This window comes from Sporocytophaga myxococcoides, assembly GCF_000775915.1.
GTDB lineage: Bacteria > Bacteroidota > Bacteroidia > Cytophagales > Cytophagaceae > Sporocytophaga > Sporocytophaga myxococcoides_A.
The window spans coordinates 922,744-980,414 of record NZ_BBLT01000001.1; the positions used below are offsets into that span (position 1 = coordinate 922,744).

Below are 57,671 nucleotides of genomic sequence, written 5' to 3' on the forward strand. Positions count from 1 at the left end.
GGGAGGAAACGGCTTTGCTTATCTGGACAATACACCGGGAAGCAGTGTCACTCCATTGGTAAATTACCGGACTGACGAGGATGTTGATATTGAAAATTGTACTGATGCTGGTGGAGGATACAATATAGGATATGCAACAGCGGGTGAATGGCTGGAATACAGTGTAAAAGTAGCTAAAACAGGAAAATACAATCTTGCTCTGAGGGTAGCTTGCAATGGCGATGGACGAACGGTTAATTTAACAATTGACGGGAACGCCTTAACCTCATCTATACCCATACCAAACACCTCGGGATGGCAAAACTGGACAACTATTTCTGTTAAAGAATTGCCAATGTCTGCAGGGGAACATATCCTGCGATTGACCATAGGAAATGTGGACTATGTCAATCTGAATTATATGGTTTTTGAAGAGGTGGTTCAGGTACAACCACCGGCGATCACATTAACTTCACCAGGCAACCGGACAACCATAAGTGTTGACGAGAAATTAACACTGTCTGCAGATGCAACCGATCCTGACGGAAATATCATCGGTGTATCTTTTTATCAAGACGGCAAATTGCTCACCACAGTAAATACAGCACCTTTTTCTTACCAGTGGACTCCAACGTTTCCGGGAGAATATTCATTTTATTCTGAAGCTTTTGATACCGATGGCTTAAGTACCAGAACAGATACAGTGAGTATTACAGTTCAAACAATTGTCACGGGTCTTAGTGGAGTGGAGATCATCTCATTTCAACCGCATCCGAATCCTTTGAATGAGGAAGGTTTTTCGCTGAAAGGAATGGGAAACTTTGCTTATCGCATTGTTGATTTTAAAGGTGCATTGGTAGAAAGCGGCGATGCTTCAGAGTCAATAAGCATTGGAAAAGGCCTGGCCCAAGGTATATATCTTCTGACGATAGAAAATGAAGGGAACCGGTTTGTCTGGAAGATCGTCAGGAAGTAGGCCTGTTCATTAAAAGACTTTTGTAGAATATAATAAATGTATTCTACACCGTGGCCTGTCGGATGCCACAGTGTAGAGACGCCATGCTGGCGTCTCAGAAACTGTGATAAAGAGCAATATGATAATTATATCCGGTCATAATGCTTATTGTAGGCTTTAAATCTTTTTAAGGATGATTTGATGAAAGGATAACATTGTTCATGATGTAGAGACGCCATGCTGGCGTCTCAGAAACTGTGATAAAGAGCAATATGATAATTATATCCGGTCATAATGCTTATTGTAGGCTTTAAATCTTTTTAAGGATGATTTGATGAAAGGATAACATTGTTCATGATGTAGAGACGCCATGCTGGCGTCTCAGAAACTGTGATAAAGAGCAATATGATAATTATATCCGGTCATAATGCTTATTGTAGGCTTTAAATCTTTTTAAGGATGATTCTGATGAAAGGGATAACATTGTTCATGATGTAGAGACGCCATGCTGGTGTCTCAGAAACTGTGATAAAGAGCAATATGATAATTATATCCGGTCATAATGCTTATTGTAGGCTTTAAATCTTTTTAAGGATGATTCTGATGAAAGGGATAACATTGTTCATGATGTAGAGACGCCATGCTGGTGTCTCAGAAACTGTGATAAAGAGCAATATGATAATTTCATCCGATCATAATGCTTATTGTAGGTTTTAATCCACTTTTCGGATGATTTTGATGAAAAGGATAACATTGTTCAAGGTGGATAGGGAGACGCCAACATGGCGTCTCTACGAAATTGAACAGGAAATTCCGATCCAATCATCAGTACCTTTTAGGTCCTAAAATGATATTTAACGAAGTGCGTCAGATGTATGAATCCAATTATCAAATCTCATTGACCTTTTGCTCATACTTTAAGCTTTAAGCTTTCAACTTTTAACTTTTCAGCTTTAATCCTCATCACCAGGATTTCTATTTTTAGCCTTTAGCTCTCTGTTTCTAATCCATCTCTCAAGCTTAAGGCTATCTCTGTTTTTAGTTTCTGTTCTTTTGGTTCTGTGCCGTACTTTTTCCTCATCAGGAATATCCTTTTCATCTGCCTCTTCTGTTCCGGCGGCAAGACGATCGGCATGATATCCTCTTCGTTGTCCCAGTGGCTCTGGTTCACCAACAGTGGTATCTTTAGCTGTCTGGTGTTCCATTTCAGAATTTATTTCTGCACCGAGCAGAACACAAATGCTTGTAATCTGAAACCACAGCATCAGGATAATGACAGCAGCTATAGCACCGTAAGTCGCATCATAATTTCCGAAGTTATTGATGTATAAACTAAACAGAAGAGAAGCACCTATCCATAAGGCAGCAGCTATACATGCACCCCAGCTAACCCACTTGAATTTAGGATTATTTCTGTCAGGTGCAATTTTATATATTACAGATAATGAAACAACGATGAATGCAAAAAGCAAAGGCCAACGTGCCAATGAAAGGATATCTGATACTGTAGAAGGCAATCCAAGTCTATCAATGATAGCTGGAAAACCGATTACCAATGCTGCTGCTACTAATCCTACCAATATTCCCCCCAGAGTAACGGCAAGGGTTATCCCATTTAACTTAAAGAAATTTCTTTCTTCATTTTCGTTGTAAGCTATATTAATACCATCAAAAAGCGCCTTGGTTCCGGCATTAGCAGACCACAGACTAAGCAGAATACTGAAAATCAATGCCAAACCAAGACCCTGTTGAGGGGCGCTGACTATCTTATGTAATTGTGGTCCAATGATATCCTGAGCTTGTGGCGGCATTACTGCACTTAACTGACTCAATTGTTGTTCTACCTGAGCAGCGTCAAATGCAAGTCCATAAATGGCAACCATAGCGCTCATCAAAGGGAAAAGCGCCAGAAAGAAATAAAACGCAACCCCTGCTGCTACTATGCTGATATGATCATTGGTAAATTCATCCTTTACCCTTAGAAATATATCTTTCCACCCTCTTGCGGGGATCTCCTTTGGTCGATCCGCCATCGTTCCTTTATTCCTGCTATCCATTTCCCATTTTCCCTGTTTCTAAATTGGTAACGGAAAGCTTAAAAAGATAGTTTAATAAAGCTCCAGAAGTGGTTCATAACGATGCTGTAATCAGTGCCAGGTCATTAATGATTTTTATGGATAGCGTAAGGAAATAAGGTTTCAAACCAAAGAAAGGCGGCTTAAAAATATCCAGAATCAGGAGAGTGCCACCTCCTGTAAATTTATGAGCGCCTCCCAGATGCCTGAACCACAATTTCAATTCTCATAGATCTTTGCTCACCTACTTTAAAGTTTAAACTTTAAGCTTTCAACTTTCAACTTTCAACTTAATTTAGCATCTATCAATGCCAGGTGCAGTTCCTGAAAGTCGACAGGCTTTCCAAAGTACCGGAAAAGCGTACCTTGCTCCATCGCCAGATCCAGTGCAGTGGTATCCGGATGAACGGTGAGTGCAATAATGAGCGGTGGCGAATCCTTAAAATGTGCTGCACTTACAAACTCAAATCCTGTGACCTCCGGTCGGGGCTGGTCGGCAATGATGATGTCGATCTTTTCGGTATGCAGGGCAAAGAGCGCATCAATACCTGTTCTATACAGGTGAATATTATATTCCTTAAATTCCCGGAAATAAGCACGGAAAGCATTCAGGTTGTGCTGCTCACTATCGACATAGAGCAGGCCGGTTGTGTGTTTCATTCTTAGCTGGTTTTAGACGTTTTAAAAATAGATTTCAGATGGTTCGACCGTTTAGTGCCGGCCGGACTGATATTTCCATATATGGCTGATTTTATTAGTTTTGTATAATAAGATCAAAAATAAGTGGTATTTTATTCATGGCAAGAATAAAATATTCATAACAAAAGAATATCTTATAATGTAAGTATCGGATTAATTTTTAAAGAGTTATGCTAACGTTAGGAACTAAAATAAAGAAAGTAAGAGAGCTAAAAGGTCTGAAACAGGAATACATGGCAGAGGTATTAGGCATCAGCCAGCCCAGCTACAGCAAAATCGAAACAGACGAGGTGACCGTAAGCCCGGAGAGGCTGGAGCAGATTGCGAAGGTGCTTCAAGTGAGTGTGCAGGATATATTGGCGTTTGATGAGAAGATTGTTTTTAATGTCATGCAAAAAAAGGATGGTATTTTTAATAATGGCACACTCAATCAAAACTTTCCTTCTGATATCAAAGCATTGTATGAGGATAAGATAAAGCTACTACAAGATATTATTGATATGCAGAAGAAGGAAATTGAGATGTATAAGAAGGAGATTGATAGGTTGGGAGGGGAGAAGTAGAAGTTTTTTAATATTCTAATGAGGAAGGTCGGACAAAACTAAAGATGTATAGTTGTATCCGGCCTTTTTATTTTTAGAGGGAAATTTTTAAGGTTGCTATTTTATTTAACCAGATGTTGGATTTGAAAGAATAGATACTATAGATCTAATAAATATATCTGACTTGTAACTCTTTGGAATATTCGTTCGTAGTAGTATTTGTTTTTTGGGGAATGCTTTTTAAGATTCTTTTTTAAGTTTTTTTGTTTTGGGTATTCTTTTGTGTTGATCAAAAACTTTTATAAGGAACACTGACGCTAACATATAGGCAGCGTAATTTGTGATAGAAGTCTGTGTTTAGAAATGTCAGGCATTTGTTTAATGATTGTTTCCGGACAGACATGATAGAGATTTTTGATGAAGAGGCTATGTCACTTGATAGTCTATTTGGTGATGATTAATTATTGTATAGTATGGACAACAAAGAATATATAAGGCAGATAAACGCCATATGGCGTTTATGCAAAGTTACCTGCAAGCCTAAGAGACAACTTCTATTCTAAGAATCAAAAACGTGAAATACTTTTCAAATTGAAACTCACAATCACAAATTAGACAATGCTCAAAAGAGAACTTAAAACACAAGCGTTTAACGAAATAATTTCCACACCAAACTTTTTAGGTAAATATGAGGAGTATGATGGTATTCTTACATTTTTAAGTAAGATTTGGAATTTAAAAGAAATGTCTTCTGAAGATGGACGCTTTAAAAATGCCTATGACGACACATATCAACATATTGTAAATAACAATGATTGGACTATAGAATATTTATTTCTAGAGAGATTCAGATTGATTGACGGTGATGAAAATCATTTTATTCTTTTCCTAGAAACAATCGTAAATCCGACTGTTAGAAAAAGCAAAGAAGAAATCTTACTTTATGTTTCAAAAATAAATGCAATCATTCAGGAGTCAGGATTTAGATTAATATTGACAACATATTTTGAAGAACTCCCTGTATTTAAATATAAGGCGAATGATGAATTCAATGATTTGCCAATTGAAATCTTAGCAAATAATATCCCAATTTACTTATCAACCCAAGAAGGACAAAGAATATACCCTTGTTTTGTATTAAGGTATGACAACTGGAATGACTATGGCTTAAGAACGCTTTTTGATTTAACATACTACTCCCAAGTTAATAGTTACACTACAATTGGACAGACAAAAATTATGAAACAAGGGACAAACCCAACTTGGGATTCCCTCTCTGAAACTTTTACTGGATTATCTAATGATTATTGTTCCTTAGGTCAGAATAAATCATATTATTTTAGATTAAAGCAGCTCTTGGGCAGTAATTACACAAGTTTCTTACTGGCATTAAGAGATGTTGCAACTTTTCCTAGAATTTATGAGCTTTTTGAAAATGATGATATTTTCAAAACGTCCCTATTAAGGGAAAATGATAAAGAGCGTTTGGCTAGAACCATAAGATTTGAAATTGAAGGGATACCTTCAAATGAATATTACAAATTTAATTACACTCATAAACCCCCGTATGCTGAAAACACAATTGCATTAAATTTTGACTTTGAATACAATACGGACTTTGAACACAGAATTTATGCTTTAATCGGCAAAAATGGAACTGGAAAAACAAGAATCCTATCTTCTTTGGCTAAAGAGTTATCAGAAAAGGAACCTCAAACTTTTACTCCTAGAAAACCTGTTTATGGAAAAGTCTTTACAGTCTCTTATAGTTTTTTTGACAGATTTGAAATACCAAATAGAGACGCATCATTCAATTATGTTTACTGTGGACTTAAGAAAAGTGATAATACATGGAAATCGGACGATGATTTATTAGCAGGTTTCTACCAATCAGTTGCCCTAATTAAAAGAAAGAATTTGGAAAACGATTGGTATAAAATTCTAAGCAATTTCATTATTGTCGACATTTTAGATATTGCATTTGAAAAAGTTGAAGATTTCATAAATCCTTATAATTACGTTTTTAAGGAAGATAAATTTAGCGAGATACGAAAACATCTTAGTTCTGGTCAAAGTATAATCTTGTTTATGGTAAGCGAAATACTTTCACAAATAAGATATGATTCACTAATTCTTTTCGATGAACCCGAAACGCATTTGCATCCAAATGCAATAAGTGCATTACTAAACACTTTGTTTGATTTGGTGAAAAGATTTCAATCCTTTTGTGTAATTGCTACTCATTCTCCAATAATAATTCAAGAAATACCAGCAAGAAATATTTTCGTAATTGAACGTGAAAATAATTTAGCCTATATCAGAAATTTAGAACGAGAATCGTTTGGCGAAAACTTAACTGTAATAACCCAAGAGATTTTTGGAAACAGAGAAGTCCCGAGGCATTTCATAAATCTAATTTCTGAATTGGTTTCGAAAGGTAAATCGTATGAAGAAATATTGACAATCCTTGAAACTGATAACCTACCAGTATCTTCAAATGTACGTTTATATATAAAAGCCCTAATGCCTGAATAATAAATGAAAAATTTAAAACCCTATAAAGAGGAATGCTTTGAAATACACAAGAAAGCAGTCAATAAAAAACATACAGGTGAATTAAAGTCAAGGCTTGAATTACTTAATCCTCTTGTTGAAAATGAATACAAGTCCTTCGATGAAAGATTTAGCCAAAAGGAATTACATAAATTAGTTTCTAATGCAACTCTATATGCGGCAAAAGAAGACCTGACAACCTTATACAGCTATCAAAGTAGCGTAATTAAATCAGTAAGGGAGAGCATTCGAAAATTACAAGTTAAAACCATCATAAGTACGTGTCAAAACTGTACAATAGATTCTGCAAATTCATTTGACCATGTATTACCTAAATCAAAATTCCCTGAATTCATAGTAAATCCTAAGAATCTATTTCCTTGCTGTACAACATGTAATTCTCACAAATTAAATGCTATAAGTGAAGACGGCAATGACGTTTTTTTAAATTTATATTTAGATGAACTGCCTATAATACAATATTTATTCGTTGATGTATTTTTAGATAAGTACAGTGAACTAAACTTCCGGTACTATTTAAGCAACACAGATAATAAAATCAATTCAGATTTCTTTAATGTAATTAATAACCATTATACCAAACTTCATTTATTTGAAAGAATGAGGTTGAAGTCAATTGAATATATAAGTGAACTTGAAACAAAAATTCTAACATTTAGACATAGGCTTTCGTTGGACACAATCATAAATGACATTACTAATGCTACAAATCATGACAAAGAGGCATATGGGCATAACTATTGGAGGTGTATACTTGAAATTGCTTTAATAAATTCACCTTTGTTTATTGACAAATATAAATAGGCAACGAAAGAAGGCCAGCAGGTAACAGCGGTTTGGCGTAATGGCGGGTGCAGTGCTTCGTATTACAGTTTTGTGGTAGGTTCAAGTGCAGTTATTCGATTGAACATTTGTGCTAAAAATCCGCCACTACGCCAAGCCGCAAAACGTTGGCAGTAATTAAAAACACCTTGAATAGAATAAAATGGATGCAATAACTGAATTAATACTCAGACAACTAGCGCAAACAATCGAGAACGCGAAGGACAAAATTAAGGATTACACCTCAAAGATTGCCAATGAAAAAGTCGCGAAAAAAAGGCAAATTCTAGAGCTTCGTAAGGAGATTGAGCAGCTTCGAGTTGAGATGAAAATAAGAGAAGGTAAAATCATTCAGTTAAACAACAATTAGAATTTATGCCAAACCCCAAACGAGATATTACATTTTCCATTGATACTCTGTTCGATATGCAATTCAACAATCACGTACATAAATTCTTTGTGTTGTTCGAAGAGCTAATTGATGATGGATTTGTATTGCAATTCGCGAGAAATGATGAAGTACTAACAATCATAAAAGATAAGGGACACTTGAAGAATTTTAAAAAATCCCTCAATCTGACATTAGACTAAAAAGCGCAAAATGAATGAATTAGCATTAGAATACTTTTTTTTTAATCTCCCTATTTATAAGCCTGTTCAAGTCACAGAAAATTGGGATGATTTCATTTTCTTACTAAACCTTGGACGTGGACATAATCAACAGGACATTGAAGGATATAATCCATTCAGAAAAACTGAATCTACCTTTGGCGGGTGGAGTAATATTAAAGAAAGTATCGAATACTTCACCAAATACGGTGGTACCGATAGAATTGGAATAAAGTGCAAGAGATATGGAGATGTTCTTGATTTTTTCATTCATTACAACGCTGACAAACATATTTTAATGAAAGTTGGACAGTTTCCTTCAGTTGCCGATTTTCATATTCAGGAATTAAAAAAGTATCAAAAGGTACTTAACAAGGAAAAGCTTAAGGAATTTAGTAAAGGAATTGGCTTAGCGGCAAATGGCGTTGGGATAGGTTCATTTGTTTACCTAAGAAGAATTTTTGAACACCTTATTTGGGATTCCTTTGATCAACATAAAAATGATATAAACAAAGACGAGAAGGAGTTTGTGACATTGCGAATGGAAGATAAAATTGAATCACTGCTCCCCGGCCTGTGGCACACAGGCCGGAATCTATCCATAACCAACTAACCAAAATATTCTCTATAATCTGTAATAAAGGAATACCTTTTCTCTCCTGCCAAATAAAAGCCAGCAGAAGACCATTGATATTCTTCGGGGCTCTTGGCTAAATTCCATTTTGCCCCTAATGGATTGTTATGAATATAATCTATCTTTTGTTCCACCTTTTTCTTACTGTCCATCAGAATCGCCATTGGATCTCTTTGCCATATCCTAAAATCTCTTTCTTTGCTCTTTTCAATGAAATGATCCAATACCTTGGGATGTTTTTTTTTCATATCTTTAACAAAATAATGGGCAGTTTCCTTATTAAAACTAGCATGTGGCTTTTCTTTTCCGTTCAGTTTATTAAGTTTCCAAATTATGTGAAGATGATTCGGCATAATAACAAAACAATAAATTGTAATTAATTGCTTCTCTACCTGCCTCTTCATCACATCAATGATGTATTCCTTATACTTATCCTGTTTAAGCAATAACTTCCAATCTTTGACGGTACTTGTCCAAAAGTAAACTTCCTGAAGACTCATCTGGGAGATGCGTCGCTCTTTGAATATTTTTTCCATAGTTGATTTAGCTGATTGAAAGTAAAGATAAAAATTATTGGTCGGTTTGAAAAAAGATTCTGTTGAGGGATATTGTTATTCATGGTGGATAGATTCCGGACTGTGTGCCACAGGCCGGGGAGCAGACAACCCAGCTGTTCCGCGTTTGCTTTTCTCGTAGACTGTCGCTCGATTGCATTGAGTGAAATCTGTGATAGATGGAAATGTTTAGAAAGTAAAGGTACAAATTGAATAAAGCACATTCGCATTTGTAATGCTCGAGTCAGCTGGGTATTCCTTTATAGCGGTTTACAGAGAATAGTATGGTTAAACTGGGATGGATAGATTCCGTCTGTGAAGACACTGTCTGGGGAGTAGAGTGGAGTTCCAATGATATGATGGATCAGCGTTTAGCTTATCCCTGTTATGTCAGTATAGTCAGATGTCCGGAAGATAATATCTATTCAAAGTGCAATCAACTATTCAGGAAAGAAAGGGTTGATTGATGTAGAGTTTACAGGGTAACAGTTCTGCAAGTTAATAAACTGGTTCTCATTTGTGGGTTGAAGTCAGTACACTTCAACCAGGGGGGATTTGCAAATTCACCTAATTTTTTGGACATCTCGCCTTTCTAAAATATGATGGAGCATATTGGGTAGTCTTTACTTTTAATGTAAAAAAATACCTGAAGGAAAAACCTAAAAAATTACCTTGATAAAAATAGAGCTGAGTTATATTGTCCTTTGTTAAAGTGTTTTTAGCAACCTGGTTAAAACCTAATCTGTAAATTAAACCTACTTCTATTCCATTAGCAATGTTTTTACCTTTAAGCTTACATCCTATCTCCGGGGACAAAAACAACCCCATTTTATTATTTGAATAAGTAGTATTTGCTTTAAATTTATCCTTGTAATCTTCACTTTCAAATTTTTTAGTGGGAAGTTGCAAGCCAAATGAAAGTTGAGAGTAAAATATATACTTATTACTTTTATTAAATAAATATTTAGTAGAAATGAAGAGATTAGGGTAATTGTGAAAGTGTGTTTTATATTCTTTTTCTTTTAGTGCAAAACTAAAATTTATTAAATTAGTTCCTATTCCGGCTTGATAGGAGAAACTGCCATCTCTCTTTTGCATATGTATTGCAGCGCTTAAACCAAATACGAATCCTCCCGATTTCCAATACCGATTATCAAAATGTGTCTTAAATAGTGCTATTCCTACTGGTGTTGTTTGAATGTTTAAAGAAACAATATCTTTTTTTTGCGCAAAAAGCTGCGAGGTTTCAAAAAAAAATAGTTTTACAAGGATAAAAATAAAAACCCAGTTGCTTTTCATATAAGCTGCAAAACGATCAATCAGTTGCGAAATTGCATCATGAATAAAACTTTACTAGTTGATCTGTGACTTTTCATTTGGCTATGGTTATTGGATATCACACAAGTAAAAACTTACTTACAAAAGAGAGCAAGTCTAGTGACTTGCGGTTATAAAGACAAACAACCCAGCTGTTCCGCGTTTGCTTTTCTCTTATACTGTCGCTCGATTGCATTGAGTGAAATCTGTGATAGATGGAAATGTTTAGAAAGTAAAGGTACAAATTGAATAAAGCACATTCGCATTTGTAATGCTCGAGTCAGCTGGGTATTCCTTTATAGCGGTTTACAGAGAATAGTATGGTTAAACTGGGATGGATAGATTCCGTCCTGTGAAGACACTGTCTGGGGAGTAGAGTTGAGTTCCAATGATATGATGGATCAGCGTTTAGCTTATCCCTGTTATGTCAGTATAGTCAGATGTCCGGAAGATAATATCTATTCAAAGTGCAATCAATTATTTAGGAAAGAAAGGGTTGATTGATGTAGATTTTAGAGGGTAACAGTCGGCAAGTTAATAAACTGGCCCTCATTTGTGGGTTGAAGCCAGATAGACTTCGACCAGAGCGGTTGATAAAATAGAGTTTATTGGAGTTGTGAAGCATAAACTGTTTGAAAATCAAGTGTAATGGTGTATATTGGATGTTGTTATTTAAATGCATCCGCTTTACTTTAATGCTGATTCTTAAATAAAACCCACAGATTGGTATGGCTTCAGAAAAAACTCATCAAGAAACCACTCATCAAAGAAATAATAGCCACTCTTCCAGGTCCACTTCAAATTTAATGGCATATGGAAAGCTTGCCACTGCTGGCTCTGATCACCTCCAGAATAACGGGTATAGCAATGCAGTAATGCAATCAATGTCTTATACCCATGGAAATATTCAGTTGAAAAAAGAAGATGAGGGAAATATACAATTAAAGCAGGAAGGCAGACCTTCTACAGAAAACAATACCGGTATGCCAGATGACCTGAAATCCGGCATTGAAAACCTTTCAGGAATGTCTATGGACGATGTGAAGGTTCATTATAACTCTGACAAGCCAGCTCAAATGAAAGCTAATGCCTATGCACAGGGTACTGATATTCATGTTGCTTCAGGTCAGGAGAAGCATCTGCCTCATGAAGCTTGGCATGTGGTGCAGCAGAAACAAGGAAGGGTGCAACCAACCATTCAGATGAAAGGTGACGTGAACGTGAATGAAGATCCTGGATTGGAGAAAGAGGCTGATGTGATGGGAGCGAAGGCATTGGAGAAAGCAAGTGGTGCTGATAAAGAACTTCATGATTCAAAAAATAAACAACTTGATATAGGTATTTCAAGAGATCACAATACCGCTCAGTTAACAAGGTGGAGATTTAATGGAGAAAATTGGGAGATTATAAAGAAAGACGAGTTTGAAAAATATGATGCTCCTGAAGTAATGGATCAAGACAAAAAAGGTGATGAATATGATCAAAATACAGGACGAAGAATCTCTGCTATTCATCAGGATCTATGGATGAAGTCCGGCGAACTTGAAAGCCTAAGAGGCGAAATGGAAGACCAGATAGATCTATGGCCCGAAATTGCCAAAGGTCTTATAGCCCACTGTGAAAAATATCCCGGAGATCTTCAGGATGGCCTTTTAGATTGTGGAAAATTAACCTTTCCATCAGATCTAAAATTTACCCCCGAACATTTTTCACCTGGCGAACCTGTAATTAAAGATGAGTTGCGTCAACGTTTAGGAGACTTTCTGATTAGCTTTACTAAAGCTAATGGACAAATGGCTTACTTAGAAACTAAAAAATGGTTTCTTGATGAAACCTATAAGGTCGTGCTAGAGGTAAATTTTTATCCTGATCGAGATTTTAATCCAAACGCAAAACGACTAGCTCCGCATAAGGACACAGACTCAAGGAATCTCTTCGTAAACCTGATATTTAACAACCCAACCAAAATGCCGGGAACAGAATGGACTATGGATCAATTTCAGCCAGATGAAACAAGACTTGACGAATTGCAAGAGAGACTTCCGCAGGAGGAAATTGAAAGTATTTTTGCAGCAAAAGCCAATATGGATGAATTACCAAATGAAACACCTGGTAAAAACATTTGGGAAGGAGGAGTTGTAGAGCCTAACAGCTATGTCTCCTGGATAGACGAGCTAATTTGGCATTCCACACCATCTGTGGAAAAAAGAGTTGAATTCGATAAAGCTCAGGTAAAATATTGGTTTATGAATGGCGCTTCTGATTTTAAACTTTCATTCTATGAGTCCATGCTAATTGTATCAGAAAACATCCATGGAAACATCGGTGTTGAAAATCTAAAGGAATTTGCCAAAAATCTTAAAGACCTCGATTCCTGTTTGACCAAAACCAAGGATTTACGAGAAACTCCAGAACTTCCCTTGTATCAAGAAATATTGAAAGAAATAAATTGTATCAATTGGGTTGGGCTCAAAAGATCAGGAAGAGTGGGTGGTGTTGAAATTGACCAGGGAAAAGGTATAGATACAATTAGCCGGACAGTACCAACAAAAATAGGTAATAGACCTCGATCAAACAGCAAACCGGAAGTAAAAGTAGAGAACCAAAAGGCATTGGAATTAATGAAAGACCACCAAAAATCATTACAATTAGCAAAGAAAGAAGAAGGTACATCAACTTCTAATGGCTCCCAAGAGGATGAACTTCCCAAAAGATCATTTATACGTACATGGGTAACTTTGGTAAAAGTTAAAGATGTATAAAAAAATCAGCCTTATCTGGGATAAGTCTGGTTAACCGTTTATCTGGCTTAAGTTTTTAACTTAAACCCACAAATGAAAGCAAGCTTTATTGACTTACGGGTTCAGGTGACACCGAACAAACAACGATAGATTTAAATAATTTGGAAAACTGTAACTTGCAAAGAAAAAAACATAAGGATAATGGACATAAAGTTTGAAGCTGGAATTAACATAGCAATAAAAATTCCGAAAAGTAAGTACGACAAAACAGTGGCTTTTTACAAAAACATTTTGAAGTTACAAGTTGAAGAAAAACCTATTGACAATCCTACCGTTTCCAGAACTCACGAAGTTAAATTCGGCAACAATATAATTTGGTTAGACTGTGTAGACAACTATACACATTCAGAAACTTGGTTACAGCTTACAGTTCCAAACGTTGAAGAAGCATCTGACTATTTAAAATTGAATGGAGTGGAGACGTGTGACGAAATTGAAGAACTTCCTGAAAATATGCATTGGATTCAAGATCCGGCAGGAACTGTTTTTAATTTACAAACACGCGACAGCTAGGTTTTCAAAACTTAAACCAATAAATGAGAGTAAGTTTTTACTTTGAGGTTTGTATTGCAGTAAAAGAAAAAAATAATTACATATTTTATAAAATAGACCCTGATAAAAAGCGGGGCTATTTTTGTTTTTGTATAGAGGGTGATAAAATAGAGTTTTCTGAGTGTTTCCCACAAGTTAAAAACTTACTTACATTTGTGGGCAGAAGTCAAAGACTTCAGCCAGAGAGGATTTATAGTATGAAAAAAAATAGAGCAGAGAGAATAAAGAATGTTGAAAAGTATGTCTTAAAGGCATGGTTTACTGCAGCGATTATGGGAATCATTCTTATAATCTTTGCATTAGATTTTCCTAATGTATCCGATAACCTTTTTACAAATCTATTGGTGGTTTCAGGAGTAGCTGCTTTAGTATCGTTACCCCTTGTAGCTCTTTTTTGGCTATTAATAAATTACATGATCAGCGTCGGCTTGAAAACGATATATATTAAATTAGTTTTGATATTAATTGGTTTAATATGGAATTATATAATTACCGTTTTGGGTTCTTCCCGGAGCTACACCTTTTTACTTAATTACAATTTCGTTTCGGTTTCTTTTTATTGCTATTCTCTAGCAATGTGTATTACAATTCTTTTATATAAGTTAAAAGTATCAGAAGCGAACAGGAGCATTTAAAACACTACTTCTTGGTCCGTGACTTATCATCCATATTCTGTCCTCTAACAGGTCATAATAATGCGGAGCATTACTTTGGGCTAAAGGCAGAAAGTTGTATGAGTTCGTTAGTTGTATGATTTTCCTGATCTTTTTCAAGTTTATCCGTTGCTTACCTTGACCTGTGATTTATCATCCATGTTCTGTCCCCAGTTATACCGAAGTGTAAGTGCTTTTGTCTAAAGTTCAATCTTGAATTACCATTAGAATGGATCTGCTTCCATAATCATTCAAGCAATTTTAAAAAAAAGTAAATGTAATTTTCCCATAGCTAAGCGAATGAAAACGATTTTATTTATTCCCATGTTCTAAAAAAAAGAAAGGAAACTATTTATGTTTAGAGAAAGTCGGGAATCAAGAAATATTCCATCATCAGGCGATTATGAAGGAAGAGGACCGGTAGTAATAAATCGGATATCATGGGGAGCTATCATTGCGGGTGTAGTAGTGGCTTTGGTGTTTCAAATGGTTTTTAGTTTATTAGGTCTGGGTATAGGAATAGGAGCCATAAATCCTACGGAGGCAAATCCTATGGAAGGGCTAGGTGCTGGTGCGGTAATATGGTGGGTTGCAAGTATGCTTATTTCTTTATTTTTGGGTGGCTATGTAGCGGGAAGACTCGCTGGTATGCCTAGGAATGAAGAAGGAATTGCACATGGTGTACTCACCTGGTCTGTATTTACTTTATTTAGTTTCTTCCTATTGACAACAACTATTGGAGGTGCGTTTAATGTTATAGGAAATACGTTAAGTAAATCTTTATCCATTGCCGGTCAGCAAAATATAAATCCAACGGAAGTTAAAGAAAAAATATCACAGGAATTAGACCAGAGAGGTATTACTAAAGAAGGAATTCAGGAGCAAGTTCAGAACCCTGAGAATAGACAAAAAGCGGAAGAAATATCTACGGTTGCATCTAAGGCAGGAATCTTTGGCGCGATCGGACTAATTTTAGGCGGTATTTCAGCTGCTTTGGGAGGTTTGTCTGGAAGACCAAAACATTTGCTGGAAGATGTTAAAGTTCCGGTTAAAGAACGTGTTTATGTAACAAATAAATAAAGAGTACTATAAAAATGAAATGTGGGACGAAAGAAGCTTTCGTAAGTTTATTTTGTTCAAGGTTATGCTCCTTGGTCTGTGGCTTCTCATTCATGTTTTGTCTCCCCGACAGAACCATAAAAATGCGAAGCATTACTTTGGACTAATGGCAGAAAGATGTATGAGTCCGATGGTTTTATGATTTCCCTGATCTTTCTCAAGTTTATCCATTGCGTTAGATCATATATAGAAACAAAAAATCAAGTACTCATTATACAAAAATAGCCCCGGTAAAACGGGGCTATTTTTATTTTTGGATGGAGGTTGTAATGTTGAGAATATAAAGTTTATAGAATAAAAAATCCAATAAAAACCATGCTAACATTTGTGGACAGAAGGCAAAGAGTCAGACAGAGCGTGAAGGTTTAAACCAGAGTGGGTAATAGTCTCCAATGTAAAAAAACTTTCGTATTTAGAAGTCAAAGTTTTCATACAGAGGAGATAAGTGTTTTATGCGAAGTCAAAACATAGTATTGTATTGGAGTCGTAGAAGAAGATAAATGAAATTTTAAGTTTTACTCCAACCATATTTATTTAGTTTTGCATTATGTTTAATCAAATCTTTTTTTATGAAAAAATTTTTACTCTTTTCTTAATAATATTATCCGTTTACACTTCACAAGCTCAGCCGGAACTTAATTCATTTGTAGTTCCTGAGCACGGACAATGATAAAAACATATAGTAAAGAAATTAAAGGCGTATCACCTGGAAATGCCGGTGCCAATCAAGTCTGGGATTTTTCTGATATAATTTTTGAAGGTGAACCTAGTGTCATAAAAGTTATATATCCATCAAGCACAGCTTTTAGTTCTTACTTTCCGACAGGTACTCTTGCAGAAACTAGTGACGATCAGAGCTATGTAATCTCCCACATAACATCCACCGAGAGAATTCGGCTTGGTTCATTCAGCAATCATTCTATGAATACTACTACAGTTGTTTATTCTAACCCAATGACCATTGTAAAATTACCTTTGAAATACAATGAGTCATTTTCAGATGATTTTAACGGAACCTATGTTGAAAGCGACATAATAAAATCGGGAAGCATTACAACTACATACGATGGATATGGAACATTAAAAACTCAATTTGGTACTTATGACAATATCATTCGTTTAAAATATACTACAATAGAAAAAGAAACATCCCAGGTTTAACCTTAATAACGACTTTCGTTAGTTATGCTTATTATGTACCAGGCTACATTGATGTCCTTTTTGGTATCAACGAAATGACATTGACTATGGAGAGTGAAGGGATGGAGACACAGGTGATAACTTCAACTGTAGCAAACCTAAATGAGCCTTCATTCCTTACAACCAACAAAAAAGATTATCTGCAAGAACTGAAACTATCTGTAAATCCTAACCCTGCTTCGGATTTCATATCACTTGATTTTAAAGATCTTTCTTCTGATGAAAATAAATTAAGAATTACAGCCCAGGATAGAGCTGCTGTATTAGAGACTAACCTTTGTGCTTCAATAGGTGAAAGCCACAGTATTGATGTCTCCAGGCTAAAAAATGGATGTATTTCCTGGAGGTTACTTCATCAAGAGGAAAAACTGTTAAAAAAATCGTGAAGCAATAACATTATACTCCTTGGCCTTTGACTTATCATTCATCCATGTTTGGTCCCCGGACAAAACAATAAAAATGCGGAGCATTATATTAAGCTAAAGGCATAATTCGCAGAGTTCAATGATGAGATGTTTTCCTGACCTTTTCTCAAGATTACGCATTCTATCCCCCATATCGGTCAATATAGCAAGTTTCGGGTTTTCTACCACATCACATAATTCAATCTTTGCAACAGATTTTAAAATTTTAAAAAAACAATGCAAAGATTTAAAGGTAAGTACGCACTCATTACAGGCGGAACAAGCGGAATGGGATTTGCCACAGCCCAACAATTCATTAACGAAAACGGCAAAGTAATCATTACAGGACGAAGTACTGAAACCGTAAACAAAGCCATAGAGCAATTAGGGAAAAATGTATTTGGTATTGTGTCTAATGCAAGTAGTATGAAAGATATAATGCTTTTGCAGAAACAAGTAAAGCAATACACAGACAATATTGACTTGCTCTTTGTTAATGCAGGTTATGGAAAGTTTGCACCGGTTGAGTTTGCCGATGAATCTCATTTTGACGAGTTGTTTAATACCTTGGTAAAAGGAACATTTTTTACAGTGCAGCAAATCGTACCATTGATGAAAAAAGGTAGTGCAATCGTGCTCAATACATCCATTGTAACAGGAATGGGTATGCAAAATTTCTCTGTTTATTCATCAGCAAAATCAGCAGTTCAATCTTTCATTAAAACGTTTGCTTCGGAGCTTACAGCAAAAGGTATTCGTGTAAATGGCATTAGTCCAGGACATATCAAAACCAACATTTTCAATAATACAGGTTTGAACGCTGAACAAATTGAAGGAGCAATACAAAGCATTATTCCTGCAATACCTTTCAAAAGATTGGGTGAACCTTCCGAAATTGCCAATGCAGTTTTATTTCTTGCTTCGCAAGATGCCTCCTACATTCACGGCACAGAATTAATGGTGGACGCTGGGATTTCAGTGATAAGATGAAGAAACGGAAGATAAGTAAATAGATTGAGATTTAGTAATTTAAAAATTCTATGGAATTTTTTTAATAGGGGCATTAAATAAGATTGTGGCATTTTAAATTATTGAGAAGGTAGACTATCTTCTCAATAATCCTTTTGAGGTAAAATGGAATTTAGTTTAAGGGGCCATGAGATTAGGGTCTTGTGCATCATTTGTATTTCTCCTCATTGGCCTGTGACTTATCATCCATGTTCTGTCCCCTGATCACCCATGAAAATACGGAGCATTACTTTGCTCTAAAGACAAAAAGTGTCTTTGCTCTCCAGGATGAGTCTCTCTTTGGGATAGAATTTCTTTAACAAGGTAGCAATAACTAAATCTATGGCGGCACTTATAATGACTGAGAATGCAGATTATCTATACAATAACCAGTTAGGGATAAAATGGAGTTTAGTTAAGCAATTAGAAGATTATCAGTGGTCTTCTTCATCACTTTATTTGACAGTAGAAAGCAGGTATTCTTTTATGACAGAGAATATTATGGCTAGTTATGATGGAAGATTCGTCCTGTTAGTCCTGGACGAGGGGAGGAGAAAGTAGGAATATCGTTTAGAATTGACTAATTTGGTTCATATAAAATAAAAATATACGCACCTGTTGCGTATGTAATAATTAGCGGTTAATGTAAGTCTGATACAGACCATTAAAATGGAAAGACAAATAACAGATATGACACAGAAACAAATAGCTGAGGCATTTTCAAATGGAAATTTTGAACTGATCTATCCATATTTGGCAGATAATGTGCAATGGACAATTGTAGGTGAAGATTATTTTGAGGGAAAGAAAGCGGTAACGGACAACTGCAAACAAGTTGCCAGCTACTTTAAATCGGTAACTACAAATTTTAATACAGTAAATACTATAGCAGACAACAATCGAGTTGCGGTTAGCGGAACTGCAGAATTTATTCGTGATGGCAAAAGGGTGAGTTTTGTTTCTGCTTGTGATGTCTATGAATTTAACGACAACAATAAATTGCAGACGATAACTTCATACTGCATTCAGGACAAAACACTGGAAAGCTAACTGTTATATCGCAATCTACAGGCAATTAGTTTTCTGTCTATATATCATTCCAAAAGTTTTCTCTTTTCTGCATCAAACTCCTGCTGGGTAATAGCACCTGAGTCTAGTAATGTTTTCAATTTTGCTATGAGTTCATACTTTTCGGAAAGAGATAATTGTTGGGAGGTTTGAGGAACAGGGTTGGGCGATGAAAGATTTATACTCTTTGTTGTTTGGCCTGCTGGAATACCCGCAGCGCATTCCAGTGTGCTGTAAGCATCAACAGCAAGAAAATAGTCAAACGTAGTTAGATGATGCCGTTTGAAGCTGTTTTTCATCACCACAATAAGCCTGTACTTACGTCCTTTAGCAATTGATTTTCTACCAGTTGTTACGATTACTTTTTTAATATCGGGAAATATAATTTCCTTCCTGGTGTTGTATCTCAACGAGGAGTCTGTCAGCACAATATCTTCCTCTTTCGATCCTGTTTCAAGTGCAATTTTTCTAAGCGACTCATTAGATGTTGAAAGATTTTCACAAGGTGTTTTTCCATAGCGCTGATAATTTGCAGCACAACTGCTGAACATGATAGATGAAATGCAAAAAAAAGATAATAGATAAAGCGGTTTCAGGGAACAGGGCATAATGTTTGGGTTAAGCCATTTTATATATGTTTACTTGTTTTGTTTAAGATAAGTTGTCTATTATTACTATGCTGAGAATATTTACCGGGTATACTTTCGTTAGAAAAATAGGTCAGCTCTGCTCCCTAGCCTTTGTCTTGCAGGCCAAAACCTTTTTAATAATGCGGCACTAAAGAAGACCGTGGCACTTTTAATGATTGAGAAGATAGAATCTTCACAATGGGAAAGCAGATATTCTTTTATAACAGATAACAGAGATTAAGACAAATTGTATTGGAAGATTCCGATCTGTGTGGCAGGCCCAGGGTAGGAGATAGTATGAATATCGCTTAGAATTGACTAATTTGGTACAATGTAAATGAAAAAAATGCGAAGGACAAATTACAACAATACATCAATAATGAACTTAAAACAAAAGCTGATTTCCATCTTAAATAAACTACCTTATATAAGGGGGATTTATCAAGATAACGTGATCTTTAAAAGAAATTCGTGCTTTCCACCAGGTCATTTTTATTCTACCATTGTATCTGTAGATGACGTAAAGAATAGGCAGAATAAGATTTGGAGTAACGAAGACATAGACGGAATTAATGGAGTAGATCTTAATGTTGACGAGCAAATTAAGCTTGTAAAGCAATTTGAAAAGTATTATGGCGAAATTCCGTTCACTGAAAATAAAAATAATAATAACAGGTATTATTTTGAAAATGAATATTATTCATATACAGATGCAATTTTTTTATATTCAATGATTAGACATTTTACTCCTAAACAAATCATTGAAATTGGTTCTGGCTTTTCATCATCTATTATGTTGGACACCAATGAACAATTTTTTAATAATTCAATCAATCTCACATTCATTGAACCGTATACCGACAGATTGAAAAGTCTTTTAAAAGGTAATGATAATAAAACAACAACTGTTATTGAAAAAAATGTTCAAGAAGTTAATATAGAAACTTTTGAAAAGTTAAACCATGGAGATTTTCTATTTATTGATAGCACTCATGTGGTCAAAACCGGTAGTGATGTTAATTATATTTTTTTTGAAATATTACCTAAATTGAAAAGCGGAGTTTTAATTCATTTCCATGACATATTTTATCCATTTGAATATCCTAAAGATTGGGTTTTTATGGGAAAAAATTGGAATGAAGATTATTTTTTAAGAGCATTTTTAATGTATAATAACGAATTTGAAATAAGGCTATTTTCTCATTATCTACACAAACACCGCAAAGAGGTTTTCAATAATATGCCTTTATGCTATAAGAATACTGGTGGTAATTTATGGTTGATGAAAAAATAACTGTTTGTAATTGAGTAGAGGGCTTCGTCAATAAATTCTGACAGAGTGGCCTCAAACATCCTATACTGTTCCCCGACTTTGTCTTCACAGAGATGGAATCTTTCCAAAAGGTCTGGTCTAAAAAAGACAGTAGGAGAATTAGTATAATGGCTGGAAGATTTTATCGGTTTTTTAGATATATCAACAAGGCGTACCATTATAACAATTTTTATGAACGATATAATTAGCAATTTTAAAGTGACAGACAGACAATCTTTCATTAAGTTTCTTGATTTGTTACATAAAGATTTTTTGATTAATCCTGAAAGTTGGGAAAGCAAAACTTTGTCTGATTTCCTGGAAGCGTTGAGTGCGTATGCAGCAGATATCCAAAGTTATTACGATAACATGAATCAAAACGTCAATGCAGACAGGCTAGACTGGGGAATATTCTCAGACATTTTTAAAGGAGCAAAAATTTACGAATAGAAGAGATTATTTCTTTTCGTCCTTTGGCTTCATCATAGTGTCAACTTAACATTGTGTAAAAATCATTCATTGCTTTTGTCAACCTGAGCTCTGAGGAGGGTCTAAGAGATTCAAATAATTTCCTATTTAAACCACCATTCTGCAGATAACTTAAGTTTCATTTATTTTGAAGTCAGATGAGATAAATATTTATGCTTGTGCAAAATTGGTTGTTTCAGGACGGCCTTTTGAAAAAGGTGATTTCAATGTACGGAACTTATAGATTCAGATTTATACGAGGTTGCAGGGTAGGATAAGAAGACTACTGTATAACTGTATATAATAACCAGGTTCCAATGAGCCAGTCATAGATCATGCAAAAGGGAGGATACCATCTTTTTATCTTTGTCATTACCATTCTGTGATCATGGATATAATCCCATATACCATGTGCTATATATCCAATGACCAGAAACCAGGTAGAGTACCAAAGTCCTAAAACACTTAAAACAACAAACCCGGTGCATAAGACAATTTCAATCAGCTTTTGCTTCATTCTTCCGTCCATGATTCCGAAACCAATATAGTCGGAGGCAATAACAACAAGCAGAATAGCCCACAGATCATTTTGTTTTTCTTTGGGGAACAAGCAGACAAAAGGAATAGATATGGCAGCCAGGAAAACGCCAAGCAATGCTTCCCTTTGGTATTTCATTATATTGTTCATAAGTTGTTCTGCATTAGTTTGTTATAAGTAATTGCAATAATATTGTTTTATTCATTAGGAAAAAATTATATTTTTGATCATTGTACCTGCAATCCAGGAGATTTACTTTTTTACAAGCTGAAAAGATGGATTTAAATTTTTATTTGGAGATAGATAAAAGGTGCGGCTTATACAATTTACTAAAGATTCCCTCCTGTGAAGGTAGAATAATCTTCAACTTAAGAGTTATGCTGGATTTTTGAAGAATCTAAGTCTTGTCAGGGTTCAGAATGAGAAAATAGAGGATGCAGGTAATTTTCATTGTATATACATTCAATAAGGCAAGGTTCAAGAACAACAAAATGACAACGATAACTACAATGACAAATAAAAAGCTCATCAAAGTTTCAGGGACAATATTGATTAACAGAAATGTAGAAAGAGTATTTGACTTCTTTGCTAATCCTGGCAACGATAACTTATGGCGAACAGAAATAAACAAATCAATACTCAATGGTGCTTTGCAAATAGGGGTAATTGTTTCTGAATATTCTTACTTGTCAAAAAAAGCACCTGACAATTTGATAGAAATGCAGTGTGTCCAGTACGAGAAAAACAAACTTGTGGTATTTGAAACATCAGAAAATACCGGATTTTATTTAAGAAGTAAACGACAAGTAAAAGTAATATCCGACACCACAACTGAAATCATTTACCTACTTGAGTTTGACATGAGCATAGTAAAATTTGCTTTAGGTTTTGCTTTACCAAAATTTATCGTATCATATAAAGCAAACAGCGATATGAAAAAATATTTACTAAAATTAAAGTCAATACTTGAAAACGAATAAATAACTTCTATCCTTACTAACCTACTTAAAATTATTCTGGTGGTTTGAATCATGACACAGGGCAAGTGTCTCCTTCATAATTTCCGATATCCTTCTCGGATGAACTCCTATAATTTCCAGTATCTTTTCATCATTACATAAATCTTTAGAAAGAACTATTTTATTTTCAAGTAATTTTTCTTTTTCAATATTGGTAAGAGTGGTAAGGCAAGTCAATGGGTACAAGTTAGATGCATCTATCAAATCATTGAGGCTTCCCTGGTCTGGGTAATCCCAGCCAATCAGATTCAGCCCTATACATTTCCCGTATTGAATTGCATCTCCAGTAAACCTGGTATTGGTCACTACCCATCCCTGATGAAACATTTCAGAATGACCGGGAAGAGTTTTCATTTGCTTTATTACATCTTCAAAACGTGCCTGTATGTAAAGCGGAATTTTAACATCGCACTGGAACCCCGGACGGTTATGGAATTTACATTCTACCATAAAGTGTTTATCTCCTTTTATGGCAATGATATCAATCTCGTGATTCACGCAATGTCCCTGTACAATCTGACCGATTTGCACTTCAAATCCCTGGTGCTTCAGTATTTCCCCAAAATATCTTTCAAAAGGATAGCCGGAAGGACCTAATTCCATGATTGCTGCTTTCAATTTATATTTCCCTGCAGAAGGCTTGGATATGCTTGCTAATAAGTCAAAAGCCTTAGTATAAATTTGCTGTGTGGTCATGCCAGGAACAAGACCATTAACAATTGATTTAATGATTTCATCAACTGTCTTCCTGTCCCTGCACGCCTTGGATAAAGATCTTCTAAGTTTTTCTTCTGAAAAGATTACCTTATCACCTGAAGCCTTTTCTATATAAATCTTCTTATCTCTCATAGATACCTACTCTTGCTTGTGATAGTTTAAAAATTCAGCGATAGCAGACCCATGAATTACCCTTAAATATTGTGCATGAAGTCTGCCACCGATAAAATATACAAAAGCAGAATATAAAAATGCGTTTTTAAAAACTTGCATTAAAAGATATTCGGAAAATTATTGAGCTATCCATCCACCATCTACTGGTAACGAATGACCGGTCACAAATGAAGCAGCATCGGAACAAAGGTAAATAACCGCTTCTGCAACTTCTTCCGGATCTCCTAATCTTCCAATTGGTTCAGCATTTTCAAATTGTTTTTCGACTTCTTTACTTTTTCCTGTAAAGCGATCTATCATAGGTGTTCTGATAACCCCTGGACAAACTGCATTGACACGAATTCCAAGTTTTGCATTTTCCAAAGCCGTAGTTTTGGTCAATCCCACCACGCCATGTTTTGAAGCGGTATATCCGGGTGACCCTTGAAAACCCACCAATCCTGCTATAGAAGCACAATTTACGATAGCGCCTTTTCCTGCTTTACGCATTTCGGGAATCTGATATTTCATGCAAAGCCAAACTCCCTTTAAATTTACATTGATTATCCTGTCCCAGTTCTCTTCAGAACATTCCTCTGTAGTTGCAGAACCGCCTTCAATTCCGGCATTGTTAAAAGCATAATCAAGCCTTCCAAAAGTTGAAATCGTCTTTTCAACCATTGCTTTCACTTCATTTGCTTTAGATACATCACATTTAATAAACAGCGATTCACCTCCAAGATTCTTAATTGTATCGGTTGTCTCATTATCTTCTATACAATCAGCTACCACAACCTTAGCGCCACGTGTGGCAAATGCAATGGCAGTGGCTCTCCCGATACCGAAGCTTCCGCCGGTAACAATGGCTACTTTATTCTGAAAAATTTTCTCCATATAATTTATATTTAGCGATTCCAGTTTCAAATATAGGCAAGATAAGAAGATTATTTTATTGACTTATGCTTTAAGAAATAATGACATTTATCATTTATATTCATAAAAAGTAATTTATATGATGAAGGTCAGTCCTTTCTGGGGAAGATAGTGCAGCAAAAAAGATCCGAATCATGACTTTCAGGATTAAATGATAAAAAAGATTTTAAGTAACCTTGTCTATCCCTTAATTTGATAGATCCCACTTGAGTTGGATTAGGTATTATGAGGTATGAAATATATGTGTAAACTTAATGTGAAGATGCAGGTTGTTGTGGGGGAAAGAAGAGCAACTTCTTGTTATCCCTTTTTTTGTTTAATTTATTCTACTATTGTAGATAGTAATTGAGCTAACTCTTTCTGAATATCTTGACCTTTATTGGCATCATACCAGTTTAGAATGGAAGATTTTATTTTATCGAAGGAAGCTTTTTCATTTGCAAGATCTGAATAAATTTTCTGGCAATCAGCAGGTCTTGGGCCCCATTGAGCTAAATCAATTCCATTAGAATTTTTAATTATAAGTTTAGGAATTGATTTTCCACCATTGGTCAAATACTGATTAATTCTATATGGTTCAGTATCTCTAAGTTCATAAGAAAGGGAAATTAACGAATTTATTCGAGTTGCCATTTCTATGAAAGGCACGTTATGTGCCGCATCTCCACACCAGGGTTCCGTAATTAAAATCCATTGTTGTGGGCTTGTAATATTTTCCAATGCTTTTCTTAAAGGAGCGGACAACTCATTAGTTTCATTAAACCATCGATTCATCTGTTCCCAATTGTGCCGGGTATATTCAAGGTAGGCTTCCTTGGTGTAAGGAGGAAGTTGTTCATTTATAGATTTGCTGGTAATTTGTTGAAAGTAATCTGTGTATTCCTGAAAGGTCATATAAGTGGAGTATGTTATTATTAAATGTGGTAAATCTTTCTGTATAGGTTTGTGAATGAAAGATAATTTTTTTTCAATTGCAATAAAGATAGAGTTGCTAATTATTTTAACAAAATAAAATGTTATTGAAATTGTTTATTTATGCAAGTCACTTATCTAAGAAGTGGTGCATTTAAGTTTTAGAAATAATTAAACAGCTATATACTCTTGAGTTTATATTATGGGCATGGTTTTAAGCTTTTATCCAAGGCAATTTCCCATATGGATATAATACCTGGTTACCTATTGAAACTGCTCTTCGGCGTGTTTTTGACATAGTATTTGCACAAGTACTTTTAAAAAAAAACAGAATCAAAATTTACAGGATTAAAGGATAAATAAGATTTAGGTTAATCCTGTCTATCCTTAATCTCATAGACTCTTGTTCAAACAAATCAGGGCAATTGAGATGGGTATTAAGATTTAAGAAAGACGCTTGATACTTCAGGTTTCTTAACAAACGAAATCTGTTCACTGGACTTCTTCATTATCTTCATTTCTGTCCTGTTCCTGAAAGTCTATATAATTCGGAATATTGCTTTTGCAATAGATTCAGGAACTATAAAAGAGCTTGAATATCAGATTGTAATTTTTACTTAGGTTCTTCAATCTTTCTGTTTCATGGCTGTGTTCCTGGTCTTTCAAAAGGCAATGCCTGATAAGTAATATAAAAAGATATAGATAATAATGAGTTGAACAATAAATATTGTAAAATTGAGACATTGAATGTAAGAACCAATAAAACAATCTAAAGAAAATGGACATTAAAAGTGTAATATTAGGAATTTTAATAGGTGGTGGAATTGCCTACATTATCCTGAATTTGCTTAATAAGTCAAAAAATGTTTCAATAGAAGAGTTTGACGAATTAGCCGCACAACATAATGAGGCGATCACTAACCTTAAACTGTCTGAGAGTAAGGTAAAAATGCTACAAGAGACAAATGACAAACTTTCGAACAAACTAGCTTCAAAAGAAAATGATGTTACTCAACTTTTACCAGAAGTAACTTCACTGGAAGTAAAGCTTTCCAATAGCAAAGAGAAAATAAGTGAACTCTCGCATGAGTTAACTGCCGAGCGTGAAATGAATAAAAATCACCAAAACGATATAAACATTCACAAACAAACTATTTCTGAACTTTGCGCAAATAAGAGGTCATTAACTGAAAACCTGACAAAGCAGAATGAATTAAATGATAAGCAGGTCAGACAAATTGAAGAGCTTACAGCAAAGATAACTGACTTAACAGCACAAGTGAGTATATTAAGAGCGAATAATACAGCTCTTTCAGAAAAACTGTCTACTCAAAAAGAAGAAGTTGAAGGGCTTCAGAAAACGGCTCATTTACAATTCGAAAAAATTGCAAATAAATTGTTTGAAGAGAAATCAAAAAGCTTTACGGAGACCAACAAGACTAACATTGAAACACTCTTAAATCCCCTTAAGGAAGATATAAATAAATTCAAAGAGAAAGTTGAGTCAACTCATACTGAAGATACTAAACAACGAACGACATTAGAGGAAAGAATAAAAGGTTTAATTGAACAAACGAATAAAGTAAGCGAAGAAGCCAACAGCCTGGCCGCTGCTTTAAAAGGTAAAGCGCAGAAAAGAGGCAACTGGGGTGAAATGATTTTGGAAAAAATCCTCGAATCGTCAGGATTAACAAAAGACAGAGAATATTTTGTTCAGCAATCAATTAAAGATGAGGAGGGCAAAAACCAAAGGCTGGATGTCAGAGTAAACCTTCCAGATGAAAGAGTAATTATCATTGATTCAAAAGTTTCATTAATTGCTTATGATAGTTACTCAGCTTGCGAAGACATTGATGGACAAAGTAAATTCCTTACAGAGCATATCAATGCTACCAAGCTTCATATTGACCAACTCAGTTCAAAAAAATATGACAACATTGAAACTGCATTAGATTTTACAATGATGTTTATACCAATAGAACCTGCTTATTTATTAGCAATTCAAGGGGATTCTGATTTATGGTCATATGCTTATTCTAAAAGAATATTGTTGGTGAGCCCTACTACGTTAATTGCTTGTCTTAAGCTCTTTTCTGACTTGTGGAGACGTGAATGGCAAAATAAGAATGCTATGGATATTGTTAAACGTGGGGAATTGCTCTATGAAAAATTTGTAGGCTTTACAGAAAATTTTGAGGAAATAGGTAACAAGTTAAACTCTACTCAAAAAGCCTATGAGAACGCTTTAGGACAACTTAAAACAGGAAGAGGAAATGTAATAAGTCAAGCTATCCAGTTGAAAAATTTGGGTTTAAAATCTGATAAAAAGGTTTCGGACAAATTATCTCCATTAAGCATGGACGATACTGAAATTGAAGTCGAAAAGGACATTGAGCAATAATATAATGATTTTTGTGTTTTGAACCCCACCTAAAAGAGAGTCTTAACCTTTAACCGTAATTAAAAACAAATAAAGAAAAGGATGATTTCAAAGAGATGGACTTCAAATATAAAGAATGGAATTTTTGGAGGATTGTTTCCATTCGCTGACTCCTATGAAAAGTACTGGCTATATGTTGGAGATGGTTGGAGGGCAACACTCATTCACGGTTGACAATGGAGTAATTTACCTATGGAAACAGAATACTTTTGGAATATTTCCATCGATAGCAAAGGAATGATTTATTAACTGTCTGTCAGTGAGGATGAATGCATGATGCAGGTGTTTTGCGATCAGGGAAAGATATTAACAGAATCGAATACTGGTGATCAGGGTAGAACCTTTAATTGCTACGAATATAAAATCTAAAGAGCTGCCAACAATAAAATATTAATCAAGTTAAAATTATCAACGATACCCTAAAATTACTGGTTCTTTACAGGTAATAAATTTAACTACAGTACAACTGAAATGGCAGAAAATAACAAATGCGTTCAATGGGCAATTGAATTACAAGCAATTGCTCAAATTGGACTAACATATTCAAAAGATATATTTGATCATGAAAGGTATCAGAGAATAAGAGAAATTTCAGCGGAAATAATGAGTGAAAAGTCTTCACTAAATCTGGAAGTAGTTAAAGATTTATTTTGCAACGAAACAGGGTTTCAAACTCCCAAATTAGATACTCGGGCAGCTATAATTAAAGAAGACAAGATTTTATTGGTAAGAGAAAATAACGAAAAATGGTCTTTACCTGGTGGTTGGGTTAATGTTAATGAATCTATAAAAACCAATATTATAAAAGAAGTTAAAGAGGAGTCTGGGTACAATGCAAGTCCTTTAAAAATTATTGCAATACAAGATAGAAACAAGCATAATAAACCGATGTATGCTTATGGTGTTTGTAAAGTGTTTGTGTTATGTGATATTGATAACAGTCCTTTTAGAAACAATATTGAAACAAGTGAAAGGAAATTTTTCTCAATTAATGAAATCCCTGAACTTGCAGAAGAAAAAAATACGATTAAACAAATTGAGATTTGTTTTAGTGCTTACTACGACAAAACCTGGACTACATTATTCGATTAAATAAAACTATGTACAGCTCATCGTCCTGTGCAATTCTCGCTATGAAAAGTTTATTAGTCACGATATACAGGATTAAAGGATATCAACAGCAGTGATAATCTTGTCTATCCCTTTATTTAAAAAATACCAGTTGATATATATTTAAGTTTTATACCTATACTTCTCAGAATGCTGTCCCTTAAATAACAAACTATGAATATTCAGATAAAACTTGCAAACAGATTTCGTGAGGTAATTTTAAATGGAACTTGGATTGCTAATACGAATTTTAAAAATGAATTGGAAAATCTTAATTGGAAAATTGCGACGGCAAGATTTCAAAATCTTAACACTATTTCAATTCTTGCTCAGCATATCCATTATTACATTTACGGAATTAAAAATGTCTTTCTGGGTGGAAATTTAGAAATTAGAAACAAGTATAGTTTTGATTTTCAAGAAATCGAATCGCAGAAGGAATGGAAAAGTTTTCTCACTAAATTTTGGAATGATTCGGAAGAATTTGCTTCATTAATTGAAAAAATGGATGAAGCTAAACTTAGTGAAAATTTTGTCGATGAAAAGTATGGAACGTATTTAAGAAATATTGAAGGAATGATAGAACACAGCTATTATCATTTGGGACAAATTGTGTTGATTAAAAAAATATTAGCAAATATATCTTGATAAAAGAAACTGCTCATAATATCTGGAACATAGGATGCCTGTCATGATAATATTGATAAATTATCATCAAGTGATGATCGACATTTTATGTTTTCAGATATGCAAACGTTATTAATATCAGGGATTTGTAAAGTCAATTGGATTACCTGAATATTGGTTTGAGGTTAATAACTTGGTAATTATAATTATAAATTTACATAACAGGTCATTTAGACATTGAATGACACACAGGGAATGGCAAAAGATGATATAATATCTTTCGGTAACTATAGGTGGAGAATGCTTGATATTAAAGAAGGCAAGGCACTGGTCATTACTGAAGACATAATCGCGCTTCGATGGTATAACAATGCTTTTGTAGAGATAAGCTGGGCAGAATGTGAGTTAAGAAACTATCTTAATCATGAATTTTACAATTCATTCAATCAAGTTGAAAAAGCTAGAATAATTACTGTAATAAATAGCAATCCAGACAATCCGTGGTTTAAAACAAAAGGTGGAATCGATACCATGGACAGTATATTTTTACTCAGCATTGAGGAGGTGTGCCGATATTTTGGAGATAGTAAAGAGAATATGCTAACTAAAGGCAAGCAAAAATGGTTAATAGATGATGAAAATAATCGAGAACGACAAGCGAAATTTGGTAGCGAATACCATTGGTGGAGACTGCGTTCACCTGGTTATTATGGAAGGACTTCTGCGAGTGTTAATGCCAATGGAAATGTGTATGTTCGCGGAAATGGTGTATTTGGAAAACCTAAAGACAGTGGTGGGATTCGACCAGCTTTATGGTTGAAATTGGAAGATTAGGTCTTAATGGCAAAGAGTAATCAGCTTAGCAGGGCTACAACGCATATTCTTGATGGAACTTAAAAGAAATTATTTTCCTTTGAAGTCTTAGCAATGGGAGATTGTAATAATGGCTTATAAACTAAACCTGTTTTGAATTAATCGTTCTATATTCAGTAAGTGAAATTTCCTTTATTGGATTTCCTCCGTCAATATATAGTTTCCCTTTATCTGTCAATGCTTTTGCGATTTTAAGCAATGATTGTTTTTCTATTTTAGGATGCCTGCCGTCCAATGCTCCAACTCTCACTGCAATAGCAATGTCATAAGGCTTTTCGTTATGTTCAAGCTCAAAATGCTCTATGGCAATGTGTTTAAATGAAAGTCTACCTTTTTTTATTTCATTTTCTGAACCGGCAATAGCTTGTTGAATAGCTTTGGCAGAACGGTCAATACCTAGAATATGTCCATTCACAATTAATTCGGAAATCTCCCTTGCCATTGCTCCAGGTCCACACCCAATCTCCAATACTCTTATTCCCTCTTTTAAGGGAAGAGCATGTACAATATCAGAAAGTCGTTTTGATAATTTTCTTTGCATTTAGATTTATTTAGTCTTTAATTTTCTTTCCGTCTATAAAGATATAAACCAAGATGAGTAACATTATTTTAGCTCAGATTAATTTTTCCTCTGAACCTTGTTTCCCTTGATATACTTCTACTAAGTTAGGTATTTCTATCTTATGTACAAATTGCTATCTGACGGCTTCATTGTGGATATTGAGAGCTATGAAGGATGTGGTGTATACTTTATATTTACAGAAGGGGCAATGTGCAGTAGTACATAAACCTAAGTCACATTGTTAGAGGGTATATTTTATAAGTAGCAGAAGCATCCGTCAAAAAAGTGTCTATTGGATAGATGGAGTATCGGTTAGATTTAATACCTTGTTATATAAAATAAATTTTGAATTAGATATTTATAAAGCAAAAATGAAACATAAGAACGATCATACAGAAGCTTTAATCCTGACTGAAGGACAAGGACGAATTTATAACTGCGGAACAATGACTGCCATTTTTAAAGCTGACGAAAACGAAACTAATGAAAAATACAGTGTTTCTGAATGGTGGTTAGAAGAAAATTCAGACGGCCCGGGAGCGCATTCACATGAAGATAATGATGAAATTTTTTATATGTTGGAAGGAACAATTTCATTTCTTGTTGGAGAGAAATGGATTGATGCAAGCAAAGGAACTTTCTTGAGAATTCCTGCAAATACAACCCACGACTTCAAAAACAAAACCGACAAGAAAGCAGGGGTACTAAATTTCTTCATTCCTGGTGGTTTTGAAAGAAATATGCCTTCAATTGTGGAATGGTTTGAAGAAAATCAGTAGAAGTCAATGGAAAAATGTGAATCTTAACAAGGACCTTACAAGCACGTCATTGCAGGCATTGTGGTCTAATTGCATGATTTGACTATAGCTTCATTAAATAGAACACTTCTAATAAGACAATTAAGTTCAATAAAATATTAGGAGGAGATAAGCCTAGCTGATGGATTAGATATTTTGATTATTTGTAGGAATATCAAAACAGATCAATCTTTCTTTTCTGTTACCAAAGTCAAAATACCTGCCAAAATTAAAAGTCCAATCGATAATTAAATATAGGATAGAAATGGATATATTGTATAAATATTACAAACTAGTATATGACAACAGAACAATATCCAAAAGTTTATTTATACAGACGAATTGTTCAGGCAAAACTTTATATTGATAGATACTATTCAGAGAAAATTGACCTCGATAATATTTCAGACGAAGCCCATTTTTCCAAATTTCATTTTATAAGACTTTTTAAATCCATTTACGGAAAAACGCCTAACCAATATCTGACAGAGGTTAGAATAGAAAGAGCAAAGCATCTTCTGGAGCAAGGTGATCTAGTAAGTGAGGCTTGTAATTTAGTTGGATATGAAAGTCTGAGTACATTCAGTGGTTTGTTTTCAAAAATAGTTGGGAAATCACCCAATCAGTATGCAAGTGACTTCAACCAGCGAAAAAAGAATATACAAGAAAAGCCTCTGGCATTTGTGCCTAAGTGTTATGCTTTTATGCACGGCTGGACTGAGAATAGCAATTTTGAAGAAGTAAAAAAGTAAATCATTGCGGAAATTTGGATTGAGTATAACAAATAAACAAAAACGATAATGATTTCAAAGATGACAATTACAAACATACATGTTATAGACCAGGATAGCGCCTATGACTTCTATGTTAATAAATTAGGATTCAAGCTTGTAGATGATATCCCAATGGGGCCTGGAACACGCTGGCTCACAGTTTCTCCACCTGACCAACCGGATTTGCAATTAGTTTTGTTTCCTGTTACTGTTAGCAAAATGTTTCCAAAAGAAGTTGCTGAGAGTTTAATCGACCTTATCAAAAAAGGAATTTTCGGCTGTGGTGTGCTAACCTGTAATGACATTTATGCTACCTATGAGGAACTTAAAGCAAAGGGAGTAGAATTTATAAAAGCTCCTACAAAAGAGTTCTATGGGACAGAGGCACTATTCAAAGATGATTCAGGAAATTACTTTTCATTGCAACCCATAAATAATTTTGACAATGAAAACAATATTTGATCCTGCAACAAGAGGTGAATTGATTCAAAGAATTAATTTGCTAAAGGATAGTAAGACTCCAATGTGGGGTAAAATGAATGTGTATCAAATGACCAGACATTGCAATCTCTGGAATGAATGGGTTCTTGGGAAAAAGGATTTTGTATACAAACAAGAATTTCTTGGGAAGCTTTTTGGTAAAATGGCATTAAAGAGTAATACCAAAGACGACAAGCCACTTAGCAGGAATATGCCCGCAGGTAAAAGTTTTACTGTCAAAGAAAAGGATGGTGATTTTGAAGCTCAGATTGCAACCTGGATACAACAAATCAAATCTTACGAAAACTTTTCAAATAATGACTTTGTTCACGATTTTTTTGGCAATATGACCAGGGAACAAATTGGAATATTTGCTTATAAGCATAACGATCATCATTTAAGACAATTTGTGGTGTAATAAAATAAAACTAGCTCTCGCTTTTATAATTTTGAAAGATTCAGCTAAGCTAAAGCATAAGAGGAGAGTAAAAGATATAATCACATTGCCGACTTATGTTTCACAAGGCTGAATCTTAACCTATCAATTTTTAAGCTCCAAAATATGATGTTAAAGCTGCTAAGGAGTTAATCATATGTAACTTTATAGCAATTAATTCTACTATTTTGCTTTTCAAATTGAATGATATAATCAAAGTGTCCTCTATTTAGGATATGAAATAAATTTTCTTCTGGGATGTCACTTTTCAAAAAGGTTAATATAAAATCCCATTTGTTGGGTTTGTACGTCTTGCTTACAAATAAAACCTCGTTCTTTTTTGGTAATAGATTGAAATCTCGATGTCTGGTGTTATTAAAATTGTAATGTGATTTATCTACCCTTAATATCTTTCCGGTGTTATCAATAGCAATCTGGAATCCATCTCCTAAAGTATGTAAATTCAATAGTAAGCCATTTCTTAAGGGATAAAATTCTCTGTCATATTTATCTACTTTCAATCGGGATGAAAATTTTTCTATTTCCTTTAACTTACGGTTAACTTTCTTATTCTGGTCATCTGATACAGAGAAGAAGTTAGTGTATGATTTCTTTTCTTTGTAATTAATGGCAGTAGTAAAAATGGCTTGATCCAAACGTAGATTATAAACAAAATATATAATCTGATTAATTTTATCGTGATAAACAGTTTTTTCCTCATCTAAAAGCGGATATTCAGACTTGGATCCTTTGTATGAATATTGAACAACTGTAGAACCTGTTTTTGAAATTAATAATTTAGAACAATCAACAGAGCCCTTATATACGTCAACCATAGAGCCATCCTTGTTCCTTGTTCCAACCCAAAACAATTTTGTAAAATTTTTATCAGGCTTATCCAAAACAAAATAAGTTGAATCATTGATCGCTAAATAATCTTCTGCGTTTTTTCCAAAAGATTCATTTTTTATATTAAATCCACTTAACTCTGGAACTGGTTTCATGCCAGGAACTGAATAAAAGACATGTTTGAATCTTTCTTTTTCTTTATTTTCAGGATAATAAAGCGCCATGTAAAGTGTGTTATACTCCTCGTAATTTGTTGTTGATGATATTTTAACTTTTGAATCGAAGTATAAGTCTTTTACCGTAAATCCGTTTTTGTAATCGTAATTGCCAAATTTTTTGTTGGTACTTGCTTCAGAATATTCATCCTGCCAAATCATGACACCTGTTGGATAAACAAAATATTTAAAGATTCCATTCTTCTTACTATAAAGGTCAGATAAATCAAATTCCCCAACTTTCTTTAGATCATTCGAATAATGAATCATTAAAAGTTTATTCCTAATTAAAAATCCATTTTTACCTAAATCTATCACCTCATTAAGTATTGGGCCATCATTTCTCTGAATGTTTCCCATAACGATATGTAAATTAATTACACCATAAGCATTGATTAACTTTGTATCTTCTCCTGGGCTTTCGTATAGGATAACTTGTTTTTCAATTTTTTGAGAGAATACTGTGAGAGCTGAGACACTGAGTAAAAAAAGAATAAGGTATTTTTGAAAGATCTGCATTTGATTGAAAAATATATTGTACACTTTTGTCAAAAGTACGAAAAAATGGACTTCCAGTAAATTTTAATTCCGATTCAAATAATTACCAGACAAACATCATTAATTCAAGCCGGAGAAGACACTTTTGAAGCCAATAGAAACCTTTTATAAATTTCCGGGTAAAATTGTCCATTATCATTTAGTTCAACGATAGGAGGGCTGAAATGAAAAATCGAGAGGTTGAATGGAAACTAAAAGTAATTGGTTTGATAATCAGTTTAATGGCAAAAAAAAGCTAATTCCCAACTCTTTCCTAAATTCAATCATTATCTTTGATATTATGAAAATTCTGATAGTTGAGGACGAGAAAGATTTAAGAGAAACGATTGTGACTTCACTGAAGAAAGAACATTTTGTGATTGAAACAGCAAGCGACTTTCATTCGGCAAGTGAAAAAATAGAAGTATATAACTACGATTGTATTTTGCTTGATATTATGTTGCCAAATGGCAGCGGACTGCAACTTCTGGAACAACTTAAGCAACAAGGTAAATCTGGAAACGTCATCATTATTTCTGCCAAAGACTCGCTGGATGACAAACTAAAAGGACTTGAACTTGGTGCAGACGACTATCTGACAAAGCCGTTTCACATCGCAGAACTCAATGCAAGGATAAAAGCTGTTTTACGCAGGAATAAATTAGATGGAAAAAATACCATTGAAACAGCTAACATAGTGTTAGACCTGACAGAACGAACATTCTCGGTAAACAAAGAAAATGTTCCACTAAACCGAAAAGAGTTTGATATATTGAATTATTTTTTGCTTAATAAAAATCGCCTGGTTACCAAAAATGCATTAGCAGAACACGTTTGGGGCGACAACATCGACCAGGCAGATAACTTTGACTTCATCTATTATCAGATAAAAAACCTGCGGAAAAAATTACAAACCGCCAATGCCGATGTTGAAATTGAAGCTGTTTACGGTATCGGATACAAGCTTACTGAAAAATGAAACTATTAAACAAATCACTTATTTATCTTTCGGTTTCTCTATTTTTTATTATCGGATTGTGGTCGGTTGTCTTTTATTTCAATATACTTGATGAAATCAAAGAAAGTGTTGATGAGGGGCTGGACAATTACAAGCGCCAAATAGTTTATCAGGCACAAAAAGATACAAGCGTTTTGGCAAAAAGAAAATTTGATGAAGGTTTTTTTGCCATCCGGGAAATTTCCCAATCACAAGCTCTTGCAGTAAAGGATAAATATCTGGATACTCTGATGTATATGCAGGATGCAGATGATGAAAGCCCCGAATTAGAACCGGTTCGTTTGCTTACAACGGCTTTTGAAAACAACGGACATTACTACCAATTGAAAATTATCAATCCAATGGTTGAAGAAGATGATTTAGTGGGAGAGTTACTTCGTCTGGCCCTTGGACTTTATCTACTTTTGATTACAGTAGTCATCCTTATTAATAATTTTGTGTTGCAACGGCTCTGGCAACCTTTTTACTCATTCCTGAACCAACTCAAAAATTACCGGATAGGTAGCAGTAAAAGTTTTCCAGAAGTAAATACCAAAACAAAAGAATTTACTGATTTACAAAAAGCCGTAAATATTCTGTTGCAGCAAAACATTGAAACGTATGAGCAACAAAAGCAGTTTATCGGAAATTCTTCACATGAGCTGCAGACACCATTGGCAATAGCTACCAATAAATTGGAGTTGCTGATTGAAAAAGGCAATCTGCAACCTGACCAAGCTGAAAACATCGCTGAATTAATGAGCATTATTGAGCGTATGGTTCGCTTAAACAAATCGTTGTTGTTGCTTACAAAAATTGAAAATAAACAATTTTTAAACAATCAGATTGTTTCTCTTAATGAACTTGTAAAGCAAAGCTTAACTGATTTGGGAGAAATTGCAGAGTTTAAAGATATAAAAATCAATGTCTTTGAAAATGCAGAATTGACAATAGAGATGGACGTTTCTCTTGCAAATATCATCGTCTCAAATTTATTGCGAAATGCTATTTTTCACAACGTTTCAAATGGAATTGTAAATGTTGATATATCTGATGATGTCATTAAAGTCAGCAATACAGGAATTGAAAGCCCATTAAACACTGAAAAAATATTTTCACGTTTTTACAAAACTGAAAACGATCAAAGCGGCACAGGGCTTGGCTTAACAATCGTGAAAGCAATTTGTGAATTGTATGGTTTTTCTGTTTTATATCGATTTGAAAACGGTTTACATTGGTTTGTAATTCGTTTCAGATAAATTTTTAGTTTCCAATTTTTCCTCACATCATGTTGTTTCTTTACATCATGAATGTGATAAAATATACCTATTGGTGCTGCAAATTTCGTATTTAAAGACCAAGAAATTAATTCCAATAAAATAATCTCAACGAAAGTTACAGTTAGTTTCTGAGAATTATTTACATGCCTTAAATCATTCCCAAATCCTTCCAGGATGTAGCTTTTACTTTGTATTATAATTTAAAATTTAAGATAATGAACAGGGTAATAATAATCGCTTCCTTTACATTAATAAGCTTCGCAAAAACTGCTTTCGGGCAGGATATTCCTCAAAGTCAGGTTCCTTCGGTTATTATAAATAACTTCCAGCAAACATTTCCAAAAGCCAATGATGTAGAATGGGAATTAGATGGGGAACATTACAAGGTTGATTTTGAAACAGGTTTGTTAGGAACAGACCATGATGTGTGGTACGATAAAACAGGGAAATTGACACGACACAAAGAGGAAATTTCAAAAAGTGATTTGCCTCAGAAAGTGTTAAAGAAAATTAATAGTGAATTTGGATCTTATCGTGTTGATGATGTGAAAAAGATCACAGAAGAAGACAATAAAGTAACATATACACTGGAGTTGAAAAAACTTATAGAAGAGTGGAAGGTGGTGTTCGACAGTGAAGGGAATCTACTCAGTAAATTAGCAGAATAAGTTGAAAGATCTGTTTAATATCCTGTAGTTTTAGTTCAATGCTTTTTGCTAAATTTACACTGTGGTATTTCTTTTGAGTTTTGAGCAATAATACGGCATGTGGCAATATGAAAGCCATTTTAGGATAAATTCAGAAACGTATGAAAATAGGTTTAGTTAGGCACTTTAAGGTTAATCATCCTTTTCCGGAAAAGACATTACTTTCTAAATCAGATTTAGTAAAATGGTTTGCTGAGTATGATAACAAGGTTGAAATCCAAAGTAAAGTGGTTGACTTGTCCGGCGTAAACTGGCACTGCTGTTATTCAAGCCCTTTGATCAGGGCAGTAAAAACTGCAAAGCATATTTATAATGGAAATATTACAGAGATACCTGAACTGAAAGAATTGGATATTGTACACCGTTTATCAGACAAGTTAAAGTTGCCGTTTCTGATGTGGGGATTTATTATTCGTATGATTTCATTTACAGCTAACAATGATACTGATAGATTTAAAAATGGAATAATTGCTTTTGTAGACAATGTAATTGCCAAGAATGAAAAAGATTTTCTTATAGTTAGTCATTGGTTTGTAATGAGGGTAATAAGACAAGAACTTATTAAAAGAGGTTTTGTAGGAGATAATTTTAAAAGCAATGATTACGGAAGACTATATGTTTTTGAAGGTAAAACAAAATGATTACTATCTGCCAAAAGGTGCCTGGACAAAAGAGAGTTAATTAATTTAATGAAACCATCAATTGTATATTTCTAATCATGGGATGAAAATTTGCCTTCCTTTGAGACATATAAAGTAGGAATCTAAATTTACAAAATTTGACATGCCAATGAACAGTCCGTATTTTATCTGAATCGGGATTTACAGGATAGGAGGATTGGCAGAATTTAAATCATATCCTACTAAATCCAGTATCCGATTTATCCCGATTCATATTATTAGGAGGTGATGTTTTATATAACCATAAATCTTTGTAAAATGGATGTTCTTCCTTTTTTTAAGACGCCTGAGGCTTGTTTTTAGGTTCAGGCAATTGGACCTTGTTGGAAAGTTTACCAACTGTTAAGCCCTGTACTACAATAGAAAATACTACTACAAGATAGGTCATCTCCAAAAGAAGTTCTTTGTAATCCGGATCGGTTACGGAAAGTACCAGGGCTATTGATACACCACCTCTTAATCCGCCCCACACCAGCATAATGAGCGATCCTTTATTTAGCTTTGGTTTGAATGGTACAATGAGCATTGGTATCCATATAGATACAAATCTGGCAAATAGTACTACAACTATCGCAACAACAGAGATGATCCAGTAAGTTTCAAAATCAGGAATTAGTAGTAATTCAAATCCTATGAACAGGAATAAAATTGCATTAAGAATTTCATCAAGCAGTTCCCAGAATTTTGTAAGATAATCTTTAGTAACGATAGACATAGCTTCTCTTTTTCCATAGTTACCGATAATAAGACCTGCCGCAACCATTGTTAGCGGACCGGATATATGTATTGAATGTGCAATGAGATAACCTCCCATAACTACTGACAATGTAATGAGTACCGAGACAATATAATCGTCTATCCCTTTCATTGCTTTTGAAGCGGAGTATCCAAGGAGGACACCCAGTAGCAGTCCACCCAATGCTTCCTTTGCCAATAACCATGAAATGGAACCAAATGAAATAGCAGCTTCGGAAGTATGAGTAAGTTGCAATATAACTGCAAATAGCACCACCGCAATACCGTCATTGAAAAGAGATTCACCTGTTATTTTTGTTTCCAGCGACTTGCTGACATTGGCTTTTTTTAATATACCAAGTACTGCGATCGGGTCAGTAGGGGAGATAAGTGCACCAAATAACAAACAGTATAAGAATGGAAGCTTGATTCCAAAAATAGGAGTAATATAGGATAAGCTAAATCCTATTACAAAAGTGGAAATAATGACACTTATAGTGGAAAAGGTAAGTACAGGCAGCTTCTGCTTTCTAAGATCGATAAAATTCACATGTATTGCACCAGCGAAGAGTAAGAAATTAAGCATTGCACCCATTAGCACCTCAGTAAAATCCAATTCTGAGATCAGTGTAAATAGTTTTTTGGTTGTCTCGGGAAAAATTGAGCCACCGGCAAATCGAATGATTATGGAAACTATAATAGCCATCAACATAATTCCAATTGTGGATGGCAATTTTATAAACTTGTGATTGATGTAAGCAAACAGTGAGGCTAAAACAATGAGTACAGAAAATGAATAGTATAACTCCATATATTGATCAGAAAACGATTAATGATTTAAGAATCAGGTTAAATTTTTTCAAAAACTCTTGCAAACTAAAAAAAAATATTGGAAAAATGATAATTTTTGTTCAATAAGTGAGGTATTAATACAATTAGCTTCATAAATTAAAACCATTTGGGTATTAATGAGCTTCTCGTAATTAATAGCATTAACACTTTAGGATATTGATTTTAAAAACATTACTACCCCCTTGGATTCTGGCGCTTCTACAGATGATAATAATAAAAAAAATGGAATGATTCAGTAAAATCCCCTCAGTTGAACCCCCTGGATGTTCTCTTTGTTAGTTTAGTCATGCCTTAAGCTAACAGTTTTTTTAATAGGAAACATTTCAGGGATTAATTATATCATTGAAAATAGAAGGAAGGGTTATTCCAAAGCATGGAGTATTGTAGGACATGTTTCTGACATGCAGACAGCATACAACTTATAATGTTAAAATAGTTTTAAATAAACCCACGTCAGGAATAGCATAACAAGTAAGATTACCGGATGATAGATGATGACGATCAAAATCATAGCACTTTCAGCTGCACCTTCAATTTTTAATAATTTAATAAGTGCAGGAATTATAATAGAAATACTTACAAGATATAGTAATGAAAATAGGATTGAGTAAAAAAATAGCTCCAACTATTAGATACAATACAAATTAATAAAGAGTTTACAAGTATGAACCCTATGAAAACATTGCCCGCTATATTCCAGGTAGTGTCGCTGTTTTTAGGTTTAATAATAAGAATAGAAACGGTTGTTAAAACTAAAAATAATAAGATCTGAACAAAAGGCCTTTGAATTAATTCGAATATCAGTTCTGTCATATATTAGGAAGTTGTTGGAATATCCTTAAATTTTAACTGAATTAAAAAAAGAATGATCACGGCTTCTCGGCTTGAATAGATGGAGATGTTATTTTTGTAATACATTCAAATTGGACAAGGAAAAGAAGTTTTCTTATTTGGAAATGCAGATCTATAATGACTATATCATGATGAAAAAAAACGGCCTGTGAGAGTCAGGCCGTTATAAAAAGGTATAAAAAAATCAACTCACTGTTGTATACAGATCTTATCTACATATACATTAGAAGTAGTCTTGATCACTAGTGTAAGAATTCCTTTCAAGGAAGTAGTGAAAGTATCAGAATGGAATATTTCTCTCTGACCGATGGAATTAGTTACAGTGACCTCAGTTAAGCTTTCCCGTGATTTTATAGTGATATATCCGTCAGAAGAAGGGTTAGGATAAAGAACTATTTTCTTGTCAGAAGCATGTGCAATGCTGGTTACAGGAGTACCTGAGCCCGTTAGGTTTATGGAAAATTCCGGTGTTTGGAACGTATTGTTATGTATCGATAGCTGTGCCATGCGTTCTCCAACCTCCGAAGGAGTGAATGTTACTGTAAATTTTATTGAATCACCCAATGTAACTGAGGCTCCTAAAAGGCTTTGGTCTATTTGATAATCCGAAACAGCCGGCCCGGATAGAGTAATAGCGGGAGTTTGGGTAAAATCCAGTTTCCAGTCACCTGTGTTCTTAATGTAAAACTCTTTTATCTCAGTGCTTGCTCCAATTTCAGAAGTTCCGATATTGATATTTGCGCCAGCATTGACAGGTTCGTTATGCCACAGCTTTAATTCCGGAGATTGTTTGTATTGTACCAGAAAAGCACTGTTGGAGGAGTTTCGATAAAGAATGTTGATCTCATCACTAAAGTCGAAATCTATATCTCCTTTCAGCCAGCCAGACAAACAAATAGTTCCTGAAGGACTTATGGTTGCAGGTGTTGGCGCAATCGATCCCACTAAGTAATTGGCATCTATAAAGTTTCCTTCTGTATTGTATTTGGCAATGAAGAAATGATAGGTATTGGTGCCTGATCCATAATTTCTGGTTACAGATGAAGGATCCAGGTCTGCATTTTTGTAAAAATCACCTATTACATTTATAAACCCAAGACCATCGAGTACGATAGAATATCCACGGTCTGTTTCGGCTCCTCCCGTACCTTTAGCAAATATCAGGTTAAGAGAAGGGTCATATTTGGCAAAATAAATGTCCTGCATTCCTTTAGAAGAAAGTCTTGTAGCGACATTCGGATCAAAATTAAAATCAAGTGTTCCATTAAACTCACCGGTAATATATATATTGTCAGAAGCATCAAGATACATATCGTGTATATAACTGAAGTTTATATTCTCAATAACTCCCACATTTATTAATTCACCTTCAGATGTATAGCGGGCTATATATCCGGCGTGGCTACCAGTAGTTCTGGTTTCCGTTCCTTCTCCCGGATCAAAATCCATAGTCCAACCGGTTATGGTCCCCGATAGGATAATTTCACCAGATGAAGTCACTGCTATATTACAATCATAATCATTGCCGCCTGTATCGTTTCGGTTACTCCCAATACCTTTGGCAAAAACTAGGTTTCCTCCAGAGGTAAATTTGGCAAAAAATATATCCGTCTCTCCATAAGCTGGTAAATTTAATACCTCTTCTCCTGGATCCATATCATCTCCTTCCTTATAGAAGCCGCATAGGTACACATTCTGATCATTATCGATATAAAGATTTCTTCCCCAGTTTCCAATTTTCCTGGCATATATAAAATTTCCTGAAGTGTCGTATTTGGCAAGAAAGCCACCACGGGTCAGTGGAAAGTTAACTCCATCAGGATCAAAAAAGGTTTGATTTGAAAGAGAGCCTGTAATGTATAAAGCTCCTTTGTTATCTGTGATGATGTTGTATATGGTTGCAAAGCTTCCTTTTAGTCGTTGCACAAATATTACAGATCCATTTTTGTCGTACTTGGCAATATAGCCTTCATTGTTTTGGGAGGAAGATACAAGATAGGGTGTTCCTCCCATATTGAAATCAATTGCGTTTGAAAAATTTCCTGCAGTATAGATGTTTTCTCTGAGATCTATGCAATGAGTCCTAGTATTTATATATTTGTTTTCACCACTGTTAGGTGGATTAAATGCTTTGGCCCATTGAAGATCCTGTGCATTACTGTTAGACGTGAATCCCATAAGGAGCAGCATGAGTAGAATATAGAGTTTTTTCATAGTCGTTTGGTAGTTTAGTGAAAAATGTAAACAATAGAGTTCCTTTCTTCTCATCAGTGATGGAAGCAGCGTTGATAACCGTACATCTTGTTGATTCGATTTACCGTATCGTAAGCGCCTTATGTATCTTGTCTGATAACAACTTCATCAGAGATAATGCACTTTCATCCGGTGAAAATAAAATTACTTTTATGGTGACCATTCCTGATTGAGTTAAAAAGGTACTTAGAGAATGGATACTTCAAATACATCTCCTGGGTTACTATCTGTTGTGATCGCATTAAGTTGTTCAGGGTTTATGTTTTTCATTCCCTGAACCACATTATAGTGATATATATTTGTAGTTCAGGGATAATCAAAAGCACAAAGCCGTTTCGCAGATGCAAAAGTAGGAGATAGGAGATAAAGTTAATCTGACACTTGTCAGTTTTGACGGGAGATTTTTTTACGGATACGGCTAAGGCTGTCCTGGTGAATACCAAGGAATGAAGCAATGTATTTTTGCGGAACTTGTTGTACGATCGAAGGATGGTTTTTAATCAGCTTAAGATAGCGTTCTTCCGGAGTCAGACACATGCGGTCTATTTCTCTGTCCTGAGTCCAGTTTAGTAGTATTTCAAGCAATGTATTTTCAATTTTACCAGCACATTTTACTTCTTTCATTATAGTAAGTATTTCTTCACGATCCCAATACAATGCCTTTACTTCTGTAAGTGTTTCCAGGGCGCAGGGTGAAGGTTGCCGGTTCACTATATAAAACACTGAAGATACAAATTCATTCCATGAAACAAAGTCTATAGTGGAGTCAATATCATTATGTAATCTGTAAAGCCTTACAATTCCTTCATTAAGAAAAAAAAGTCGATCCACAGATTTTCCCTGAGACATGATTATGGTGTTTTTGGGAATGATGATTTCTTTTGTGTTTTCTTTCAGATAATCAGCTTCTTCATTACTTAACAAGATCCCGTGCTCACGAAACCAATTACATACTTTCTCAAACATACTTTCACTTTTTTATTGAGCCTATTAATACCTTCGTTACAAAAATAGTAATCGTCTTGAAATAATATGAATTTGAATCAACAGAAAATGGCAGGTAGATACACATATATTTTCCTGTATAGGTCTCGCCGGTATTAATCCTATAAAGTCTAATGAGATTGTATATATCATTTAGATTTTGGTAGTTTAAGTATATACTAATTACCAAAATATATTGAACCTTTGTGTATTTATATATTAGAATTGCTGAATGATATAAGTAGCAAATACTTAATTATAATCTCCATTTTTAATATCTTCAGCCTCATCTTCCGAATGGTAAATGATCCAATTGAGCAGAAAATGAAATAGCAGTTTTTTTAGAATGCACCACCCTAATCGACTTGATATTTTGAGAAAACTTGTATGGCGAATGACTTTAGTATTTTATTTTTATCACATAGCAAAAACATAGATTTATTCGCTTATCTCCTAACATATTAGAAATATAATCGTTTCTTTGTTTAAATTTGGTTATTGTTACTTAAGTCTTTTATATGAAATTTAATACTCAAACTATTGATAACTACTTTTTTGTAGGCATTGCAGGAACCGGTATGAGTGCCATTGCTCAGTATCTTAGAGGCGTTGGGAAAAAGGTAGCTGGTTCTGACAGGTTGTTTAGCAAGGATAAAAAAATGCTTATCCAGGAGCAGTTTGAGTCTATGGGCATTGAATGTTTTTATCAGGATGGCTCAGGAATAAATGAAACAACTCAGGCGGTAATTGTTTCTTCAGCCATAGAAGATACCAATGTAGAATATCAAAAGGCAAAAGAAGCAGGTATCCCGATAATTAAACGTTCCGAATTGCTTGCAGCAATATCTTCTGAAAAGAAAACTATTGCCATCGGAGGTACTTCCGGAAAGTCTACAACTACAGCAATGATCTTTCATATTCTTCAGGAAAATGGGAAATCTCCTTCTCTTATTACCGGAGCAGGTCTGACAGCTTTACAGAAGAAAAATCTTCCCGGGAATGCATGGGTAGGAGATAGCGAGTGGCTAGTGATTGAGTCAGACGAATCTGATGGATCTATAGTTAACTATATTCCGGAAATCGGAATTGTATTGAACATCGACAGAGACCATAAGGAGTTTGAAGAACTGATAGAGCTGTTCCAGACTTTTAAAAGAAATACAAAGGGTAAGTTTATTGTCAACCATGATTTGGAGCTTACAAGAAACCTTTCCCAGGATACTAAGAACGATTTCGGCACTGATGCTGGTGCAGGATTTGTGGCGGAGCATTTTAAACAAACTGGTTTTGAAATTCAGTTTACTCTTAATGGTATACCTTTTAAAATTCCTGTAATCGGAAGACATAACATGGAAAACGCTTCTGCTGCAGTAGCCGCTTCTTACATGGCAGGTGTATCGATAGAACAGGCTGCAAAAGCCTTGGAATCTTATGTAGGGATATTCCGTAGAACACAATTGGTAGGGGAGAAAAAAGGGGTTTATCTTATTGATGATTTTGCTCATAACCCTGCTGAAGTGCAGGCTGCAATTAGGAGTTGTCAGCAGATAGGCAATAGAGTATTTGCCTGGTTCCAACCTCATGGATATGGCCCATTGAGATTTATGCATAAAGAACTTGCTGAAAGAGTCATAGAAACATTAAGGCCGGAAGATTACTATCTGATGTCAGATGTGTATTATGCGGGGGGGACAGTAACTAAGGATATATCTTCTGATGTGGTTATTAATGAGGTGATTAAGGCGGGCAAAAAGGCACTCTTGTTTGAAGATAGAAATAAAATGCCAGACTACTTTGCCAAAGAAACAAGACAAGGAGACGTCATTTTAATGATGGGGGCAAGGGATCCTTCACTTGCCGAATTTGCTGAAACGACTTTTAATCAGCTTTGACATCCTGTCTATTGATAAGTAATCATGTATTTTTTTGATAGGCCCTTAACTGGTTTATAAAATAAAAAAGAACCTTATAAATAATAAAAGGGAATATATAAATGTTTTGGACTCATTCCTATGATTTAATTGTGAAGGTAGTAACATTGCTACTTTCGCTTTTATTTTTAATCCAAATACCATTTTTTGAGCATCATGGAATTATCTGTATCACGACTTCTTTAATAATATTCTACTTTAGTTATTATTTTTTCTTCAGGTCTTTATCAACCTTTCTTTATTGCAAATTTACACTTAAGATGAATGTGAGTCTTTCTCAGGCTAAGCAACTTAATGACGCGTTTTCACCGGTTTTCCCCTTTAATATGAAGTGACTACCCATGGATGAGATTAAAGGACTTGATGACAGCGTTAAATTCGTTGAAGCATTGAAGACCTATAAACACTGGAATGAAGAGATTGTTAGAGATAAAAAGGAGCTGATAATCAGTGTGGAAAAAACAGCATTAAAAATTAAATTATTGAAGGTATTATATTTTGGATTGGTAGGCTATTTTATAATTGCAGGATTTTTAAATCTTACTCCAGCCAAGTATGTAACTGATATAATAAATTATTTATTTGAATCGGACGGGTTTAATCCAATTTTGAATTCCTGCATTTTGATTCTGCCAACTTCGTTAATTTTTAATTTTATAATAAAGAGATCTTAGGTTAATATTATTAATAGAACTCCAGAGCTCTTTAAAGAGGTAATCTACAACAGAGGCAGCTCAAAAAAGGAAATGTATCTGTTAGGATATTAACCGGAATGACAGCAAATAAACAAAAGGCAAAAGTGATAATCAAAGTAAAGAATACAGAATACCAGGAGTTAATATCAGTTTGGGAGTCTTCAGTAAAAGCTACACATGATTTCTTAAAGGTTGAAGATTTTAATTTTTATAAAGAACTCATTCCAGGTTTTTTTGAAAATGTAACCTTGCATTGTTTGAAAAATGAGAAGTCTAAGATTGTCGGATTTATCGGGACTAATGATGGCGCATTAGAGATGTTGTTTGTTACTGCAAACGAAATTGGAAAAGGTATCGGAAAAAAACTATTATTGTATGCAATAGAAAGACTTAACGTTACAAAAGTTGATGTCAATAAGGATAATTTACAAGCTGTTGAATTTTATAATCAATTTGGGTTCAAGATAAAATCTATTTCTGATTTAGATGGATTTGGAAAGCCTTATCCTATTTTGCATATGGAGTTAGCAAATTCTCAAAACGATTAAGTCTATACATGTATTAATAGATTATCAGGCTTATGTTAAATTGATTTGGACTACGTAATATGTGGCATTCCTTTAAAAACTTTTAGATATTAGATAGTGGCTCCTGTCATTATTAAGTCAAACATTCTAATTGCGGTCAACGTTTAAATCTGAGTATCATTTTATAATTGCTAATTTTGTTTATAAACCTCTTTTTTATGAAGCATCTGTTACAACTAAGTAAATCGGTTTTTGCAATATTGTTGTTGTTTGGTACTACAAATAAAACACTTGCCTGTACTGGCCGGGATATTGTTTTTACCGATATTAGTATCACTTCAATAGTAAATGGTGTTTACTATTATACTTATGAAATTAAGAATGTAGGGACTGTAGATATTACTCTTGGTGAGGTAGTACTACAAAATTATGTTTCAACCGATAATCAGGTTGGTGGAGATGCTCCTGCAGGAGGATCTTTTATAAGTCATCAGAATGTAAGTATTCTTTCTCCCGGAGAAACGTTTAGAGGAACGTATCAAGCCAATCCTTTTCCACAGAATCCACAAAGCACCTATCCCTACCTCATTGTTCATGTAAGTCTGAGTTCCAGTGATGAATGTGATAAAAGTAATAATTACTTTGTAGGATTTATTCAGATTTCTACTGCTATTCCAACCCATTCTATGGCTGCTGATGCCAAATTAAACTGGGATGTAGAAAACAAAAGTTTTATAGTAAACGAATGGTCAGGAGCTTATTCAGAAATTTATTATAGCATATTTTCTGTATCAGGAGTATTAATGCTTAATGGAATTGCTCAAAGGAATGAATCTACGCCTCTTAAAGGTCTGAGTAATGGAGTTTATCTACTTCACCTATCTGATGGGGATAAAGAATATTTGAAAAGAATAACCTACTTTAGATAATTCACTATAACATTTTTAAAGGCAGAAGTAGTATTCTAGCTTATATAATAGTCCAACTAATACTGTATAATTGACTAGTCAAAACTAAAATACCCATTAAAATATTAGATGAGGTGTTAAAAACAAAAAAGATCTGAATATATACATTCAGATCTTTTTGTTTTGAGTCAATTATAATTGATCAGATTGTTGAGGATGCTCGTTATTCGATAATAACTTTTATGACTTTTGAATTCCCATTTTGTGTTGCATATACCACATGTAAGCCTTTATTTTTAATGATAATAGGGGTCTCTGCTTTGTAAGAGTTATTTGTAAGGACTAACTGGCCAACGGAATTATATATTTTTATATCATATAAACCAGAGCCTGATAGTGAAAATGTTTCTGTAGCAGGGTTCGGATAAGCCTTAAGCGAACTTTCTGAATAGTTTGAAATAACCGGAGTTGTAATGCCTGGTTTTATTTCTTCTTTATCACCGCTTTCGTTAGAGGTGATATACACAGCAGAAGTTAGGTTATTGCCATTAATAGTAGTACGGGCAGCAGGTAGAGTGATGGTGCATCGTGCAGATACGGATGGTGAGGCAGTTTCTGAAAAATATACTGTTAACTGGTTTGTGTTGTTCCCAGATATCACAGAACCTCCCCAAACGATCCATGAATAGTTAGCTCCACTATATACAGGAGCAGTAAAGGTATAATATCCCTTACCAAGGGCAGGGGCTGATTGCCAGAAAATATCAAAATCCCTGTTTTTTACATTTACTGTAAATAGTGTACTGTCATCCGAACAATCGGGATTTGTAGCGGCGATGTAGTAAGTGCCGGGAGTTAAATTATTTCCGGGAGCAGGAACTGTCAATGCTGCATCTGAATAAAAGTCCATGACCGTGCCTGCATGAACAGTGGTGAAGTTATCAACGTATAATTTTTTAAATACATCTTTACTGAACATATCATTGAATCCATAATAATCACCTTCAACAGTATAGTTAGCAATTGTTCCATTATTATTTTTTGTAAGAATAATATCTGAAGTAATTAACTTAGTAGGTACTTTTAAAGTTGGCATGTATGTATAATCTGTACACATACCTAATGCAACGTTTGGTTGATAAGTAATTAGGATCTGAGGGAATCGGCTTGTTTTATCTACCATTTGTGTCATGTCCATAGCAGCAGGGTTAAAAGTTTCACCTGTTCCTCCTAACAAACTTTTATTGGTAAAAGACATTTGTGAAAGATCTGATGAGGTTGCTGCATGATTATCCAAATATATATAAGGTGTAATGTCCACTATTTCATCCCTGCAGAGAGAGGGCATCTCTTTAATTTCCAGTTTAAGGCAAGGTGATTCATTTACTATTACATAAATACTGTCATAGTAAAAATCAGCTGGATCGCATACAGCAACCTGTACCCTGATTTTGTATTTTCCTTTACCCACAATTGACCAGGTGGAATTAGTACCTATTGGAGCTTCTGTACCTATAGATTCATCGGTGAGTAAAATACGTTCGTTAAGGCTAGTCAGATCTTTACCGCTGCTGAAGAAAGTGAATTTTGCAAAGAAGTCGGGAGTAAAGTTTACAGTTGCTCCCTTATCAACTGTATATTTAAGGGTATCCACATTAAATAAAGATGTTGGTGGTGTAATCAAATACAGGAAGACCTGAATGCCTCCACGATGTATATTCGTCGCATTCATTTTCTTTACATATACACTTGGATAATCACTATAATGAATACTTGTTAATTCTTCAGTTGTAATTACCGAACCTTGCAGACGGAACATTTTGTACATGCTTACATCGTCATTCGGGTCATTGAGGTCACGTATTTCCGCAATTTTATAAATGTCTTCTAATGTTATAATTGAATCTACACAGGAAGAAAGTCCGACTGGATTATCTGCAACAACATAGGTATCTGTTGTTTGAGCTTTTAGACTGGTAGAAAGAAGAATAACAGAAATAAAAATTAGTATATATTTTTTCATATAATATAAAAAGGAAAATGTGAAAGAATAATTTCTAAACAAGTCTAAATATACGTATTTTCAATAAGAAAAGTTGATAGACAGATAGTTTTGATAGAATTGGAATAGTGAATCTTGTGAAACATAGTATTTTATGAATTTTTGATTTTAATCTTTTCATGTGCTGGGTTAAGAAGGTTATGATATCCTTATTGAAATAGACTTAAAGTATAATTGATTAACTTTTCAATAGCCACTTCATTTAAATATTTTCTTTTATCCATTTTTAGTCCATCTGAAATGTTTCAATAAACCTTATACTTTGGGCAGTTTGTGTGTGATAATAGGAATGAATTTTATTATTGTAAGATTAGATTAGATTAGATACTATGATTTTCTTCTATAAGATTGTTATTTTAATCACATATTTTAGCCTTCAGGAATTTACTTAGTGAAGCAATAAATTGTGATTGCTTTATTGTATTAATAATCCAAAACCTACATTCACATATTGTAATGCTGCATTCACAAAGTGATCAGTCTTTCAAAGATAGCTTTGTCTATATTCACTTTTGTTAGACTAAAAGTATAGATTATGTCTCCCTTTGTGCTTACAGAGCAGATTCAGCTATTTCTAAAGCATCCTAGTTTCCTGCCTGAAAAGGTGCCACATACGCGCTTGCCTGCTCCTTTCGACATATATGTCGATCTGCTGAATCATGTATATTTGTGGAATAGTAAGGATCGGGGAGGAGTCAGAAGTTTTCTTTACAATGCTCTTTCTGAAGTATCTATTGATAACAAAGAGATAGATGCTTTGGATTATTGGGAGCAAGAAAAGCTTCTTTCAGTATTAACATTGCTTGCTCATTGTTACAGATGGAACTATCTACCTCCAGAGCCTGACGAATTTCTGAAGCAAAACATGAATTTTCCCCATCAGCTCTGGCAATCTTTAAGTTATGTTGCTGACAAGCTGGAACATCCTCATTGCGGCACCTTGTGGAGCATCATGCTCATGAATTTTCAGGTAATAGAACAAGCCCCCGGAACAAACCTTCAGATAGATAAAGTCAACTTCCAGGATCTTTCTCTAGCTCATAACTGGGTTTGCAAAGAATTTCAGGGGCAGTTAGAACACTGGATTAAAATATTTATTATGACTGAAGTGGTTGGTACTACTGCTAACAAAGCATGCATGCAAGTATTGAAAGCAATCATAGAAAATGATAAAGATATGCTGGGTAAGGCGTTGGAACTACTCTATGAAAGCATCATTGGAATAACCACTGTCTTTAACAGAGAAGTAAGAGGACAGAAACTTAATATGGCTCAATGGAGAGAGCATATCCAGCCATCCTTCGTATGGGGGCTAAAGGATCCTCAAAGTCAAAGTCTCCTGGAAGGTGTGAGTGGCCTGCAGCTTGGCTGCATTCAGCTGATGGACCTGGTATTAGGATTGGAAATGGATTCTACAATGGGCAGGGCCATGATGGCTTCCCGAAAGTATTTTCCAAAACATAGCAGGGATTTATTAGAAGCACTGGAGCCCTATAGAAATAAACTTAAGTTTTATTTGAAAAGGAAAAATGACCAGGATCTGAATGCAAAATATAATCAATGTTTAGAAGCGCTTGAAAGTTATAGAATCAGTCATAAACAAAGAGGAAAGGCATATATAAAGGGAGATGGAACTTCTAAAAGTATTACAACAACAGGACTGTCTGTGCAAAATTCTTTTGATGCCATAAAACAGTTTGATGCAGATATGGAAGAAAGGATACTGGAAACTGTAAAGGAGAAGATCATTTATCAGGATTTACTTTGAAGATATATTGCAATTATATCTATTATAGCAATTGATTGTCTGATGTTTAATTTAAAAAAATTGAAATAAAAAGCTCATTGATCGTTGACCAATGAGCTCATTTTAATCATAACACTTGTATTTAGTAAATCATAATTCTTCCTTTTGATACGATATCTCCTTCTGCATTCACCACAGTATAAAAGTGTATGCCGGAATCAAGCGTTGCAGGCAGTAATGTAATTCCACCCTGAATAGTCTGAGTAGAAACCAGATCAGCTGCATTATAAATATTCAGAGTAAAAGTCTCAGTCACGTCAGCATCAACTGCAATGGTTGCTTCACCTGCATTAGAGGGATTAGGTGCTATTACTGTGTGTACTTTTGGAGGAAGTATCACAAATTTTCCTTTAGATACTTTGTATCCTTCACTGTCTACAAGGTCATAATAATAAAATCCTGAAGAAATAACTGGTAAGGCATTAAAACCACCATTTACAGTTATGGTTTGTACAAGATTGTCACTGAATGTGTAGATGTTCAATGTAAAGGATTCAGTTGCATCAGCAGAGATCTTAATGGACAAGGTATCTCCTGCATGAATGTGATGAGGATGTATATGACTTTTAATTTTCGGCGCCTTAACAACTATTTTGCCTCTCGATACAATATAGCCAAAAGCATTTTCTAAAGTGTAATTGTATATGCCGACTGAAAGAACAGGTAGTACATTTGAACCTCCATGAACACTCAATGTTTGTATTATAACATCACCAGTATCAGAAACTGACAATGTGAAAATCTCTGTTTCCGGCGCAACCACTAATAGAGAGATAGTATCTCCAGCTACAGATGGGTGAATGTGTGAATGAATTTTCGGAGCCTTTACATCTATTTTCCCTTTTGATACTGTTTTTCCATTGGTGTTAATTAATGAATAAGAATATTTTCCTATAGATAATTGTGGTAATACAGATTTACCCCCTGTTACTGTTAAAGTATGCAATACCACATCACCTGTGTCAGTAATAGTAAGCGTGAAGGATTCCGAAGCAGGAGCTTCAACTTTAATTGAGATGGTGTCTTCAACAGTAGAAGGGTTTGGTGCAATGAGGGCTCTTACTTTGGGTTCTTTTACTACAATATGACCGGATGAAACTTTTTTACCATCAATGCCTGAAACTATATAATGATAGGTTCCGGCATTAAGAAGAGGCAAGGTCGTATTACCTCCTGTTACCTGAAGATTAATACTATCCGCATCATTAAATATGGCCACATAAAAAGTGTCGGTTGCTGCAGCATTTACTTTTAATACTAATGTGTCTCCCTCTTTAGAATGATTAGGATGTACAGAGGTTCTTATATGCTTGTGAACGTGCAATTCATGCTTCTGAGCATTGACATTAATGGAAAAGACGAATACAATTACCAGAGCAAGCAATTGATTGAAGTAGATTTTTGTTCTCATAGTTGTTGTTTTTTCAAGTTGTTGTTTTTACAATAGTTGTGTTGTTTTATTATAAAGACTTGGTCGAAAATGAAAACGTCGCCTCTTGTAATGAAAAAATATTTATAAAGATTATGTGTTACTTCATATAAAATACTGTTGCTTATCACAATACCATCCTCTCTTTATTTTTTCTGATTCAATCTACAAATATTTCTTACTACTACTTATTTCATTGTCTTAATGAAGCTTTTCTATAAATACAATATATAATCGTTATCACATTTATTAAACAATTATGTAATCGGTTTGTAGTACGAAAGGAATATTTTAAGAAAGAAGTAAGTAATATTCCTGCCATTAATTTGGGGGATCTGTATAAAGATAAATACGAAAACGAAATTATATCGGATTTAAATGGTCAACTCATTAATAGTGTATTCGGAACAGGTATAAGTTCTAATCTGCGACCTATAGCGAATAAAGTGAATTCTGCTTCTGCAGGAAAGTTATCTGAGACGATGACAGTAAAGGAGCAGTTTCATAAACGAAGGTAGAGCAACCTGTTCAAAACAGGGACATAAATACTGGTAAGGTTAAAGGCATAAGTATTGAATATATTGCAAGGAAAATCAGCAGGGGATTACAGCCTGTATCTTACAAAAAGTTTGATTGTGATCATGACATCTATTACGTTCCCAAGCCACCCAAACCAATTCCATGCCCTGCAAGTAAATGAAGAGAGGGGTATTGCGTTTAACTTCTACCAAAATCTCGGATTGATTTATAGGGAAACAACAAAGCCTTCAAAGAAATCTATGATTGCATTTTATCAGTATGGTCATGTAGCTTGGAAAAGTGATTATTATTATGGAAAGACAAGATTATGGGAAAGTAAATTGGGATCATATAGCCAGGGAAATTTATCAGTACGAATCCTGACTACATTAGAAGCAACAGAACAAGGTGAATACGGTCATGTGGTTGGTTTTTTTGAATTGGAATAAATATTTTTGCAATGTGTATAAAAAATGCAGTTGTAAACCAGAGCAGTTGTTTGAAAGCGGAGGGACACAAAAAAAATAAGACCATATTTCATTAAAAATATGGTCTTATCAGTACAGAATTAAACAGGATTAGAATATGCCTATATAAGCTGTTCCTGCACCACGGTTTTTAATTTTTGCGCCAACCTCAAATGCATCAGGGGAGGTTGAAGATGGATCAAACAGGTAGAAGTTTCCATCAGCTCCGGAAGGAACGACTGCCATAACAAACTTACCGTCTGCAACAATGCTGTTCTGATATTGTCTGAACCATAGATTAGCAGGCAGATTCAAAATTACAGCTGTATTGTTTTTTAGGTCGATACGGGCAAGAGAATAGTTGGGAGACTCTGTTGTTCCAAGGTCCGTATCCAGGAATGGAATATAGCCAATACCGTTTCCTACATAGAACCATCCATCAGCATAAGTATTTTTTCCTACTAATGAAGACAGGTTAAACTCATACCCAGCATCAAAGCTTCCGTTTCTTAATTTTAAGATTTTGGTATCTTTTCCATTTACAGAAACTAACTGATAAGCATCACCCTCTTCATTAACATGAGCAGTAGGAGTTCTGTAGCCATTTGTATTTCCCTGAGCTTTGTTGGAATAAATAACAACAGGATTTGAAAAAGAAGGATAGTCCATTACGAGAACACTTGCAGTGGCAGGCTTATAGCTAGATACATTTGCTCCTCCTAAATCTGCAGTGTCTTTTTTAGCTCTTGCAAACCCATAATATACTTTCCCGTTTGCCACTACCGGTGCGTCTATTCTGGAAATAAATACTCCCGACTGAGCCTCTGCGGCATCTAATAATACGTCTTCATGTACAACAGAAGATCCCATGTTTACTGCTCCTGTAGATGCATCGGTTGAAATTTTTATGAAACTGGTTTTGTTTTTTATCCTAAGAAATGTTCCTTTTGAATCTCTTACAACACCTTCTGCAGTAGCAGGACTGGTATTTACTATGTGAAGAAGGCAGGCATCATTGGATACTTTGGTAAATCTTGCAACAGTTGAACCTATCGCTTGAGTTGGATTTACTTGATCTACAAGTGTATAATTACTTGCTCCTCCTGAATTTGCTTTGTAGCTATATACTTGTCCTCCGCTATAATCATAGGAAAATATATATTGCCCATTAGGGGATGAATAAGGCCTTGCTGTTCTTGTCGAAGCTAATTGAAATCCGGCAGTTGAAAAGTCTATGTCTGGTCCGGAACTGCTGAAATCAGAAACTTGCTGAAAAAAGGTAGAGGATTGATTTTCGGGATCTACTGCAAGTGCAACATGGTAAATGCGCGTATCAGCATCATGTGAGCTTGGTGCAGGGTCACTGTTTTTTTTACAAGATGCTGCGATTACTAAAACTCCTGAGAGGATTACTGATTTTAGTATTGGCAATACTTTCTTATTCATAGATATATTGAATTTGTTAAACGTTTATAAATTTATAATTAGATTATTTTATAGGTCACTTTTGCATAGAATGCCCTTCCTGGCTTCTGAAGAGCCCAGTTATCAAAAACTTGATGATCCAGGATGTTTTTAGCATCTAAACTAAAGGTGAGTTTTTTATTAGGAAGTGTATAAGCTACGCCTAGGTCATGTATGAGCTGAGTAGGAATTACGGGGAGGTTGTTGACTCCTATACCTTCCCAGTCTCTTAAGAATTCATGTACATATCCGAAGTTATAATACATCGAAACGAGTGCTTCTTTTTGAATAATATTTGGCAGACTAAGACGCACATTATTATTGGCTGTAAAGTATGGTGCATTTCTCAAACGCTTTCCATAGTAATAATACCTCTGGCCATTCCCATCAAATTCTGTATTGAACCTGGCATTAAACATAGAAACGTTTCCCGCAAAAAATAATCGTTGTTTATAGTTGTAAAGCAGTTCTATATCTGCACCTTTACTGCTAACACTAAGGAGATTTTCAAAACGGTAGGTTTCCGATACTTGTGTTGGCACCGCTTGTCTGATCATGTCAGTGGTATTTCTGTAGA

General features: G+C 34.6%; 60 protein-coding genes (2 of these 60 only partly in view). 41 read left to right on the forward strand and 19 right to left on the reverse strand.

Features of this window, described 5'->3' with window-relative positions; all coding sequences use genetic code 11:
* Window positions 1-955, forward strand: partial view of a carbohydrate-binding protein gene (locus MYP_RS26345; protein ID WP_197060000.1) — the 3' portion only. The gene continues 1,610 nt to the left of window position 1, outside the view; the window shows 955 of its 2,565 coding nt (coding positions 1,611-2,565); its start codon lies beyond the left edge, outside the window; the stop codon is at window positions 953-955.
* Window positions 956-1,887: 932 nt separating this feature from the next.
* Here MYP_RS26345 and MYP_RS03975 read toward each other — a convergent pair.
* From MYP_RS03975 to MYP_RS03980, 3 genes are all read right to left on the reverse strand, one after another.
* Window positions 1,888-2,991, reverse strand: a complete 1,104-nt coding sequence (locus MYP_RS03975) for a YihY/virulence factor BrkB family protein (RefSeq protein ID WP_081990385.1) — start codon at window positions 2,989-2,991, stop codon at window positions 1,888-1,890.
* Window positions 2,992-3,064: 73 nt separating this feature from the next.
* Window positions 3,065-3,226: a hypothetical protein gene (locus MYP_RS25990; RefSeq protein WP_156140295.1), complete on the reverse strand. Its 162-nt coding sequence runs from the start codon at window positions 3,224-3,226 to the stop codon at window positions 3,065-3,067.
* Between the two features lie 68 nt (window positions 3,227-3,294).
* On the reverse strand, window positions 3,295-3,669 hold the full coding sequence (locus MYP_RS03980; protein ID WP_045458715.1) for a response regulator: 375 nt from the start codon (window positions 3,667-3,669) through the stop codon (window positions 3,295-3,297).
* A gap of 209 nt (window positions 3,670-3,878) precedes the next feature.
* Here MYP_RS03980 and MYP_RS03985 point away from each other — a divergent pair, with 209 nt between their 5' ends.
* The 6 genes from MYP_RS03985 (at window position 3,879) to MYP_RS24720 (ending at window position 8,868) form a co-directional block, all read left to right on the forward strand.
* Window positions 3,879-4,271: a helix-turn-helix domain-containing protein gene (locus MYP_RS03985; RefSeq protein ID WP_045458719.1), complete on the forward strand. Its 393-nt coding sequence runs from the start codon at window positions 3,879-3,881 to the stop codon at window positions 4,269-4,271.
* A 597-nt stretch (window positions 4,272-4,868) separates the two neighbouring features.
* Entirely contained in the window at window positions 4,869-6,785 is a 1,917-nt protein-coding gene (locus tag MYP_RS03990; RefSeq protein ID WP_052429926.1) for an AAA family ATPase, read from the forward strand.
* 3 nt (window positions 6,786-6,788) lie between these two features.
* Window positions 6,789-7,628, forward strand: a complete 840-nt coding sequence (locus tag MYP_RS03995; protein WP_045458723.1) for an HNH endonuclease — start codon at window positions 6,789-6,791, stop codon at window positions 7,626-7,628.
* Window positions 7,629-7,809: 181 nt separating this feature from the next.
* The gene (locus tag MYP_RS04000; RefSeq protein WP_045458726.1) at window positions 7,810-8,016 is read left to right on the forward strand and encodes a hypothetical protein; all 207 of its coding nucleotides are present in this window, start codon (window positions 7,810-7,812) and stop codon (window positions 8,014-8,016) included.
* A gap of 5 nt (window positions 8,017-8,021) precedes the next feature.
* The gene (locus MYP_RS04005; RefSeq protein ID WP_045458729.1) at window positions 8,022-8,237 is read left to right on the forward strand and encodes a hypothetical protein; all 216 of its coding nucleotides are present in this window, start codon (window positions 8,022-8,024) and stop codon (window positions 8,235-8,237) included.
* A gap of 10 nt (window positions 8,238-8,247) precedes the next feature.
* Window positions 8,248-8,868, forward strand: a complete 621-nt coding sequence (locus MYP_RS24720; protein WP_052429927.1) for a hypothetical protein — start codon at window positions 8,248-8,250, stop codon at window positions 8,866-8,868.
* On the opposite strand, the gene MYP_RS04015 is transcribed toward MYP_RS24720, so the two are convergent.
* Complete coding sequence (locus MYP_RS04015) at window positions 8,865-9,425, reverse strand: transposase (RefSeq protein WP_231569996.1); 561 nt, start codon at window positions 9,423-9,425, stop codon at window positions 8,865-8,867. The genes MYP_RS24720 and MYP_RS04015 overlap by 4 nt on opposite strands.
* Before the next feature lie 302 nt (window positions 9,426-9,727).
* Here MYP_RS04015 and MYP_RS04020 point away from each other — a divergent pair, with 302 nt between their 5' ends.
* Window positions 9,728-9,910 (forward strand): hypothetical protein, encoded by a 183-nt coding sequence (locus MYP_RS04020; RefSeq protein ID WP_045458733.1) that lies wholly within the window; start codon window positions 9,728-9,730, stop codon window positions 9,908-9,910.
* Window positions 9,911-10,010: 100 nt separating this feature from the next.
* Here the strand turns inward: MYP_RS04020 and MYP_RS04025 are convergent, their stop codons facing one another.
* On the reverse strand, window positions 10,011-10,742 hold the full coding sequence (locus tag MYP_RS04025; protein ID WP_045458736.1) for a hypothetical protein: 732 nt from the start codon (window positions 10,740-10,742) through the stop codon (window positions 10,011-10,013).
* A gap of 746 nt (window positions 10,743-11,488) precedes the next feature.
* Between MYP_RS04025 and MYP_RS25635 the strand changes: the two genes are divergently transcribed.
* From MYP_RS25635 to MYP_RS04070, 9 genes are all read left to right on the forward strand, one after another.
* On the forward strand, window positions 11,489-13,522 hold the full coding sequence (locus tag MYP_RS25635) for an eCIS core domain-containing protein (protein WP_197060001.1): 2,034 nt from the start codon (window positions 11,489-11,491) through the stop codon (window positions 13,520-13,522).
* Window positions 13,523-13,702: 180 nt separating this feature from the next.
* On the forward strand, window positions 13,703-14,074 hold the full coding sequence (locus MYP_RS04035) for a glyoxalase/bleomycin resistance/dioxygenase family protein (protein ID WP_045458739.1): 372 nt from the start codon (window positions 13,703-13,705) through the stop codon (window positions 14,072-14,074).
* Window positions 14,075-14,097: 23 nt separating this feature from the next.
* Complete coding sequence (locus MYP_RS04040) at window positions 14,098-14,748, forward strand: hypothetical protein (protein WP_045458743.1); 651 nt, start codon at window positions 14,098-14,100, stop codon at window positions 14,746-14,748.
* A gap of 372 nt (window positions 14,749-15,120) precedes the next feature.
* Window positions 15,121-15,846 carry a hypothetical protein gene (locus MYP_RS24725; RefSeq protein ID WP_052429928.1) on the forward strand — a complete coding sequence of 242 codons (726 nt, stop codon included), beginning with the start codon at window positions 15,121-15,123 and terminating at the stop codon, window positions 15,844-15,846.
* Between the two features lie 705 nt (window positions 15,847-16,551).
* Complete coding sequence (locus tag MYP_RS04050) at window positions 16,552-17,046, forward strand: hypothetical protein (RefSeq protein WP_045458747.1); 495 nt, start codon at window positions 16,552-16,554, stop codon at window positions 17,044-17,046.
* Between the two features lie 74 nt (window positions 17,047-17,120).
* Window positions 17,121-17,471, forward strand: a complete 351-nt coding sequence (locus MYP_RS04055; protein WP_156140297.1) for a hypothetical protein — start codon at window positions 17,121-17,123, stop codon at window positions 17,469-17,471.
* A gap of 255 nt (window positions 17,472-17,726) precedes the next feature.
* Entirely contained in the window at window positions 17,727-18,479 is a 753-nt protein-coding gene (locus tag MYP_RS04060) for an SDR family oxidoreductase (RefSeq protein WP_045458754.1), read from the forward strand.
* 360 nt (window positions 18,480-18,839) lie between these two features.
* Window positions 18,840-19,058 (forward strand): hypothetical protein, encoded by a 219-nt coding sequence (locus MYP_RS04065; protein WP_045458757.1) that lies wholly within the window; start codon window positions 18,840-18,842, stop codon window positions 19,056-19,058.
* Window positions 19,059-19,187: 129 nt separating this feature from the next.
* Window positions 19,188-19,547, forward strand: coding sequence for a nuclear transport factor 2 family protein (locus MYP_RS04070; RefSeq protein ID WP_197060002.1), 360 nt, complete (start codon window positions 19,188-19,190; stop codon window positions 19,545-19,547).
* Between the two features lie 44 nt (window positions 19,548-19,591).
* Here MYP_RS04070 and MYP_RS04075 read toward each other — a convergent pair whose 3' ends face one another.
* Window positions 19,592-20,116 carry an SHOCT domain-containing protein gene (locus MYP_RS04075; RefSeq protein WP_045458765.1) on the reverse strand — a complete coding sequence of 175 codons (525 nt, stop codon included), beginning with the start codon at window positions 20,114-20,116 and terminating at the stop codon, window positions 19,592-19,594.
* A 457-nt stretch (window positions 20,117-20,573) separates the two neighbouring features.
* Here MYP_RS04075 and MYP_RS04080 point away from each other — a divergent pair, with 457 nt between their 5' ends.
* The gene (locus tag MYP_RS04080) at window positions 20,574-21,488 is read left to right on the forward strand and encodes a class I SAM-dependent methyltransferase (protein WP_045459216.1); all 915 of its coding nucleotides are present in this window, start codon (window positions 20,574-20,576) and stop codon (window positions 21,486-21,488) included.
* Window positions 21,489-21,698: 210 nt separating this feature from the next.
* Entirely contained in the window at window positions 21,699-21,956 is a 258-nt protein-coding gene (locus MYP_RS04085; protein ID WP_045458769.1) for a DUF7660 family protein, read from the forward strand.
* Window positions 21,957-22,257: 301 nt separating this feature from the next.
* Here the strand turns inward: MYP_RS04085 and MYP_RS04090 are convergent, their stop codons facing one another.
* On the reverse strand, window positions 22,258-22,650 hold the full coding sequence (locus tag MYP_RS04090; protein ID WP_156140299.1) for a DUF6010 family protein: 393 nt from the start codon (window positions 22,648-22,650) through the stop codon (window positions 22,258-22,260).
* 353 nt (window positions 22,651-23,003) lie between these two features.
* Here MYP_RS04090 and MYP_RS04095 point away from each other — a divergent pair, with 353 nt between their 5' ends.
* Window positions 23,004-23,492: a hypothetical protein gene (locus MYP_RS04095; RefSeq protein WP_156140301.1), complete on the forward strand. Its 489-nt coding sequence runs from the start codon at window positions 23,004-23,006 to the stop codon at window positions 23,490-23,492.
* A 21-nt stretch (window positions 23,493-23,513) separates the two neighbouring features.
* On the opposite strand, the gene MYP_RS04100 is transcribed toward MYP_RS04095, so the two are convergent.
* From MYP_RS04100 to MYP_RS04110, 3 genes are all read right to left on the reverse strand, one after another.
* Entirely contained in the window at window positions 23,514-24,380 is an 867-nt protein-coding gene (locus tag MYP_RS04100; protein WP_045458779.1) for a restriction endonuclease, read from the reverse strand.
* A gap of 159 nt (window positions 24,381-24,539) precedes the next feature.
* Window positions 24,540-25,295, reverse strand: coding sequence for an SDR family oxidoreductase (locus MYP_RS04105; protein WP_045458782.1), 756 nt, complete (start codon window positions 25,293-25,295; stop codon window positions 24,540-24,542).
* A 360-nt stretch (window positions 25,296-25,655) separates the two neighbouring features.
* The gene (locus tag MYP_RS04110; RefSeq protein WP_052429929.1) at window positions 25,656-26,228 is read right to left on the reverse strand and encodes a thioredoxin family protein; all 573 of its coding nucleotides are present in this window, start codon (window positions 26,226-26,228) and stop codon (window positions 25,656-25,658) included.
* Between the two features lie 796 nt (window positions 26,229-27,024).
* Between MYP_RS04110 and rmuC the strand changes: the two genes are divergently transcribed.
* The 5 genes from rmuC to MYP_RS04130 all read left to right on the forward strand — a co-directional run bounded on the left by rmuC (window position 27,025) and on the right by MYP_RS04130 (window position 31,257).
* Entirely contained in the window at window positions 27,025-28,647 is a 1,623-nt protein-coding gene (gene rmuC, locus MYP_RS04115; RefSeq protein WP_052429930.1) for a DNA recombination protein RmuC, read from the forward strand.
* A gap of 115 nt (window positions 28,648-28,762) precedes the next feature.
* Window positions 28,763-28,927, forward strand: a complete 165-nt coding sequence (locus tag MYP_RS25995) for a hypothetical protein (RefSeq protein WP_156140302.1) — start codon at window positions 28,763-28,765, stop codon at window positions 28,925-28,927.
* Between the two features lie 230 nt (window positions 28,928-29,157).
* Window positions 29,158-29,778, forward strand: a complete 621-nt coding sequence (locus MYP_RS04120) for an NUDIX hydrolase N-terminal domain-containing protein (protein ID WP_045458785.1) — start codon at window positions 29,158-29,160, stop codon at window positions 29,776-29,778.
* 192 nt (window positions 29,779-29,970) lie between these two features.
* The gene (locus MYP_RS04125) at window positions 29,971-30,444 is read left to right on the forward strand and encodes a DUF1572 family protein (RefSeq protein WP_045458788.1); all 474 of its coding nucleotides are present in this window, start codon (window positions 29,971-29,973) and stop codon (window positions 30,442-30,444) included.
* A gap of 216 nt (window positions 30,445-30,660) precedes the next feature.
* Window positions 30,661-31,257 (forward strand): DUF6273 domain-containing protein, encoded by a 597-nt coding sequence (locus MYP_RS04130; RefSeq protein ID WP_197060003.1) that lies wholly within the window; start codon window positions 30,661-30,663, stop codon window positions 31,255-31,257.
* 121 nt (window positions 31,258-31,378) lie between these two features.
* On the opposite strand, the gene MYP_RS04135 is transcribed toward MYP_RS04130, so the two are convergent.
* On the reverse strand, window positions 31,379-31,837 hold the full coding sequence (locus MYP_RS04135) for a class I SAM-dependent methyltransferase (RefSeq protein ID WP_045458794.1): 459 nt from the start codon (window positions 31,835-31,837) through the stop codon (window positions 31,379-31,381).
* A gap of 392 nt (window positions 31,838-32,229) precedes the next feature.
* Between MYP_RS04135 and MYP_RS04140 the strand changes: the two genes are divergently transcribed.
* The 4 genes from MYP_RS04140 to MYP_RS04155 all read left to right on the forward strand — a co-directional run bounded on the left by MYP_RS04140 (window position 32,230) and on the right by MYP_RS04155 (window position 34,326).
* A complete protein-coding gene (locus MYP_RS04140; RefSeq protein WP_045459219.1) occupies window positions 32,230-32,637 on the forward strand; it encodes a cupin domain-containing protein in 408 nt (135 codons plus the stop codon).
* A 317-nt stretch (window positions 32,638-32,954) separates the two neighbouring features.
* A complete protein-coding gene (locus MYP_RS04145; RefSeq protein WP_045458797.1) occupies window positions 32,955-33,407 on the forward strand; it encodes a helix-turn-helix domain-containing protein in 453 nt (150 codons plus the stop codon).
* A 60-nt stretch (window positions 33,408-33,467) separates the two neighbouring features.
* On the forward strand, window positions 33,468-33,890 hold the full coding sequence (locus MYP_RS04150; protein ID WP_231569997.1) for a VOC family protein: 423 nt from the start codon (window positions 33,468-33,470) through the stop codon (window positions 33,888-33,890).
* Window positions 33,874-34,326 (forward strand): DUF1569 domain-containing protein, encoded by a 453-nt coding sequence (locus MYP_RS04155; RefSeq protein WP_045458802.1) that lies wholly within the window; start codon window positions 33,874-33,876, stop codon window positions 34,324-34,326. The genes MYP_RS04150 and MYP_RS04155 overlap by 17 nt, the downstream gene beginning before the upstream one ends.
* A gap of 167 nt (window positions 34,327-34,493) precedes the next feature.
* On the opposite strand, the gene MYP_RS04160 is transcribed toward MYP_RS04155, so the two are convergent.
* Entirely contained in the window at window positions 34,494-35,927 is a 1,434-nt protein-coding gene (locus MYP_RS04160) for a hypothetical protein (RefSeq protein WP_045458805.1), read from the reverse strand.
* 319 nt (window positions 35,928-36,246) lie between these two features.
* Here MYP_RS04160 and MYP_RS04165 point away from each other — a divergent pair, with 319 nt between their 5' ends.
* The 4 genes from MYP_RS04165 to MYP_RS04180 all read left to right on the forward strand — a co-directional run bounded on the left by MYP_RS04165 (window position 36,247) and on the right by MYP_RS04180 (window position 39,570).
* Window positions 36,247-36,924: a response regulator transcription factor gene (locus MYP_RS04165; RefSeq protein WP_045458807.1), complete on the forward strand. Its 678-nt coding sequence runs from the start codon at window positions 36,247-36,249 to the stop codon at window positions 36,922-36,924.
* Window positions 36,921-38,201 (forward strand): type IX secretion system histidine kinase PorY, encoded by a 1,281-nt coding sequence (locus MYP_RS04170; protein ID WP_045458809.1) that lies wholly within the window; start codon window positions 36,921-36,923, stop codon window positions 38,199-38,201. The genes MYP_RS04165 and MYP_RS04170 overlap by 4 nt, the downstream gene beginning before the upstream one ends.
* Window positions 38,202-38,437: 236 nt before the next feature.
* The gene (locus tag MYP_RS04175) at window positions 38,438-38,890 is read left to right on the forward strand and encodes a PepSY-like domain-containing protein (protein WP_045458812.1); all 453 of its coding nucleotides are present in this window, start codon (window positions 38,438-38,440) and stop codon (window positions 38,888-38,890) included.
* A gap of 140 nt (window positions 38,891-39,030) precedes the next feature.
* The gene (locus MYP_RS04180) at window positions 39,031-39,570 is read left to right on the forward strand and encodes a histidine phosphatase family protein (RefSeq protein WP_045458816.1); all 540 of its coding nucleotides are present in this window, start codon (window positions 39,031-39,033) and stop codon (window positions 39,568-39,570) included.
* A 316-nt stretch (window positions 39,571-39,886) separates the two neighbouring features.
* Here MYP_RS04180 and MYP_RS04185 read toward each other — a convergent pair whose 3' ends face one another.
* Together MYP_RS04185 and MYP_RS04190 are read right to left on the reverse strand one after the other, a co-directional pair.
* Window positions 39,887-41,155: a cation:proton antiporter gene (locus tag MYP_RS04185; RefSeq protein ID WP_045458820.1), complete on the reverse strand. Its 1,269-nt coding sequence runs from the start codon at window positions 41,153-41,155 to the stop codon at window positions 39,887-39,889.
* Between the two features lie 1,082 nt (window positions 41,156-42,237).
* Window positions 42,238-44,262: an Ig-like domain-containing protein gene (locus MYP_RS04190; protein ID WP_045458823.1), complete on the reverse strand. Its 2,025-nt coding sequence runs from the start codon at window positions 44,260-44,262 to the stop codon at window positions 42,238-42,240.
* A 17-nt stretch (window positions 44,263-44,279) separates the two neighbouring features.
* Between MYP_RS04190 and MYP_RS04195 the strand changes: the two genes are divergently transcribed.
* Window positions 44,280-44,474 carry a hypothetical protein gene (locus MYP_RS04195; RefSeq protein WP_045458826.1) on the forward strand — a complete coding sequence of 65 codons (195 nt, stop codon included), beginning with the start codon at window positions 44,280-44,282 and terminating at the stop codon, window positions 44,472-44,474.
* 211 nt (window positions 44,475-44,685) lie between these two features.
* Here MYP_RS04195 and MYP_RS04200 read toward each other — a convergent pair whose 3' ends face one another.
* A complete protein-coding gene (locus MYP_RS04200) occupies window positions 44,686-45,267 on the reverse strand; it encodes a Crp/Fnr family transcriptional regulator (protein ID WP_045458830.1) in 582 nt (193 codons plus the stop codon).
* 536 nt (window positions 45,268-45,803) lie between these two features.
* On the opposite strand from MYP_RS04200, the gene MYP_RS04205 reads away from it, so the two are divergent.
* The 4 genes from MYP_RS04205 (at window position 45,804) to MYP_RS04220 (ending at window position 49,367) form a co-directional block, all read left to right on the forward strand.
* Complete coding sequence (locus MYP_RS04205) at window positions 45,804-47,177, forward strand: UDP-N-acetylmuramate--L-alanine ligase (protein WP_045458833.1); 1,374 nt, start codon at window positions 45,804-45,806, stop codon at window positions 47,175-47,177.
* Window positions 47,178-47,557: 380 nt separating this feature from the next.
* Window positions 47,558-47,890: a hypothetical protein gene (locus MYP_RS04210; RefSeq protein ID WP_045458837.1), complete on the forward strand. Its 333-nt coding sequence runs from the start codon at window positions 47,558-47,560 to the stop codon at window positions 47,888-47,890.
* 98 nt (window positions 47,891-47,988) lie between these two features.
* Entirely contained in the window at window positions 47,989-48,459 is a 471-nt protein-coding gene (locus MYP_RS04215; protein ID WP_231569998.1) for a GNAT family N-acetyltransferase, read from the forward strand.
* Between the two features lie 197 nt (window positions 48,460-48,656).
* Window positions 48,657-49,367: a T9SS type A sorting domain-containing protein gene (locus MYP_RS04220; protein WP_045458840.1), complete on the forward strand. Its 711-nt coding sequence runs from the start codon at window positions 48,657-48,659 to the stop codon at window positions 49,365-49,367.
* A gap of 202 nt (window positions 49,368-49,569) precedes the next feature.
* Here the strand turns inward: MYP_RS04220 and MYP_RS04225 are convergent, their stop codons facing one another.
* The gene (locus MYP_RS04225; RefSeq protein ID WP_045458843.1) at window positions 49,570-51,369 is read right to left on the reverse strand and encodes a T9SS type A sorting domain-containing protein; all 1,800 of its coding nucleotides are present in this window, start codon (window positions 51,367-51,369) and stop codon (window positions 49,570-49,572) included.
* 574 nt (window positions 51,370-51,943) lie between these two features.
* On the opposite strand from MYP_RS04225, the gene MYP_RS04230 reads away from it, so the two are divergent.
* Entirely contained in the window at window positions 51,944-53,176 is a 1,233-nt protein-coding gene (locus tag MYP_RS04230; protein WP_045458846.1) for a hypothetical protein, read from the forward strand.
* Between the two features lie 121 nt (window positions 53,177-53,297).
* On the opposite strand, the gene MYP_RS04235 is transcribed toward MYP_RS04230, so the two are convergent.
* Window positions 53,298-54,626 (reverse strand): hypothetical protein, encoded by a 1,329-nt coding sequence (locus MYP_RS04235; protein WP_045458849.1) that lies wholly within the window; start codon window positions 54,624-54,626, stop codon window positions 53,298-53,300.
* 344 nt (window positions 54,627-54,970) lie between these two features.
* Between MYP_RS04235 and MYP_RS04240 the strand changes: the two genes are divergently transcribed.
* Window positions 54,971-55,162: a hypothetical protein gene (locus tag MYP_RS04240; protein WP_045458852.1), complete on the forward strand. Its 192-nt coding sequence runs from the start codon at window positions 54,971-54,973 to the stop codon at window positions 55,160-55,162.
* 123 nt (window positions 55,163-55,285) lie between these two features.
* Window positions 55,286-55,612, forward strand: a complete 327-nt coding sequence (locus MYP_RS04245) for a hypothetical protein (protein ID WP_156140303.1) — start codon at window positions 55,286-55,288, stop codon at window positions 55,610-55,612.
* A 129-nt stretch (window positions 55,613-55,741) separates the two neighbouring features.
* Here MYP_RS04245 and MYP_RS04250 read toward each other — a convergent pair whose 3' ends face one another.
* Together MYP_RS04250 and MYP_RS04255 are read right to left on the reverse strand one after the other, a co-directional pair.
* Window positions 55,742-57,076 carry a hypothetical protein gene (locus MYP_RS04250; RefSeq protein WP_045458859.1) on the reverse strand — a complete coding sequence of 445 codons (1,335 nt, stop codon included), beginning with the start codon at window positions 57,074-57,076 and terminating at the stop codon, window positions 55,742-55,744.
* 38 nt (window positions 57,077-57,114) lie between these two features.
* Window positions 57,115-57,671 carry the 3' end of a TonB-dependent receptor plug domain-containing protein gene (locus MYP_RS04255; RefSeq protein ID WP_052429931.1) on the reverse strand. Its footprint extends 1,861 nt past the window's final position, so only the last 557 of its 2,418 coding nucleotides appear in the window; its start codon lies off the right edge, out of view; the stop codon is at window positions 57,115-57,117.

Excerpts from the sequence above, each read along its gene's own strand:
- MYP_RS04110 (WP_052429929.1), bottom strand. The coding sequence starts at position 26,228 with ATGACCTTTCAGGAATACACAGATTACTTTCAACAAATTACCAGCAAA.
- rmuC (WP_052429930.1), top strand. The coding sequence starts at position 27,025 with ATGGACATTAAAAGTGTAATATTAGGAATTTTAATAGGTGGTGGAATT.
- MYP_RS04035 (WP_045458739.1), top strand. The coding sequence starts at position 13,703 with ATGGACATAAAGTTTGAAGCTGGAATTAACATAGCAATAAAAATTCCG.
- MYP_RS03980 (WP_045458715.1), bottom strand. The coding sequence starts at position 3,669 with ATGAAACACACAACCGGCCTGCTCTATGTCGATAGTGAGCAGCACAAC.
- MYP_RS04155 (WP_045458802.1), top strand. The coding sequence starts at position 33,874 with ATGAAAACAATATTTGATCCTGCAACAAGAGGTGAATTGATTCAAAGA.
- MYP_RS04210 (WP_045458837.1), top strand. The coding sequence starts at position 47,558 with ATGGATGAGATTAAAGGACTTGATGACAGCGTTAAATTCGTTGAAGCA.
- MYP_RS04060 (WP_045458754.1), top strand. The coding sequence starts at position 17,727 with ATGCAAAGATTTAAAGGTAAGTACGCACTCATTACAGGCGGAACAAGC.
- MYP_RS04230 (WP_045458846.1), top strand. The coding sequence starts at position 51,944 with ATGTCTCCCTTTGTGCTTACAGAGCAGATTCAGCTATTTCTAAAGCAT.
- MYP_RS04075 (WP_045458765.1), bottom strand. The coding sequence starts at position 20,116 with ATGTTCAGCAGTTGTGCTGCAAATTATCAGCGCTATGGAAAAACACCT.
- MYP_RS03990 (WP_052429926.1), top strand. The coding sequence starts at position 4,869 with ATGCTCAAAAGAGAACTTAAAACACAAGCGTTTAACGAAATAATTTCC.
- MYP_RS04000 (WP_045458726.1), top strand. The coding sequence starts at position 7,810 with ATGGATGCAATAACTGAATTAATACTCAGACAACTAGCGCAAACAATC.
- MYP_RS04225 (WP_045458843.1), bottom strand. The coding sequence starts at position 51,369 with ATGAAAAAATATATACTAATTTTTATTTCTGTTATTCTTCTTTCTACC.
- MYP_RS04250 (WP_045458859.1), bottom strand. The coding sequence starts at position 57,076 with ATGAATAAGAAAGTATTGCCAATACTAAAATCAGTAATCCTCTCAGGA.
- MYP_RS04180 (WP_045458816.1), top strand. The coding sequence starts at position 39,031 with ATGAAAATAGGTTTAGTTAGGCACTTTAAGGTTAATCATCCTTTTCCG.
- MYP_RS04125 (WP_045458788.1), top strand. The coding sequence starts at position 29,971 with ATGAATATTCAGATAAAACTTGCAAACAGATTTCGTGAGGTAATTTTA.
- MYP_RS04160 (WP_045458805.1), bottom strand. The coding sequence starts at position 35,927 with ATGCAGATCTTTCAAAAATACCTTATTCTTTTTTTACTCAGTGTCTCA.
- MYP_RS04150 (WP_231569997.1), top strand. The coding sequence starts at position 33,468 with ATGACAATTACAAACATACATGTTATAGACCAGGATAGCGCCTATGAC.
- MYP_RS04080 (WP_045459216.1), top strand. The coding sequence starts at position 20,574 with ATGAACTTAAAACAAAAGCTGATTTCCATCTTAAATAAACTACCTTAT.
- MYP_RS04185 (WP_045458820.1), bottom strand. The coding sequence starts at position 41,155 with ATGGAGTTATACTATTCATTTTCTGTACTCATTGTTTTAGCCTCACTG.
- MYP_RS04200 (WP_045458830.1), bottom strand. The coding sequence starts at position 45,267 with ATGTTTGAGAAAGTATGTAATTGGTTTCGTGAGCACGGGATCTTGTTA.
- MYP_RS04095 (WP_156140301.1), top strand. The coding sequence starts at position 23,004 with ATGACAACGATAACTACAATGACAAATAAAAAGCTCATCAAAGTTTCA.
- MYP_RS04135 (WP_045458794.1), bottom strand. The coding sequence starts at position 31,837 with ATGCAAAGAAAATTATCAAAACGACTTTCTGATATTGTACATGCTCTT.
- MYP_RS04020 (WP_045458733.1), top strand. The coding sequence starts at position 9,728 with ATGGTTAAACTGGGATGGATAGATTCCGTCTGTGAAGACACTGTCTGG.
- MYP_RS04015 (WP_231569996.1), bottom strand. The coding sequence starts at position 9,425 with ATGGAAAAAATATTCAAAGAGCGACGCATCTCCCAGATGAGTCTTCAG.
- MYP_RS04235 (WP_045458849.1), bottom strand. The coding sequence starts at position 54,626 with ATGAGAACAAAAATCTACTTCAATCAATTGCTTGCTCTGGTAATTGTA.
- MYP_RS24725 (WP_052429928.1), top strand. The coding sequence starts at position 15,121 with ATGTTTAGAGAAAGTCGGGAATCAAGAAATATTCCATCATCAGGCGAT.
- MYP_RS04205 (WP_045458833.1), top strand. The coding sequence starts at position 45,804 with ATGAAATTTAATACTCAAACTATTGATAACTACTTTTTTGTAGGCATT.
- MYP_RS03995 (WP_045458723.1), top strand. The coding sequence starts at position 6,789 with ATGAAAAATTTAAAACCCTATAAAGAGGAATGCTTTGAAATACACAAG.
- MYP_RS03975 (WP_081990385.1), bottom strand. The coding sequence starts at position 2,991 with ATGGATAGCAGGAATAAAGGAACGATGGCGGATCGACCAAAGGAGATC.
- MYP_RS04105 (WP_045458782.1), bottom strand. The coding sequence starts at position 25,295 with ATGGAGAAAATTTTTCAGAATAAAGTAGCCATTGTTACCGGCGGAAGC.
- MYP_RS25995 (WP_156140302.1), top strand. The coding sequence starts at position 28,763 with ATGGAATTTTTGGAGGATTGTTTCCATTCGCTGACTCCTATGAAAAGT.
- MYP_RS04175 (WP_045458812.1), top strand. The coding sequence starts at position 38,438 with ATGAACAGGGTAATAATAATCGCTTCCTTTACATTAATAAGCTTCGCA.
- MYP_RS04055 (WP_156140297.1), top strand. The coding sequence starts at position 17,121 with ATGACATTGACTATGGAGAGTGAAGGGATGGAGACACAGGTGATAACT.
- MYP_RS04145 (WP_045458797.1), top strand. The coding sequence starts at position 32,955 with ATGACAACAGAACAATATCCAAAAGTTTATTTATACAGACGAATTGTT.
- MYP_RS04215 (WP_231569998.1), top strand. The coding sequence starts at position 47,989 with ATGACAGCAAATAAACAAAAGGCAAAAGTGATAATCAAAGTAAAGAAT.
- MYP_RS04025 (WP_045458736.1), bottom strand. The coding sequence starts at position 10,742 with ATGAAAAGCAACTGGGTTTTTATTTTTATCCTTGTAAAACTATTTTTT.
- MYP_RS04085 (WP_045458769.1), top strand. The coding sequence starts at position 21,699 with ATGAACGATATAATTAGCAATTTTAAAGTGACAGACAGACAATCTTTC.
- MYP_RS04245 (WP_156140303.1), top strand. The coding sequence starts at position 55,286 with ATGACATCTATTACGTTCCCAAGCCACCCAAACCAATTCCATGCCCTG.
- MYP_RS04170 (WP_045458809.1), top strand. The coding sequence starts at position 36,921 with ATGAAACTATTAAACAAATCACTTATTTATCTTTCGGTTTCTCTATTT.
- MYP_RS04040 (WP_045458743.1), top strand. The coding sequence starts at position 14,098 with ATGAGAGTAAGTTTTTACTTTGAGGTTTGTATTGCAGTAAAAGAAAAA.
- MYP_RS25635 (WP_197060001.1), top strand. The coding sequence starts at position 11,489 with ATGGCTTCAGAAAAAACTCATCAAGAAACCACTCATCAAAGAAATAAT.
- MYP_RS24720 (WP_052429927.1), top strand. The coding sequence starts at position 8,248 with ATGAATGAATTAGCATTAGAATACTTTTTTTTTAATCTCCCTATTTAT.
- MYP_RS04140 (WP_045459219.1), top strand. The coding sequence starts at position 32,230 with ATGAAACATAAGAACGATCATACAGAAGCTTTAATCCTGACTGAAGGA.
- MYP_RS04070 (WP_197060002.1), top strand. The coding sequence starts at position 19,188 with ATGACACAGAAACAAATAGCTGAGGCATTTTCAAATGGAAATTTTGAA.
- MYP_RS04220 (WP_045458840.1), top strand. The coding sequence starts at position 48,657 with ATGAAGCATCTGTTACAACTAAGTAAATCGGTTTTTGCAATATTGTTG.
- MYP_RS04120 (WP_045458785.1), top strand. The coding sequence starts at position 29,158 with ATGGCAGAAAATAACAAATGCGTTCAATGGGCAATTGAATTACAAGCA.
- MYP_RS04165 (WP_045458807.1), top strand. The coding sequence starts at position 36,247 with ATGAAAATTCTGATAGTTGAGGACGAGAAAGATTTAAGAGAAACGATT.
- MYP_RS04005 (WP_045458729.1), top strand. The coding sequence starts at position 8,022 with ATGCCAAACCCCAAACGAGATATTACATTTTCCATTGATACTCTGTTC.
- MYP_RS03985 (WP_045458719.1), top strand. The coding sequence starts at position 3,879 with ATGCTAACGTTAGGAACTAAAATAAAGAAAGTAAGAGAGCTAAAAGGT.
- MYP_RS04190 (WP_045458823.1), bottom strand. The coding sequence starts at position 44,262 with ATGAAAAAACTCTATATTCTACTCATGCTGCTCCTTATGGGATTCACG.
- MYP_RS04050 (WP_045458747.1), top strand. The coding sequence starts at position 16,552 with ATGATAAAAACATATAGTAAAGAAATTAAAGGCGTATCACCTGGAAAT.
- MYP_RS04090 (WP_156140299.1), bottom strand. The coding sequence starts at position 22,650 with ATGAAATACCAAAGGGAAGCATTGCTTGGCGTTTTCCTGGCTGCCATA.
- MYP_RS04065 (WP_045458757.1), top strand. The coding sequence starts at position 18,840 with ATGGCGGCACTTATAATGACTGAGAATGCAGATTATCTATACAATAAC.
- MYP_RS04100 (WP_045458779.1), bottom strand. The coding sequence starts at position 24,380 with ATGAGAGATAAGAAGATTTATATAGAAAAGGCTTCAGGTGATAAGGTA.